47 protein-coding genes and 3 pseudogenes (2 of these 50 only partly in view) are annotated in these 57,671 nt (G+C 65.2%); 38 read left to right on the forward strand and 12 right to left on the reverse strand.

Going from position 1 to position 57,671, the window contains the following annotated elements; translation table 11 throughout:
• A protein-coding gene (locus AADZ78_RS12365; protein WP_169726255.1) for a type 2 lanthipeptide synthetase LanM family protein crosses the window boundary here: on the reverse strand, window positions 1–2,946 show its 5' portion. The gene continues 60 nt to the left of window position 1, outside the view; 2,946 of the gene's 3,006 nt are visible here — the first part of the coding sequence; the start codon lies at window positions 2,944–2,946; its stop codon lies beyond the left edge, outside the window.
• Window positions 2,947–3,414: 468 nt separating this feature from the next.
• Between AADZ78_RS12365 and AADZ78_RS12370 the strand changes: the two genes are divergently transcribed.
• The 3 genes from AADZ78_RS12370 (at window position 3,415) to AADZ78_RS12380 (ending at window position 7,921) form a co-directional block, all read left to right on the forward strand.
• Window positions 3,415–4,503, forward strand: coding sequence for a hypothetical protein (locus AADZ78_RS12370; protein ID WP_139828591.1), 1,089 nt, complete (start codon window positions 3,415–3,417; stop codon window positions 4,501–4,503).
• Between the two features lie 243 nt (window positions 4,504–4,746).
• Window positions 4,747–7,713, forward strand: a complete 2,967-nt coding sequence (locus tag AADZ78_RS12375; protein WP_239655349.1) for an acyl-CoA synthetase — start codon at window positions 4,747–4,749, stop codon at window positions 7,711–7,713.
• A complete protein-coding gene (locus AADZ78_RS12380; RefSeq protein ID WP_085249709.1) occupies window positions 7,706–7,921 on the forward strand; it encodes a Trm112 family protein in 216 nt (71 codons plus the stop codon). The genes AADZ78_RS12375 and AADZ78_RS12380 overlap by 8 nt, the downstream gene beginning before the upstream one ends.
• Here the strand turns inward: AADZ78_RS12380 and AADZ78_RS12385 are convergent.
• Window positions 7,890–8,033 (reverse strand): annotated as a pseudogene (locus AADZ78_RS12385) (TetR/AcrR family transcriptional regulator); the annotation flags it as partial. The gene AADZ78_RS12380 and the pseudogene AADZ78_RS12385 overlap by 32 nt on opposite strands.
• A gap of 300 nt (window positions 8,034–8,333) precedes the next feature.
• On the opposite strand from AADZ78_RS12385, the gene AADZ78_RS12390 reads away from it, so the two are divergent.
• Window positions 8,334–8,534, forward strand: coding sequence for a Trm112 family protein (locus tag AADZ78_RS12390; RefSeq protein WP_085249708.1), 201 nt, complete (start codon window positions 8,334–8,336; stop codon window positions 8,532–8,534).
• Here the strand turns inward: AADZ78_RS12390 and AADZ78_RS12395 are convergent.
• The 3 genes from AADZ78_RS12395 to AADZ78_RS12405 form a co-directional block, all read right to left on the reverse strand.
• Window positions 8,503–9,123 carry a TetR family transcriptional regulator gene (locus tag AADZ78_RS12395; protein ID WP_085249707.1) on the reverse strand — a complete coding sequence of 207 codons (621 nt, stop codon included), beginning with the start codon at window positions 9,121–9,123 and terminating at the stop codon, window positions 8,503–8,505. The genes AADZ78_RS12390 and AADZ78_RS12395 overlap by 32 nt on opposite strands.
• Window positions 9,124–9,289: 166 nt before the next feature.
• Complete coding sequence (locus AADZ78_RS12400) at window positions 9,290–10,120, reverse strand: ABC transporter permease (RefSeq protein WP_085249706.1); 831 nt, start codon at window positions 10,118–10,120, stop codon at window positions 9,290–9,292.
• Window positions 10,057–10,818 carry an ABC transporter ATP-binding protein gene (locus AADZ78_RS12405; RefSeq protein ID WP_085249705.1) on the reverse strand — a complete coding sequence of 254 codons (762 nt, stop codon included), beginning with the start codon at window positions 10,816–10,818 and terminating at the stop codon, window positions 10,057–10,059. The genes AADZ78_RS12400 and AADZ78_RS12405 overlap by 64 nt, the downstream gene beginning before the upstream one ends.
• A gap of 60 nt (window positions 10,819–10,878) precedes the next feature.
• On the opposite strand from AADZ78_RS12405, the gene AADZ78_RS12410 reads away from it, so the two are divergent.
• On the forward strand, window positions 10,879–11,490 hold the full coding sequence (locus tag AADZ78_RS12410; protein WP_139828590.1) for a DNA-3-methyladenine glycosylase: 612 nt from the start codon (window positions 10,879–10,881) through the stop codon (window positions 11,488–11,490).
• An 11-nt stretch (window positions 11,491–11,501) separates the two neighbouring features.
• Window positions 11,502–12,773: a tyrosine--tRNA ligase gene (tyrS, locus tag AADZ78_RS12415; RefSeq protein ID WP_085249703.1), complete on the forward strand. Its 1,272-nt coding sequence runs from the start codon at window positions 11,502–11,504 to the stop codon at window positions 12,771–12,773.
• Here the strand turns inward: tyrS and AADZ78_RS12420 are convergent.
• Window positions 12,770–14,224, reverse strand: a pseudogene (locus AADZ78_RS12420) (TfuA-like protein). The gene tyrS and the pseudogene AADZ78_RS12420 sit on opposite strands and share 4 nt — an antisense overlap.
• Complete coding sequence (locus tag AADZ78_RS12425; RefSeq protein WP_085249702.1) at window positions 14,221–15,483, reverse strand: YcaO-like family protein; 1,263 nt, start codon at window positions 15,481–15,483, stop codon at window positions 14,221–14,223. The pseudogene AADZ78_RS12420 and the gene AADZ78_RS12425 overlap by 4 nt, the downstream one beginning before the upstream one ends.
• Before the next feature lie 780 nt (window positions 15,484–16,263).
• On the opposite strand from AADZ78_RS12425, the gene AADZ78_RS12430 reads away from it, so the two are divergent.
• Window positions 16,264–16,647 (forward strand): DUF732 domain-containing protein, encoded by a 384-nt coding sequence (locus AADZ78_RS12430; RefSeq protein ID WP_085249701.1) that lies wholly within the window; start codon window positions 16,264–16,266, stop codon window positions 16,645–16,647.
• Here the strand turns inward: AADZ78_RS12430 and AADZ78_RS12435 are convergent.
• The gene (locus tag AADZ78_RS12435; protein WP_169726254.1) at window positions 16,644–16,967 is read right to left on the reverse strand and encodes a hypothetical protein; all 324 of its coding nucleotides are present in this window, start codon (window positions 16,965–16,967) and stop codon (window positions 16,644–16,646) included. The two genes, AADZ78_RS12430 and AADZ78_RS12435, sit on opposite strands and share 4 nt — an antisense overlap.
• On the opposite strand from AADZ78_RS12435, the gene AADZ78_RS12440 reads away from it, so the two are divergent.
• From AADZ78_RS12440 to AADZ78_RS12495, 12 genes are all read left to right on the forward strand, one after another.
• Window positions 16,942–17,757, forward strand: a complete 816-nt coding sequence (locus AADZ78_RS12440; protein WP_139828589.1) for a tetratricopeptide repeat protein — start codon at window positions 16,942–16,944, stop codon at window positions 17,755–17,757. The genes AADZ78_RS12435 and AADZ78_RS12440 overlap by 26 nt on opposite strands.
• Before the next feature lies 1 nt (window position 17,758).
• On the forward strand, window positions 17,759–18,787 hold the full coding sequence (locus AADZ78_RS12445) for an HAD-IIA family hydrolase (RefSeq protein ID WP_085249699.1): 1,029 nt from the start codon (window positions 17,759–17,761) through the stop codon (window positions 18,785–18,787).
• Window positions 18,788–18,811: 24 nt separating this feature from the next.
• Window positions 18,812–19,000 carry a hypothetical protein gene (locus AADZ78_RS12450; RefSeq protein WP_085249698.1) on the forward strand — a complete coding sequence of 63 codons (189 nt, stop codon included), beginning with the start codon at window positions 18,812–18,814 and terminating at the stop codon, window positions 18,998–19,000.
• A gap of 4 nt (window positions 19,001–19,004) precedes the next feature.
• Complete coding sequence (locus tag AADZ78_RS12455) at window positions 19,005–19,814, forward strand: TlyA family RNA methyltransferase (RefSeq protein WP_085249697.1); 810 nt, start codon at window positions 19,005–19,007, stop codon at window positions 19,812–19,814.
• Window positions 19,811–20,734, forward strand: a complete 924-nt coding sequence (locus AADZ78_RS12460) for an NAD kinase (protein WP_085249696.1) — start codon at window positions 19,811–19,813, stop codon at window positions 20,732–20,734. The genes AADZ78_RS12455 and AADZ78_RS12460 overlap by 4 nt, the downstream gene beginning before the upstream one ends.
• Window positions 20,735–20,738: 4 nt before the next feature.
• Window positions 20,739–22,484, forward strand: coding sequence for a DNA repair protein RecN (gene recN / locus AADZ78_RS12465; RefSeq protein ID WP_085249695.1), 1,746 nt, complete (start codon window positions 20,739–20,741; stop codon window positions 22,482–22,484).
• A gap of 163 nt (window positions 22,485–22,647) precedes the next feature.
• A complete protein-coding gene (gene steA, locus AADZ78_RS12470) occupies window positions 22,648–23,829 on the forward strand; it encodes a putative cytokinetic ring protein SteA (protein ID WP_085249694.1) in 1,182 nt (393 codons plus the stop codon).
• 12 nt (window positions 23,830–23,841) lie between these two features.
• Window positions 23,842–24,786, forward strand: a complete 945-nt coding sequence (locus AADZ78_RS12475) for a copper transporter (protein WP_085249693.1) — start codon at window positions 23,842–23,844, stop codon at window positions 24,784–24,786.
• Window positions 24,787–24,904: 118 nt separating this feature from the next.
• Complete coding sequence (locus tag AADZ78_RS12480; RefSeq protein WP_085249692.1) at window positions 24,905–26,665, forward strand: CTP synthase; 1,761 nt, start codon at window positions 24,905–24,907, stop codon at window positions 26,663–26,665.
• The gene (locus tag AADZ78_RS12485) at window positions 26,658–27,281 is read left to right on the forward strand and encodes an NUDIX domain-containing protein (protein ID WP_085249691.1); all 624 of its coding nucleotides are present in this window, start codon (window positions 26,658–26,660) and stop codon (window positions 27,279–27,281) included. The genes AADZ78_RS12480 and AADZ78_RS12485 overlap by 8 nt, the downstream gene beginning before the upstream one ends.
• On the forward strand, window positions 27,278–28,219 hold the full coding sequence (gene xerD / locus AADZ78_RS12490) for a site-specific tyrosine recombinase XerD (RefSeq protein ID WP_085249690.1): 942 nt from the start codon (window positions 27,278–27,280) through the stop codon (window positions 28,217–28,219). The genes AADZ78_RS12485 and xerD overlap by 4 nt, the downstream gene beginning before the upstream one ends.
• A gap of 27 nt (window positions 28,220–28,246) precedes the next feature.
• On the forward strand, window positions 28,247–30,028 hold the full coding sequence (locus AADZ78_RS12495; protein WP_085249689.1) for an amidohydrolase: 1,782 nt from the start codon (window positions 28,247–28,249) through the stop codon (window positions 30,026–30,028).
• Window positions 30,029–30,122: 94 nt separating this feature from the next.
• Here the strand turns inward: AADZ78_RS12495 and AADZ78_RS12505 are convergent.
• Both AADZ78_RS12505 and AADZ78_RS12510 read right to left on the reverse strand, forming a co-directional pair.
• Window positions 30,123–33,337 (reverse strand): annotated as a pseudogene (locus AADZ78_RS12505) (SNF2-related protein).
• A gap of 187 nt (window positions 33,338–33,524) precedes the next feature.
• Window positions 33,525–34,277, reverse strand: coding sequence for an O-methyltransferase (locus tag AADZ78_RS12510; RefSeq protein ID WP_085249688.1), 753 nt, complete (start codon window positions 34,275–34,277; stop codon window positions 33,525–33,527).
• Window positions 34,278–34,403: 126 nt separating this feature from the next.
• Here AADZ78_RS12510 and AADZ78_RS12515 point away from each other — a divergent pair, with 126 nt between their 5' ends.
• From AADZ78_RS12515 to AADZ78_RS12545, 7 genes are read left to right on the forward strand one after another with little or no spacing between them, the layout of a single operon-like run.
• Entirely contained in the window at window positions 34,404–35,606 is a 1,203-nt protein-coding gene (locus AADZ78_RS12515; protein WP_085249687.1) for an inositol-3-phosphate synthase, read from the forward strand.
• A gap of 23 nt (window positions 35,607–35,629) precedes the next feature.
• Window positions 35,630–36,448 (forward strand): SCO3242 family prenyltransferase, encoded by an 819-nt coding sequence (locus AADZ78_RS12520; RefSeq protein ID WP_239656596.1) that lies wholly within the window; start codon window positions 35,630–35,632, stop codon window positions 36,446–36,448.
• Complete coding sequence (locus AADZ78_RS12525) at window positions 36,448–37,866, forward strand: TIM barrel protein (RefSeq protein WP_085249685.1); 1,419 nt, start codon at window positions 36,448–36,450, stop codon at window positions 37,864–37,866. Before AADZ78_RS12520 ends, AADZ78_RS12525 begins: the two co-directional genes overlap by 1 nt.
• Window positions 37,863–38,714 (forward strand): TatD family hydrolase, encoded by an 852-nt coding sequence (locus AADZ78_RS12530; RefSeq protein ID WP_085249684.1) that lies wholly within the window; start codon window positions 37,863–37,865, stop codon window positions 38,712–38,714. Before AADZ78_RS12525 ends, AADZ78_RS12530 begins: the two co-directional genes overlap by 4 nt.
• A complete protein-coding gene (gene eboE / locus AADZ78_RS12535; protein ID WP_085249683.1) occupies window positions 38,714–39,844 on the forward strand; it encodes a metabolite traffic protein EboE in 1,131 nt (376 codons plus the stop codon). Before AADZ78_RS12530 ends, eboE begins: the two co-directional genes overlap by 1 nt.
• Window positions 39,841–41,220, forward strand: a complete 1,380-nt coding sequence (locus tag AADZ78_RS12540; protein WP_085249682.1) for a nucleotide pyrophosphatase/phosphodiesterase family protein — start codon at window positions 39,841–39,843, stop codon at window positions 41,218–41,220. Before eboE ends, AADZ78_RS12540 begins: the two co-directional genes overlap by 4 nt.
• Before the next feature lie 11 nt (window positions 41,221–41,231).
• Entirely contained in the window at window positions 41,232–42,449 is a 1,218-nt protein-coding gene (locus AADZ78_RS12545) for a cytochrome P450 (RefSeq protein ID WP_085249681.1), read from the forward strand.
• Here the strand turns inward: AADZ78_RS12545 and AADZ78_RS12550 are convergent.
• A complete protein-coding gene (locus AADZ78_RS12550) occupies window positions 42,446–44,017 on the reverse strand; it encodes a DHA2 family efflux MFS transporter permease subunit (protein WP_085249680.1) in 1,572 nt (523 codons plus the stop codon). The two genes, AADZ78_RS12545 and AADZ78_RS12550, sit on opposite strands and share 4 nt — an antisense overlap.
• 244 nt (window positions 44,018–44,261) lie before the next feature.
• On the opposite strand from AADZ78_RS12550, the gene AADZ78_RS12555 reads away from it, so the two are divergent.
• The 8 genes from AADZ78_RS12555 (at window position 44,262) to AADZ78_RS12590 (ending at window position 52,728) form a co-directional block, all read left to right on the forward strand.
• Window positions 44,262–45,722: a SulP family inorganic anion transporter gene (locus tag AADZ78_RS12555; protein WP_085249727.1), complete on the forward strand. Its 1,461-nt coding sequence runs from the start codon at window positions 44,262–44,264 to the stop codon at window positions 45,720–45,722.
• A gap of 110 nt (window positions 45,723–45,832) precedes the next feature.
• Window positions 45,833–46,696, forward strand: a complete 864-nt coding sequence (locus AADZ78_RS12560; RefSeq protein WP_085249679.1) for a ParA family protein — start codon at window positions 45,833–45,835, stop codon at window positions 46,694–46,696.
• Complete coding sequence (locus AADZ78_RS12565; protein ID WP_085249678.1) at window positions 46,693–47,511, forward strand: segregation/condensation protein A; 819 nt, start codon at window positions 46,693–46,695, stop codon at window positions 47,509–47,511. The genes AADZ78_RS12560 and AADZ78_RS12565 overlap by 4 nt, the downstream gene beginning before the upstream one ends.
• Entirely contained in the window at window positions 47,508–48,197 is a 690-nt protein-coding gene (gene scpB, locus AADZ78_RS12570; protein WP_085249677.1) for an SMC-Scp complex subunit ScpB, read from the forward strand. The genes AADZ78_RS12565 and scpB overlap by 4 nt, the downstream gene beginning before the upstream one ends.
• Window positions 48,197–48,940, forward strand: a complete 744-nt coding sequence (locus AADZ78_RS12575; RefSeq protein ID WP_085249676.1) for a pseudouridine synthase — start codon at window positions 48,197–48,199, stop codon at window positions 48,938–48,940. Before scpB ends, AADZ78_RS12575 begins: the two co-directional genes overlap by 1 nt.
• Window positions 48,937–49,617, forward strand: a complete 681-nt coding sequence (gene cmk, locus AADZ78_RS12580; protein WP_085249675.1) for a (d)CMP kinase — start codon at window positions 48,937–48,939, stop codon at window positions 49,615–49,617. Before AADZ78_RS12575 ends, cmk begins: the two co-directional genes overlap by 4 nt.
• Window positions 49,614–51,023: a ribosome biogenesis GTPase Der gene (gene der / locus AADZ78_RS12585; RefSeq protein WP_085249674.1), complete on the forward strand. Its 1,410-nt coding sequence runs from the start codon at window positions 49,614–49,616 to the stop codon at window positions 51,021–51,023. The genes cmk and der overlap by 4 nt, the downstream gene beginning before the upstream one ends.
• Window positions 51,024–51,099: 76 nt before the next feature.
• The gene (locus tag AADZ78_RS12590; RefSeq protein WP_085250103.1) at window positions 51,100–52,728 is read left to right on the forward strand and encodes a transposase; all 1,629 of its coding nucleotides are present in this window, start codon (window positions 51,100–51,102) and stop codon (window positions 52,726–52,728) included.
• A 204-nt stretch (window positions 52,729–52,932) separates the two neighbouring features.
• Here the strand turns inward: AADZ78_RS12590 and AADZ78_RS12595 are convergent, their stop codons facing one another.
• Window positions 52,933–54,561: a PE family protein gene (locus AADZ78_RS12595; protein WP_204803038.1), complete on the reverse strand. Its 1,629-nt coding sequence runs from the start codon at window positions 54,559–54,561 to the stop codon at window positions 52,933–52,935.
• A 255-nt stretch (window positions 54,562–54,816) separates the two neighbouring features.
• On the opposite strand from AADZ78_RS12595, the gene AADZ78_RS12600 reads away from it, so the two are divergent.
• The 4 genes in view from AADZ78_RS12600 to AADZ78_RS12615 are tightly spaced (at most 2 nt apart) and all read left to right on the forward strand, a layout consistent with a single transcriptional unit that may run on beyond the window.
• Window positions 54,817–55,620 carry an SDR family NAD(P)-dependent oxidoreductase gene (locus AADZ78_RS12600; protein WP_085252295.1) on the forward strand — a complete coding sequence of 268 codons (804 nt, stop codon included), beginning with the start codon at window positions 54,817–54,819 and terminating at the stop codon, window positions 55,618–55,620.
• Window positions 55,614–56,519 (forward strand): 3-hydroxyacyl-CoA dehydrogenase family protein, encoded by a 906-nt coding sequence (locus AADZ78_RS12605; protein ID WP_085252287.1) that lies wholly within the window; start codon window positions 55,614–55,616, stop codon window positions 56,517–56,519. The genes AADZ78_RS12600 and AADZ78_RS12605 overlap by 7 nt, the downstream gene beginning before the upstream one ends.
• A 2-nt stretch (window positions 56,520–56,521) precedes the next feature.
• Window positions 56,522–57,352, forward strand: coding sequence for a cyclase family protein (locus AADZ78_RS12610; protein ID WP_085252288.1), 831 nt, complete (start codon window positions 56,522–56,524; stop codon window positions 57,350–57,352).
• A gap of 2 nt (window positions 57,353–57,354) precedes the next feature.
• Window positions 57,355–57,671, forward strand: partial view of a cupin domain-containing protein gene (locus tag AADZ78_RS12615; protein ID WP_085252289.1) — the 5' portion only. 34 nt of this gene lie beyond the right edge of the window; the window shows 317 of its 351 coding nt (coding positions 1–317); it begins with the start codon at window positions 57,355–57,357; the stop codon falls past the right edge of the window.

The following is a 57,671-nucleotide window of genomic DNA, read 5'->3' on the forward strand; positions in this document are numbered from 1 at the left end:
GAGGGCATAAAGAACCCCGCCGAGCCCTTGAAACAGTCCGAGCGGAGAGATCGGCGACGGCGGCGCGCCCAGGCGGAGGTTCCCGGCCAGCGCAGCCGATGCTAAACCGGCAGTCGCGTCGTCGGACATCCGGCGGTATTGGGCGTGCCCTGGCGCCCCACGTTGAGCCGAACTCCCCGAGATTGTTTGTAGTACCGCTACCCGCCCAGCCCTTCCGCAACACAAGGTGTCCCTGGGCAATTGGTCGGTTCCGAGTCCGTCGGAAGCTCGATGCAGGTCCATATCCAGGTGGTGGCGCAGCGAAGCAGGGTCCGACGCCGCGGTTTCGGGAACGCACTGTGCGATGAGTGTTCGGGACAGAGCGATGCCAGGTGATCCGTTGCACCATCCCGGCCCTGGCCCACTTGGGTCTGCTCCTGGGCGCAAGTCGCGCCACCCATTCACCTCTGGGTCGAACCTCGCCGACTCCGCCGCCACTAGCGCCATCGCTAACGTGAGCGCCTCTTCCGAGGTGTCGGCCTCGAGCCCCGCGATCCCGGCGAGCAGCGCGGCCAGCCCGGCATCTCCGTGCGAGAAGCCATTGCTGCCCGGTACGGCGCCCGACTCCACCGCGGCTAGGTGCGTCGCGGCCGCATCCATCAGTCGACGCTGCGCCACCTGGCCGATTGGTGTTTCGGTCTGCCAACCGACCCGTGTGCCCGCGGCCAGCCCTGCGACAAAGCCGGACAGCCCGGTGAGCAGGTCCAGTGGATCCACACCGTCGAGGTCGTCCTCGGTCACCGCCCGCGCCAGTGTCAGGAACGCCGCCTCAAACCGGGGATCGGATGCCTGTGTGATGCGCTGAATCTGCGCCAACCCGAGAAGAACGCCGCCAACGCCATCTGAGCCGCCGAGACCATAGCGGAGCACAAGCCTGCGGGGCCGCTCTGTGGCGTCTTCGAGCACCGGCTCGGCGATCTCTCGCGCCAGCTCCGCTAGCGCCTGGTCGTCCAATGCCGCAGCTCCACCGGCAAGGGAGACCGCGATGCCGATCCGACCGTCATACAGGCCTGGACCCGGGACGTCGATGGCCCACTGCGACGAGGAGGCGGCCACCAGGCCCAGCGGCGCCGTCGGGCCTCCAAACTTCGTCACCTGCGCGAACATCCGTGCGGCAACGGCCGCTGCTGCTGCCGCGGGATCGTTCCCGCACTCAGTGGAGCGATGATCACCGCCCAACGCCGCCTCAAACGCCTTCAACCGGCAATCGGGCGCCGCGACGGCCAACGACGCGCGTATCACATCCGACTGCAGTTCCAGGTCGCCGTCGCCCAGGCTCGCAAGGCGTCGACGCGCCTGCGCGAGGCTCGACTCCTCAAACCGGATCAGCCCAGAACCATCGGTGGAGCGCAGCACCGTCTCATCCGCACGAACGCTGAAGAAGGGGATGTCGCCGTCCTCGAGCATCCGGCGCTCGGCGTCTGCGAGTCCCAGCCACCGCTCCGCGCCACGGTCGAACGCTGCCCGAGCCACATGGTCGAGATGGATCGAGCGCTCGACACCCGAACGGAGCAGGGTGGGATCCTGGGCGGTGTCGAGCAGTCGCCTGTAGGTACGCGTCGGACGCACCAGGACGCGCACCCACACGCTGCCGAGGCGATCGAGCCAGCCCCCCGGACCGATGAAGTTCCAGACATGTTCGCAGAGCCAGCGCCACCCCTCGCGGAATCCCGCCAGGATCTCCTGCGTGTGATCCTCTGGCCGAAACAGGTCCCCTGCCGGCGAGCGCAAGGCGCTGGGAAAGTCGCCCACGGCGACCGGTACGGGCACAAGTTCCATCTGTGGCCCGCCGAAGTTTTGCCAGCGCAACTCCGTTCGGTGCCACGTGGTTCCGGGCGCGCCGGTCGCCGAGTGGTCCCTAGCAATGCCCGCGATGCGCAACCACATCGGTAGCAGCAGGTTGTGCAGCACCCAGTCACCGACGGGATGGTCATCCTCGGTGGGCAGCGTGGGCTGCAGCACGGTCTCGGCGTCGATGATTACCGGAGCATCGCCACAGGCCACGACATTCTCGGCATGAGCGTCCTTTCCGCCGAGTGCAAACAACAGCGCCGCAAGACGTCCGATTCGTGCGTAGAAGCGTTGGGCGCCTTCGGAATCCACGGGAGCTTGTTTGACATAACCGACCCAGCCGTACCCGTCACGGGCCAGCACATCGGTCGCTGGGCCCAGATCCATCCCGACGCCGTCGCACCATCGCACCAGCTCGGAGAGGAAGACCTCGGCAGATAGGTCCTTGGGCTTGTACACCACCCGCGTCCCCGACACCGTGCACACGGCGACCTGCGCGTGACCATTGTGCGGGTCGGACTCGGTCAACTCGACGGCCTCGAGTCGCGGCGGGTCGTTGCTGGCAAGTAACTCTGCCAGGGCCACCCGGTCCGCCTCGAACCGCCCGAGCAGCTCGGCGCTGCGATCGACCCAGTCGAGCAGACATACGCCCACCAGCCGCGCCAGCACGGGATAGGTGTTCCAGATGCCGAAAAGTCCGGACGCCAGCGCCTCCCGCTCAAAGTCGTGCCACAGATTGTCGGGCACCGCCGGAGCGGCCCGTGTCCGAAACGAGGCGAACTCGGTGTCGACGCAGGGACCCGCGAGGCGGTTGAGATCCCCGCGTAGCCACTCCCGGAGGTCATCGCCGGCGCCACCAGAGATGTTCGGCGTCTGCGGTACCCGTCTCGCCAATCGCGCCCGAGCTTCCTCGAGAAGGGGTGCCAACAGCAGGTCAAGTTCATGACCCTGTGCGGGTAAGGTCTCGGTGGACGCGGGAACCGCACTGCGCCCAGCCGCGGCCACCAGGACGTCCAACCACGCCGGGATCCCGCTCGTGGGGTCCGCGTCAGGTTCGGTGAGCAGGTCTGCCAGGTCGTCCGGGTCCGCCAGCCCCATATGGCCGAGGCGCCGCACGAAGTGAACCTCCACACCCCGCGCGGATGCCGCCCGCCAACGATCGCGTCTGCCCGCATCCAACAATGGGGCCGCCGATGCTCGTGACGCCCGCGGGATCGCCAACCGCTCATGAAATGGCCGGGCCCGGGCCGCGATCGAAAGCACCGTGCCTGGCGACGGAACTTTCCGCGGTGCCATAGCGTGGCGCCGAGGCTCCTTAGACACCGTCATCGGCCAAGTTACCTCTCCACCCGTCAAACGCTGACGAGCTAGCATGCTACCGACCGCTGCCGGCGTGGTTTGAGATCGTTGTTCGCCGCTGCGCCGTGCTAAGTCGAGGCGGAACCGGAAGAAAGATTTGGACGACATGCACCACCACGCTGCTCACCACCAGACCGGGTGGTCTGTGTCCGCTCCGAATGCGAATGCCTGCGTCCATAACGGCTGCGCCTCAGAGGATTCCGCTAACGTCACTGGCTTGACCCGGTGAGCGCTTTCTCGCGCATTATTCCGAGACAGGTGGAAATGCCATTATGGCCGAATGGTTCAACGGTCTGGAATGCACTGGAGAGTGCCCCACCAGGGGCACGCTTGTGTTTAACTGTCGATGGAGTTTCCGAACGGTCGACCACCGCAGTCCGAGAAGTGGTCGCCAACGCTGCCAATATTGACGATCTATGCAACAAAAGCAACGAATCACTTACGCTATATGCGATGGGGGTAAATCAGTGGCACCCGGCACTGGTTCAAGAGCTTTGTTCGGCTTATGGTGAAGCTATCTGGGATCAAGGGCTCACCGACGGGACCAGCCGATGTGATATTTTCGCTGGGAAATATAGTTCGACGCCGGGTGGGATTCATAGAGAGCCATGTTGGAACAGGCACCTCGTGGTTCAGGGGCAAAAGCGCTTCTACTTTTGGGACCATGACGACGTGGAGGCCAGCGGTGCTTATGACAGCGTTGAAACATACCCGACCAAGAATGGCGACGAGCAGTATCTCGCGAAGACTTCGATCCTAGATATTGGCTCATCTGCGATGAAAATCCTCACTACCCCGGGCCACTACGTTCAGTGGCCAAATTGGGTGTGGCACGTTGCAGAAACTCCGAGCGCGTCTCTCGCGGTCAACATCGCTTCATACGGTTCGAGTTCGACAGGTACCATCCGCAGTCTTCCAATTCATCGGAGCAATGACGGAGAGGTGTCCGCAGAATGGGTGGCTCAGTACAGGGAGTTCAACCCCGAGCTGAGGACTTCAGATCTGATGGTGCTAGTTGCTGCGGTTTCATCGAATGGACTCATTTGTCCACGTCTACGGATTAGCGGAGATATCCAGGAGGTTCGTTCATGCAGCGCGGTCTGTCGCATTATGCGCGCGCCATCCGTTTGGGTCCGGCATGGCGACGGCATAATCGTCGGTCTTGGAGGTCAAGCAACCTTCATTTCCGCTAATGGTGAAGAAGGAGCTAGATGGCTCGGGTCTGGTACCTTTGACCCATTCTTGCCTAAGGCGCGGGGGGATTTTGAGCTCGTTGAATGGCTCTATTCAATCGGAAGCATAATGTTGAAATAAACCGCTCTACCCAGTAAACGCGTGCTACGTCGCAAAGCGTCGTGGTAAACCACCGAACTAACGGTTCGGCGGCAGGCGTCGGACGACGAGATTGAAACGCTCGGTGTAGAAACATGGGCCAGATGTTGGCCGCCCCGGCGACGCCCACTGCCGGCGACCAAACCGCGCCGCTGTGCCGATGTGCCATGATGTCCACGCTGGTCAAGGCCAAGTCAGGGAGCATTCGTGGATCTCAGTTTGTCGATGGTGACACGTCCGGTGGAGCGTCTGGTGGCCACAGCCCAGAATGGTCTGGAAGTCCTCCGACTGGGCGGCCTGGAAACCGGCAGCGTCCCGTCGCCGTCCCAGATCGTCGAGAGCGTGCCGATGTACAAGCTGCGGCGGTACTTCCCGCCGGACAATCGTCCCGGACAGCCGCCGGTGGGTCCGCCGGTGCTGATGGTGCACCCGATGATGATGTCGGCGGACATGTGGGACGTCACCCGTGCGGAGGGTGCGGTCGGCATCCTGCACGCTCGCGGGCTGGACGCCTGGGTCATCGACTTCGGCTCACCAGACAAGGTCGAGGGCGGAATGCGTCGCAACCTCGCCGACCACATTGTGGCCCTCAGCCAGGCCATCGACACGGTGAAGGACACCACTGGTCAGGACGTGCACCTGGTCGGATACTCGCAGGGCGGGATGTGGTGCTATCAGGTCGGCGCCTATCGGCGCTCCAAGAACCTCGCCAGCATTGTGGCGTTCGGTTCCCCGGTGGACACCTTGGCGGCGTTGCCCATGGGCATTCCGGCGAACATGGGCGCCGCGGTTGCCGATTTCATGGCCGACCACGTCTTCAACCGGTTAGCCATCCCAAGTTGGATGGCGCGCACTGGTTTTCAGATGATGGACCCACTCAAGACCGCTAAGGCCCGGGTCGACTTCTTGCGTCAGCTACACGACCGTGAGGCGCTGCTCCCGAGGGAACAGCAGCGCAGATTCCTTGAGCGCGAAGGGTGGATCGCCTGGTCCGGCCCGGCGATCTCGGAACTGCTCAAGCAGTTCATCGCTCACAACCGAATGATGACCGGCGGCTTCGCCATCAACGGCCAGATGGTGACGCTCACCGATATCACCTGCCCGATACTGGCCTTCGTCGGCGAGGTCGACGACATCGGCCAACCGGCATCGGTGCGCGGCATCCGGCGGGCCGCGCCCAACACCGAGGTCTACGAATGTCTAATCCGCACAGGACATTTCGGTCTGGTCGTGGGATCGAGAGCCGCACAGCAAAGCTGGCCGACCGTCGCGGACTGGGTGTGCTGGATCTCCAGCGGCGGCGACAAGCCCGGCAACATCGGCCTAATGGTCGAGCAGCCCGCCGAACACACCGACAGCGGTGTGGTGTGGAGCTCCCGGCTCGCGCACGGCATCGGCGAGGTCTCCGAGGCGGCGCTGGCGCTGGCCCGCGGCGCCGCCGAAGCCGTCGTCACGGCCAACAAATCCGTGCGCACCCTGGCCGTCGAGACTGTCCGCACGCTGCCGCGCCTGGCCCGGCTGGGACAACTGAACGACCACACCCGAATCTCGCTCGGCCGCGTCATCGACGAACAGGCACGCGATGCCCCGCACGGCGAATTCCTGTTGTTTGACGGACGTGTCCACACTTACGAGGCGGTCAACCGACGCATCAACAACGTTGTTCGCGGCCTGATCGAAGTAGGGGTACGCCAAGGCGACCGGGTTGGTGTGCTGATGGAGACGCGGCCCAGTGCGCTGGTCGCCATCGCCGCGCTGTCGCGCCTCGGGGCGGTGGCCGTGTTGATGCGGGCAGGCGCCGATCTGGGCGCACAAGTGCGGCTCGGGGGAGCGACCGAGATCCTGACCGATCCCGCCAACCTCGATGCGGCGCGTCAATTGCCCGGACAGGTGCTAGTGCTAGGCGGCGGTGAGTCACGCGACCTACATCTGCCGGAGGACAGCGATGTCATTGACATGGAACAAATCGATCCGGACGCCGTAGAATTGCCCGCCTGGTACCGGCAAAACCCGGGCCTGGCGCGCGACCTTGCGTTCATCGCCTTCAGCGCGGTCGGCGGCGAGCTGGTCGCCAAGCAGATCACCAACTATCGCTGGGCGGTGTCGGCGTTCGGAACCGCCTCGACGGCCACCCTGGACCGCAAAGACACCGTCTACTGCCTGACCCCACTGCACCACGAGTCGGCACTGCTGGTCAGCCTGGGCGGTGCCGTCGTCGGCGGTACCAGGATCGCACTGTCCCGCGGACTAAAGCCCGAGCGATTCGTCTCTGAGGTTCGGCAGTACGGCGTCACCGTGGTCTCCTACACATGGGCAATGTTGCGCGACGTCCTTGACGATCCCGCTTTTGTGCTGCACGGTAACCATCCGGTGCGGCTGTTCATCGGCTCGGGTATGCCCACCGGATTATGGGAGCGCGTCGTCGACGCGTTCGCGCCCGCACACGTCGTCGAGTTCTTCGCCACCACCGACGGACAGGCGGTGCTGGCCAACGTCTCGGGCGCCAAGATCGGCAGCAAGGGCCGTCCGCTACCAGGTGCCGGCCGTGTCGAGCTCGGCGCCTACGACGCGCAACATGACCTGATCCTGGAGAACGACCAGGGTTTCGTACAGGTCGCCGACGTCAACCAGATCGGAGTGCTGCTCGCGCAATCTCGCGGGCCGATCGATCCCACCGCATCGGTCAAGCGCGGTGTCTTCGCTCCTGCCGACACCTGGATATCCACCGAGTACCTGTTCCGCCGCGACGACGACGGCGACTATTGGCTGGCCGGCAGGCGCGGATCGGAGGTCCGCACCGCGCGTGGCATGGTCTACGCCGAACCGGTGAACGACGCGCTCGGCCTGATCAACGGCGTCGACCTCGCCGTGACCTACGGCGTCCAGGTGAAAGGCCGGCAGGTGGCGGTGTCTGCTGTGACGTTGCGCCCGGGAGCCACGATCACCTCGGCCGACCTCATGGAAGCCGTTGCGGGCATGCCGGTGGGGTTGGGGCCTGACGTCGTGCACGTGGTGGCACGGATGACGCTCAGCGCGAGCTACCGACCTACCGTGAGCGCCCTGCGGGCAGCCGGTATCCCCAAGGCGGGGCGTAACGCATGGTATTTCGACGCCGGCAGCAACGAATTCCGGCGTTTGACTCCGGCGGTGCGCAGCGAGTTGACCGGCAAGCCGAAGCCCGCCAATGCTTGACGACACGCTGCTGAGCATTCTGGTGTGCCCGGCCGACCGGGGTCCGCTGGTGCTGGTCGACGACGGCAAGTGTCTCTACAACCCGAGGCTGCGCCGCGCCTATCGCATTGACGACGGCATCCCAGTGCTGCTGATCGACGAGGCCCGTGATGTCGACGACGAGGAGCACGCCCGGCTCATGGCGTCAGGCCCGGCAGATCCCCAGTGAGGTAACGCTGCAAGTTGGGAGCGATGGTTTGCGCGATCTGTTCGGAGGGCAGCGATGCGAACGGCTCGATCTTGACGATGTAGCGCGCCATCACCACGCCCATCAACTGAGACCTGTCTTGGCTCACATTGGTGGGCACCATAGATCGGGCACATCGCACCGTCACAACAGTCACATGTGTCGCTGCGCCCGGTGGACCACCCGATGCGCCCGGCTGTCAGCGACAACCGCCTGAGCTGCGGTGTTGTTTCCAAGTTGGTAGTGGCCGTGCGGGTCTCGAGGTGGCGTTGACCTGCAGAAACCGAGTTGTCGCGCTTAGGCGGGCAGTGAGACCATAGCCTCCGACACAGACCAGAGTTGCGGATGTGACTAGTAGCCGCGATTCGGTATCTTCGCGTCCAGGTGCTCCTGAATGACCAACCCGCCAGGAAGACTCCGGCGGCGCTGCAGGTCTGGGTTTATCGACGACGGCAAGTGTCTCTACAACCCGAGGCTGCGCCGCGCCTATCGCATTGACGACGGCATCCCAGTGCTGCTGATCGACGAGGCCCGTGACGTCGACGACGAGGAGCACGCCCGGCTCATGGCGTCAGGCCCGGCAGATCCCCAGTGAGGTAACGCTGCAGGTTGGGGGCGATGGTTTGCGCGATCTGTTCGGAGGGCAGCGATGCGAACGGCTCGATCTTGACGATGTAGCGCGCCATCACCACGCCCATCAACTGAGACGCCACGAACTGCGTGCGGATTCTGCCCGATCCTGGGGGGTTGTCGACCCGCGAACCCACTTCCACACTGATGACCTCCTGCAGGAATGAGCGCGCCAAACTCACCTCGGAGCCCGCGATCAGCGACCGTAACGTGGCGATCAGCCCGGTGCCCAATTCGGAATCCCATAACGGCAGCAATAACGACGGCAGCTTGTATCCGAGTTCCTCGACTGGCGTTTCCCGCATGGGCACGATCACTTCCATCGGATCAATCGGAAGGTGAATCGCGGCCGCGAAAAGCTGTTGCTTGGTGCCGAAGTAGTGGTGCACTAATGCGGCGTCCACTCCGGCCTTTGCCGCCACAGCCCGTATTGAGGTGCGATCAATGCCGTTGTGCGCAAACAGTTCTCGGGCACTAGCCAGGATGCGCTCCCGACTGTCGGAGTTTCCGACGGGTCGTCCGGGCCGCCTGCGTTCGCCGGTTACGCTCGCCACTGGACCCTCCGTGGCGACTCGCTGCGCCCGGCTGCGCCACGCTTGCGATCGCCACTGGACCCTCCGTCGCGACTCGCTGCGCCCGGCTGCGCCACGCTTGCGATCGCCACTAGGACCCCTCCGTGGCGACCCGCTGCGCCCGGCTGCGCCGCGCTTACGATCGCCACTAGGGCGTCCGTCGCCGTAGCGTCGCCGCGGCCAGGCAAAGCGCGGCGATCGCGAACGCCAGGACGACGACGATGTCACGCAGAGCGACGTAGGTCAGCTCCGGGTGCGTACCTACTTGCTGTAAGGCCTCCAGCGCGTAACTGGCCGGCATCGCGTTGCTGATCCATTCCAGCCAGTCCGGCATCAATGACCGCGGGACGATGATGCCGGCGAGCAGCAGCTGCGGCACCATCACCAACGGAATGAACTGCACGGCCTGAAACTCCGTGCGGGCGAAGGCACTACAGAGCAGGCCCAGGCCAACGCCCAACACTGCGTTGACGATCGCTATCACGAACACCCATGCCGGGCTGCCCGCGGTATTGAAGTCGAGGAGCCAAAACGAGACCGTACAGGCCAGGATGGCTTGCGTCGCCGCGGCGATAGAAAATGCGGTCCCGTATGCGACCAGCAGGTCGAGCCTACGCAACGGCGTGGTCAGGATGCGCTCCAATGTTCCCGAGGCCCGTTCGCGCTGCATCGTTATCGACGTGATGATGAACATCAAGAATAGCGGGAACAGGCCCAGCAAGATCAGGCAGGCGTTGTTGAACGGTGACGGCGTGCCCGGGCGGTGCGGCGCATCTTGGAACATGAAGTACATCAACGTGATAACGAGGATCGGCACCACCAGGATCATGGCGACGCTGCGGTGATCGGCCGCCAATTGGCGCAGGATTCGTGCAGTGGTCGCGGTGTATCCCTTGAGCCCTCTCCGGCTTTGGGTCAGGCGGGTTGCGCGGTGCTGCGTTTGATGACGGACAGAAACGCTTCCTCGAGTGACGTGCATGACGTGTCCTCTCTTAGTTGTGCCGGGGTGGTGTGTGCGACGAGGTGGCCTTCGCGCATCAGCAACAGGTCGCCGCAGTGGTCGGCTTCGTCCATCACATGACTAGAAACCAGCAGCGTGGTCCCGGTGCGGGCCAGTTCGGCGAACTGGTCCCAAAGGTCCACGCGCAGCACCGGATCCAGGCCTACGGTGGGTTCGTCGAGCACGAGCAGATCGGGTTGGCAGACCAGCGCGCAGGCCAGCGAAACCCTGGTGCGTTGACCACCGGAAAGATTGCCGCAGTAAGCGGTTCGGTGATCCGCCAGGCCCACCCGGTCGATGGCTTCGTCGGCGGCGTGGCCGTCGAAGCCGTACAGGGACGCGATGTAGCGGACGTTGTCGATGATCCGCAGGTCGTTGTAGATGGTCGGATCCTGTGGCAGGTATCCGACTCGACGCCGCAATGCCGCCGACCCGGCCGGGTGACCGAGCACGGTCACGGTGCCTGACGCCACGATCTGGGTGCCGACGATGCAGCGCATCAGCGTGGTCTTGCCGCAACCGGAGGGACCAAGTAGGCCGGTGATGGCGCCGCGGGAAATCTCCACCGAGAAGTCGTGCAGAGCCGGGCGTTTACCGCGTATCACACGCAGGTGGTCGATGCGGACGACCGGCTCACGTGAGTCCACAAGTAATTCATCGGACGATGAAGTCATCATATGGTGAATAATTCACCCCTGCCGAAGAGGTTGTCAAGACGCTCAAGCAGAATCTGTCCGGTGAGCGCTGAGCAACTGGTCGACCACCCGGTCGCTGCCGCGTATCGACTGCTCGGCGCCACCCTCGCCGGACGCGGCGTGCGCGCGGTGATTGTCGAGGTGGAGGCATACGGCGGTGTTCCCGACGGCCCCTGGCCGGACGCCGCGGCACACTCCTATCGCGGCCGCAACGTGCGCAACGCCGTCATGTTCGGGCCGCCGGGTCGGCTTTACACCTACCGCAGTCACGGCATCCACATCTGCGCCAACGTGGCGTGCGGACCCGACGGCACGGCCGCCGCCGTCCTGTTGCGCGCCTGCGCCATCGAAGACGGTATCGATGTCGCCCGGTCCCGGCGCGGCGAGTTGATCCGGACCGCCGCGCTAGGGCGCGGTCCGGGCAACCTGTGCGCGGCATTGGGAATCACTATGGCTGACAATGGGATTGACTTGTTTGACCCGGACGGCCCGCTGACCCTGCGGCTCAACGATGCGGTCCCGGCGGTGGCCGGCCCGCGGGTCGGGATCAGTCAGGCCGCCGACCGCCCGTGGCGACTCTGGCTTGCCGACCGACCGGAGGTTTCCGCATACCGGCGAAGTCCGCGAGCGCCGGTCCTGGGTGCCAGCGACTAGAGTCTTCCGGGATGTCTGCACAGATCCTCGACGAGCTGGCCTGGCGCGAGTTGATCGCCCAATCCACCGACCTCGATGCGCTGGCCGCCGAAGCGGAGCGCGGGCCGATGACGGTGTACGCCGGCTTCGATCCCACCGCGGCGAGCCTGCATGCCGGCCATCTGGTGCCGCTGCTGGCGTTGCGGCGCTTTCAACGCGCCGGTCATCGCCCTATCGTGCTCGCCGGCGGAGCTACCGGCATGATCGGTGACCCGCGCGAAGCCGGCGAGCGCAGTCTCAATGCGGCCGACACCGTAGCCGAATGGACCGAACTGATCCGCGGCCAATTGGAGCGATTCGTCGATTTCGACAATTCGCCGACGGGCGCGATCGTCGCGAACAACCTCGAGTGGACTCGCTCCCTGTCGGCCATCGAATTCCTGCGTGACATCGGCAAGCACTTCTCGGTCAACGTGATGCTGGACCGCGACACCATCCGGCGGCGCCTGGAAGGGGAGGGGATCTCCTACACCGAGTTCAGCTACATGCTCCTGCAGGCCAATGACTTCGTCGAACTGCACCGGCGGCACGGCTGTGTGTTGCAGGTCGGCGGCTCGGATCAGTGGGGCAACATCATTGCCGGGGTTCGCTTGGTGCGCAAAAAGCTTGGTGCGACAGTGCATGCGCTCACCGTCCCGCTGGTGACCGCAGCCGATGGCACCAAGTTCGGCAAGTCCACTGGAGGTGGCAGCCTGTGGCTCGACCCCGAGATGACCAGCCCGTATGCCTGGTACCAGTACTTCGTCAACACCGCCGACGCAGACGTGATGCGCTACCTGCGGTGGTTCACCTTCCTGTCGGCCGACGAGCTGTCTGAGTTGGAACAGGCGACGGCGGAGCGACCGCAGCAACGCACGGCCCAGCGCCGGCTCGCCGCCGAGTTGACCGTCTTGGTACATGGCGAGGCCGCCGCCGAAGCCGTCGAGCATGCCAGCCGGGCACTCTTCGGGCAGGGCGAGCTGGCTCGCCTCGACGAAGCGACGCTGGCCGCGGCATTGCGCGAGACGGCCGTCGCCGAACTCAAACCCGGAACTCCCGATGGAATCGTCGACCTGTTGGTTGCCACCGGACTATCGGCGAGCAAGAACGCGGCTCGGCGCACCATCAACGAGGGCGGCGTCTCGGTCAACAACATTCGGATCGACACCGACGAATGGGCGCCGCAGGCATCGGACTTTCTGCACGGACGCTGGCTGGTGCTGCGTCGCGGCAAGCGGAATATCGCCGGGGTGGAGCGGCTCTAAGACGGCTGGGCTGCTGCAGCACCCAAGATGCCGACCTGGAAAGACGGCAGCTGGTCGTCGGCGGCAGCCACCGCGAACAGGGTGGCGGCGTTGTAGAACGAGTCTTCGGTCATCAGGCCGCGTTGGGCCAGTTCGATGCGGTCCACCGGGGTGCCCCATCGCTTGCCGAACAGGACCTTGAGCTGAGCCGGGTCCGGCCGGCGCAAGTTCAAATGCGGCTTCTGGCGTGCCAATTCGTCACGTCTTGCCAGGGCTTGTGCCGCCAAGGCGCGCCATTCGGGTAGCCGCGGGTCGTCGCGCAGCAGGTCGAGGAAGTGTTGGATGGCCGGCAGCGACCGGGCGAAGAACAGCGTGCGGGTGGCTAGCCGAGCTGAGATCGCAATGGGATCGTCGCGCAGGGTTTCATTCTCGTCGGCGGTAAGCCACTGCGACCGGACCGATTCGGGAAAGCCGGACTCGTCGATCATCCCGGTGGCTATCGCATATTGGTGGGCGACCGTCTCCAGGGCACGCTCATAGGTGTCGGCTGTGACTTCGTTGACGGCATGTGAGGCGCGTTCGCGAACGCTGCTTTCCTCGCCGGGGTGCAGCAAGCTCCAGTGCCAGGCAGCGACTTGCTCGAGGGCGGGCAGATATGCCCACCGATCGTTTGCGCAAATGCTCAGCAACGCAAGCACGTCGACATCGAGGACATCGACGATCGCCTCGCCGTCGCGGCCGGTCACGGCGACGGGTGACGGCGGCGCCCATCGCTGCCGCCAGCGCTCCGACCAAATGGTCGGCGGCGGGCCGGGGCGGACTGCGACATTCCTTGGGCCACGGACGATCTCGTTCAGCGCGAGCACGGCGTCGGAATGTTTGATATCTATCCGCAGCGCCTTTAACGGGCCCGCGAGGCTTTCCGGCGCACCGACAGCGTCGAGCAACCGATGCCAGGTCCGCATGGTAAATGGTGTGCTACGTGCGGATTCGATCAGCTGGTGGGCCAACGGCGCTGACAACAAACCGGATTCGACGGCCCGCGCCGCCGTTTGCCTGATATTGACCAGCGCATCGACGAAGACCGGGTAACCGTCTTGCGCGTCGCCGTGCACCATGCCGACCTCGTCGTCGGCCTCCAGGACTCCGTCTCGGTACCCCTCGAAAACCCAGCCGTAGCCCTCCATGCCGAACGGATGCAGCTCCGCCGCACGCAGTGCCCCCATGCTTGATCAACCGACGACTCGAATTCCGTCGGCCATCAGAGTCAGTAGCTCTTTGTGCCGAACCGACGCGTGCTGGAAAAAGAGTCCGTCGACGATGAGCAGCGTGTCACCTGGGAGCAAACCGTACCGGAACGCATCGCCGAATGAAATCGGTGGCACCACTTCGGCATTCGGTATCACCGCATGGATATCTTTGGCGCTGATCGTTGGTCCCGCGGTGACGACCACCCGTCCACCGGTTGTCATGCGTGTTCCTGTAACGGGGTGCGCATCGGCGAAACGATCGAGGCGGACAGGCCGGGGGCAATTACCTTCACGACCGGAACATTCGCGGCGGGGAAGTCGCACACCACCGCGATCGGCTCGATGCCAGACCGGATCGCCACAGCGGTTGCCGCCGAGGTTGTCAGATCGGCCAGCGAGTTGGTGTAGTCGATATGCCATGGCGTTGGTTGCGCGGCGGGCATCGACTGCATGGATCGGTGGGCCGGGGCGTAGCTGTGCATCCGGGCGAACCTCTGATAGATCGCCGAGGGCAGGTCCTCGCGCGCCCCACTGATGGCGGTCAGGCGTGACTGCGCGGCTTCGGTAATCGCCCGCGACAGCGCCACATTGGGGTCGTGGTGCAGGCCGCTGCCGCTGAACGGGATCTCCATCATTGGTGAGGTCAGCTCGGCGGCAAAGCAGTGGAATCGGTCCCAGGTATCGATGCGGGCAATCTGCAGTTCGCTTCCGGCCTGATATACCAGGTCGACCAACTCCGCGCACTCCGAACGCTTTACGTCCTCGAGGGGCACCTCGAACAGCGTCGATCCGGGCTTAGCGGTGGCCATGGCGTGGCGTTCCATGATCTCGTACAGCGCGTGCAGGGTCGCCTCATGGTAGCTGTTGCCGGAGGCCAATCCGGTGGTATCCATGCCGAACATCGGCGGTCCCCAGTGATCGCTCACCGAGATATTCACGACCACAGCGAGCCACGGCACCCAGGTTTGGCGGCCGGTTAACAATGTTGTCGCCATCATCCAGTCAAGCTTCGCGCGAGGGTGGTAGAAGCTCCCGGTTGGGCGGCTGAGGTCGGCCGGGTCGTACGTCAGGCTCGAGGTGAGATCGGTTGTGGCCGTGGATAACAACTCGGGGGTGACGCTCTCGACATGCCAGTTCTCCAAGGATTCCATGACGGCTGAGACCTGGGCGGCGCAATATGAAGTGGCCTTTCCCTGACTGACCGACAATGTCAACGAAGCGGGGCGCACCGCCTGCACGGTGGGAATACCCAGATCATCCAGCCAGGTGAGGTCGGCGACCCGGGTGATGCCGGCCGGCTCCAGCAGAGGTTGGACGGCCAGCCAGGTCTGTTCGGGAGACATGATGCGGTGGGTTCCTGCCCGGTGCCTGATCGTCATCGGGTCGGCATGCCCTAAGACGCGTGCCGGCCAGTGCGACCAATCTGGTCCTACCGGTTCCTTGGTTGGTTGCAGAGTGCCCGGGCCCGCAGGTTCCGACATGGCTTCACGCTACTTAGTACGGCCCCCGATGATGGGTCATTAGGCAAGAAGAATCCAGCGGGATCTCATCGGGAGGGGGGAAAGGGGGAACCGATGAGACCCCGCTGGTGAGATTCGGCGGGGATCTCAGATGTGGGGGGATTGGGAGGTGAAGAGACCCCCGCCGAGCTTTTGGTTGCGAAGGGTTAGCTCACTTGGTGGGGTTGACCGCGTTGAATAAGGGCGCCGGGTATGTGGGTTTCGGTCTCGCAAACATGCGACATGTGGCTGACCTTTCGGTTTGCGTTCGGCAGGGGTCTCATACTGGGGGAGGTGGCGAGACCCCCGCCGACGGTCGTCAGTGTGGAACTACGTCACTCGGCGGCATCGCCGGCGTGGAAGACCTGAGCCGCGAACCCCGTCTCGCTCTCGCAAAACAGTAACTCGTGGGACATGCGTCACCTCCTCACTTCGTTGTGATGGTTGAGCGGAAGTGGCTCTGGCCGGCTGCCGCGTCGACACCCATTTTTGAGCGGTTTGAGACGCTCCTGTATCCCACGAATAGCCGATGACAGGAGGAAAATCCGATCCTCCAGCGGCACGACAGCCGGTGTCCACCGATCGGGGGACAGCAGCGGCCGCGTTGCGCTCTAGCGCCGGTGGGACGCGGAGACTGGCCGTGAAACGCGTTAGTGTGCAAACCTTTACCGCACTGTGCCGTGAATGTGACTCTTGTTGAGCACTGTTGTCACGGTGATTTGAGTGACCCAAGTGCAATAGCGGACAGATGAGAAATGAGACATGACGGCACAGTCACACGGCGAGGTACGGTCCTGGCAAGCGGGCCGGCAAGCGGCGGCTCTGTTGACGTTGGTTGCGGGAGTGCTCGGCGCCTCGGCGTCCATGGCGGCGCCAATACACGCCGACATGATGGGCAACGCATTCCTCACTGCTTTGAACAACGCGGGAATCTCGTATGGCCAGCCGGCAAGCGCGATGGCTCTGGGGCGATCGGTCTGTCCAATGGTGGTACAGCAGGGCAGCACGTTTGAGTCCGTCGCGTCCGAAATGGCTGAAAGCAACGGCATGTCCCGTGAGGTTGCGGGCGCGTTCACCATCGTCGCGATCGCGACGTTTTGCCCGGCTGTGATATCACCACTGATGCCAAACCGGCTGCAGGCCTAACCAATTGGCCCGGGCTGGCCGGCGTTGCCGGCGATGCCTGCGCCGCCGGTGGCACCGTCGCTGCCAGCTCCGAAGCCTTTGTTCACGCCGCCGCCGGTGCCGCCGCTACCGCCAAAGCCGCCGTTACCGCCGGCGCCGCCGGCACCACCCAGGCCGGCATCACCGCTGTTGCCTGTGACGCCGATGAACCCGCCTTGACCGCCCGCACCGCCTGCGGACCCCCCAGCCCCGCCGTTGCCGCCGTGACGGCGGCGACCCGCCGGGCCGGTCCGGCGTGCCCGTAACGTGTACGGAGTGGTCGAGGACAGGCATGGTCGCAACGACGAGAAGCGACCGCGGGCGGCATCCGGCGGCGCGCCGCGGCGCGGTCCACGGCGTGAGTCGGGGCCTGGGCGGGCACGACCGGTTCAGCCTCAGCAGTCGGCGGTCGAACGGAATCGTCCAGCGGTCGACGGCCCCGCGATCCCGCCCGGCGTGGATGCCCGACGGTTGGCGCCCGAGATCCGACGGGAACTGAGCACCTTGGATCGGGCCACCGCGGACACGGTGGCGCGTCACCTTGTGGCCGCCGGCGAGCTGATCGACGACGACCCAGAAGCCGCCCTGAGTCATGCGCGGGCGGCTCGAGCCCGGTCCAGCAGGATCGCCGCAATTCGCGAAGCCGTTGGAATTGCCGCCTACCACTGTGGCGATTGGGCGCAGGCGCTGGCCGAACTGCGCGCGGCCCGCAGGATGGGCAGCAAGTCGTCGTTGTTGGCGCTGATTGCCGATTGCGAGCGCGGTCTTGGCCGGCCGCAACGGGCCATCGAACTGGCACGCGGCCCCGAGGCGGCCCAGCTCGGCGGCGATGACGCCGACGAGTTGCGCATCGTTGCCGCCGGCGCGCGCGCCGATCTTGGGCAGCTGGAGCAGGCGCTGACAGTGCTGTCCACGCCCCAGCTGGATCCCACCCGCACTGGCTCGACGGCGGCCCGGTTGTTCTACGCCTACGCCGACACATTGCTGGCGCTGGGCCGCAACGCGGAGGCACTGGAGTGGTTCCTGCGCTCCGCGGCCGCCGACATCGAGGGCGTCACCGACGCCGAAGAGCGGGTCGACGAGCTGGGCTGACATGACGGGGCCGATCGAAACCAAAACCATTGCGCAGCAATATGACTGCCTGCTGATCGATCTGGATGGGACGGTTTTTCGCGGCCGTGAACCCACCAACGGCGCGGTGCAGTCGCTCGATGACGTGCAGAGCCGCAAGTTGTTCGTCACCAATAACGCCTCGCGCAGCGCCGACGAGGTCGCGGCGCACCTGCGGGAACTGGGCTTCACCGCCACCGGCGAGGACATTGTCACCAGCGCCCAAAGCGCTGCTCACCTGCTGGCCGCCCAGCTGCCGGTGGGTTCCAAGGTGCTGATCGTGGGCACCGATGCGCTCGCCAACGAGATCAGCGCGGTCGGGCTGAATCCAGTGCGGCGCTACGACGACAGCCCCGTCGCCGTCGTACAGGGCCTCTCGACGACTATCGGATGGCCAGAGCTGGCCGAGGCCGCGTTGGCCATCCGGTCCGGCGCCCTATGGGTGGCGGCCAACGTCGACCCCACGTTGCCCACCGAGCGAGGTCTGCTGCCCGGCAACGGATCCTTGGTGGCCGCGCTGCGAACCGCCACCGGCGCCGAGCCCCAAGTCGCGGGGAAGCCGGGCCCACAATTGATGACAGACGCGGTGAGCCGCGGCGATTTCCGGGCGCCGCTGGTTGTCGGTGACCGGCTGGACACCGACATCGAAGGTGCTAACGCGGCGGGCCTGCCGAGCCTGATGGTGCTCACCGGAGTGAATACCGCGCGAGACGCCGTACATGCCAAGCCCGCCCAGCGGCCCACCTACATTGGCCACGATCTGCGTTGCCTGCACGAGGACGGTGAGCGGCTGAAGGTGGGACCGCAGCCGGGCTGGCAGGTCGACATCGGTTCCGGCTCGGTGACGGTCAGCGCGAACGCCGACCCCGTGGGCGACGATCTGTCGATCGTCCGCGCCGTCGCCAGCGCGGTATGGGCCGCCCACTCGGAGGGGCAGCCACCACGGATCGAGGGCGGAGACGACTCGGCCCACGACGCCCTGGCCCGCTGGTCGCTGATGCGCACCGACTAGCCGGCCGCTAGCGTAGGGAGCGCAATGACTATCGATCCTGACCAGATTCGCGCGGAAATCGAAGCGCTGCTCGCCCAGTTGCCCGATCCTGGAGGTAATCCGGCCGACTCCGCTAACGGCCCGTCGCTGGCCGAGCTCGAAGACATCGCCCGCCGGCTTTCCGAGGCGCACGACGTGCTGTTGGCTGCCTTGGAGTCGGCGGAGAAGGGCTGAGCGCATGCCACGGCGTGCTCGCGTTGACGCCGAGTTGGTCCGGCGAGGTCTGGCGCGATCCCGTCAGCAGGCCGCGGAGTTGATCGGTGCCGGCAAGGTACGCATCGACGGCCTGCCCGCGGTCAAGCCGGCCACGGCAGTGGCCGTCACCGCTGCGCTGACGGTCGCGACCGACGGCGAACGCACCTGGGTATCGCGCGGAGCGCACAAACTCATAGGTGCACTGGACACCTTTGAAATCTCGGTGGCGGGGCGGCGCTGCCTGGACGCGGGCGCGTCGACCGGTGGATTCACTGAAGTCCTGCTAGACCGCGGCGCCGCCCAAGTCGTCGCCGCCGACGTTGGCTATGGCCAGCTGGACTGGTCGCTGCGCAGCGATCCACGGGTCGTGGTCATCGAGCGGACCAACGTTCGCGAGTTGGCGCCCCAGGCGATCGGCGGGCCCGTCGACCTGGTGGTGGCTGACCTTTCATTCATCTCGCTAGCCACCGTGTTGCCCGCGCTGGTTGGCTGCGCTTTGCCAAGCGCCGATATCGTTCCCATGGTGAAGCCGCAGTTTGAGGTGGGAAAGGGACAAGTCGGCACGGGCGGGGTGGTGCATGACCCGCAATTGCGCACGGACTCGGTCATGACCGTCGCGCAGCGTGCCCAAGAGCTGGGTTGGCGCACCGTCGGTGTCACGGCCAGCCCGCTTCCTGGCCCGTCGGGCAACGTCGAATACTTCCTGTGGTTGCGTGCCCAGACCGATCGGCCACTGGAGGGTGATGCGCTTATCAGCGCCGTCCAGCGGGCCGTCCAGGAGGGCCCGCAGTGACCGAGCAACGTACCGTGCTGTTGGTCGTGCACACTGGGCGCGATGAAGCGACCGAGACGGCGCGGCGGGTGGAAAAAGTCTTGGGTGACAATGGAATTGCACTTCGCGTGCTCTCCGCGGAGGCCGTCGATAGGGGATCGCTGCACCTGGCTCCCGACGATATGCGGGCGATGGGTGTCGATATCGAGGTGGTCGACGCGGACCCGCACGCCGCCGATAGCTGCGAACTGGTGCTGGTCCTCGGCGGCGACGGTACCTTCTTGCGGGCGGCCGAATTGGCCCGCAACGCCAGCATCCCGGTGCTGGGCGTCAACCTGGGGCGGATCGGCTTCTTGGCCGAAGCCGAGGCCGAGGCCATCGACGTGGTGCTGGAACACGTTGTCGCGAAGGATTATCGGGTGGAAGACCGCCTGACGCTCGATGTCGTCGTGCGCCAAGCGGGTCGGATCATCAAGCAGGGATGGGCGCTCAACGAAGCGAGCCTGGAAAAGGGTCCGCGGCTGGGCGTGCTCGGGGTCGTTGTGGAAATCGAGGGCCGGCCCGTGTCGACCTTCGGTTGCGACGGTGTATTGGTGTCCACGCCCACCGGATCGACCGCCTACGCATTCTCGGCCGGCGGCCCGGTGCTGTGGCCGGACCTCGAGGCAATCTTGGTGGTACCCAACAACGCTCACGCGCTGTTCGGCCGGCCGATGGTCACCAGTCCCGATGCCACCATCGCGATCGAGATAGAAGCGCATGGTCATGACGCCCTGGTGTTCTGCGACGGCCGCCGCGAGATGCTGGTCCCCGCTGGCAGCCGGCTGGAGGTGACCCGCTGTGCCACGCCCGTGAAATGGGCGCGGCTGGACAGCGCGCCCTTCACCGACCGTCTGGTGCGCAAGTTCCGGTTGCCGGTAACCGGCTGGCGCGGGCAGTGACCCGGTGCTGACCGAAATTCGCATCGAGTCGCTGGGCGCCATCAGCGTCGCAACGGCCGAGTTCGACCGCGGCCTGACCGTTTTGACCGGCGAGACCGGCACCGGCAAGACCATGGTGGTCACCGGACTGCACCTACTCGGCGGCGCCCGGGCCGACGCAACCCGCGTCCGGTCCGGTGCTGACCGTGCTGTTGTCGAAGGTCGTTTCACGACAACCGATCTCGACGACGCCACGACCGCTCAGCTGGACGAGATCCTGGAAGCCTCAGGGGCAGAGCGTGACGAGGACGGCAGCGTGATCGCGTTGCGCTCGGTCAATCGCGACGGACCGTCGCGCGCGTACCTCGGGGGTCGCAGTACCCCGGCCAAGTCGCTGTGCGGTTTCACCAACGAGCTGCTCACCCTGCACGGGCAAAACGACCAGCTGCGGTTGATGCGCACCGAGGAGCAGCGCGGCGCACTGGACCGCTTCGCGGCCGCCAGCGCCGCGTGTGAGCGCTACCGCAAGCTGCGAGACGCGTGGCTCTCGGCACGGCGGGACCTCGTCGACCGCCGCGACCGGGCACGCGAACTCGCCCAGGAGGCCGATCGGCTGCAATTTGCGCTCGATGAGATCGACACCGTCGACCCGCGACCCGGGGAAGACGAGGAACTGGTCGCCGACATCGTTCGGCTCTCCGAGCTGGACACGCTGCGGGAAGCTGCGCTGGTGGCGCGCGAGGCGTTGTCCGGCGCGTCCGAAGACGGCTTGGCTCCCAGCGCGGCCGACGGCCTGGGGCGGGCGAAGGCGGCGCTGGCATCGACCGATGACACCGCGCTGCGGGCGTTGGCCGCCCAAATTGGCGAGGCACTGACCATCGTCGTTGACGCCATCGGCGAACTCGGCGACTACGTCGACGAACTGCCGGCCGATGCCAGCGCGCTTGACGCCAAGCTGGCCCGACAAGCCCAGTTGCGCACGCTGACTCGCAAATACGCCGCTGACATCGACGGGGTGCTGCAATGGGCGCAGAAGTCCCGCGAGCGACTGGCCCAGCTCGACGTCTCCGAGGAGGGTTTGGCGGTGCTGGAACGCCGTGTCAGCGAACTGGCACGTGAATTAGCCCAAGCCGCAATCGATCTCAGCAAGATTCGGCGCAAGGCAGCCAAGCGGCTGGCCAAAGCGGTCACCGGGGAGCTGGCCGCGCTGGCGATGGCTGATGCCGAGTTCAGCATCGGCGTGACCACCGATCCCGCCGACCAAGAGGATCCCGCGGCGTTGATGTTGCCTTCGGGCGAGCTCGCTCGTGCCGGTGCCGACGGGATCGACGATGTTGAGTTCGGCTTCGCGGCACACCGCGGCATGACGGTGCTGCCGTTGGCCAAGAGCGCGTCCGGCGGCGAGTTGTCGCGGGTGATGCTGGCCCTGGAGGTGGTGCTGGCCGCCTCGGCGACCGGGACCACGATGGTGTTTGACGAGGTCGACGCCGGCGTCGGCGGCTGGGCGGCGGTACAGATCGGGCGCCGCCTTGCGCGGCTGGCCCGCACCCACCAGGTCATCGTCGTCACGCATTTGCCACAGGTGGCCGCGTATGCCGATGTGCACCTCATGGTGCATAGCGTTGGAAATGGCGCCAGCGTGGTGCGCAGACTGAGCAGCGACGATCGGGTCGCCGAACTTGCCAGGATGCTGGCCGGGCTCGGTGAGTCCGACAGCGGCCGCGCCCACGCCCGCGAACTGCTCGACGCCGCGCAGAACGACCAAATCTGACCGCGAGCGTGCGTGTTTGCACGGCGACACGCCGCAGAACCTGTACAACTGCGCACATTCGTGCGACATCCAACTGTTACAGATGTGACGCCATGCAACTTGTGGGGCTGATGTTACGGCGCGCCTCCCCGCCCTAGCCCTGCTTCACCGACAGAATCGGCCCATGAAGATGTCAGCGCTTCTGTCCCGTAGCACCCCTCGCCCAGGCCTGGTCGGCACCGCGCGAGTCGACAAGAATATTGACCGCCTGCTGCGCCGGGTGTGTCCCGGCGACATCGTGGTCCTCGACATCCTGGATCTGGACCGCATCACCGCTGACGCACTGGTGGAAGCCGACATCGCGGCCGTCGTCAACGCATCGCCGTCGGTTTCGGGTCGATACCCCAATCTCGGTCCGGAGGTGTTGGTCAACAACGGAGTCACCCTGATCGACGAGACCGGACCCGAGATCTTCAAAAAGGTCAAGGACGGCGCCAAGATTCGCCTGCACGAAGGTGGGGTGTACGCCGGCGACCGCCGCCTTGTCCGCGGTACCGAGCGCACCGACCACGACATCGCCGATCTGATGCGGGAGGCCAAGAGCGGACTGGCGGCCCATCTAGAGGCATTCGCCGGCAACACAATTGAGTTCATCCGCAGCGAAAGCCCGCTGCTGATCGACGGAATCGGCATCCCCGATATCGATGTCGACATGCGCCGCCGCCACGTGGTGATCGTCTCCGAAGAGCCCAACGCTGCCGATGACCTGAAATCCCTCAAACCGTTCATCAAGGAGTACCAGCCGGTGCTCGTCGGTGTCGGCACCGGCGCGGACGTGTTACGCAAGGCGGGTTACCGTCCGCAACTGATCGTCGGTGACCCCGAGCAGATCAGCACCGAAGTCCTCAAGAGCGGTGCGCAGGTGGTCCTGCCCGCCGACGCCGACGGTCACGCGCCTGGCCTGGAACGGATCCAGGATCTCGGTGTCGGGGCGATGACGTTTCCCGCCGCCGGCTCGGCGACGGATCTGGCGCTGCTGCTGGCCGATCATCACGGCGCGGCGCTGCTCGTCACGGCCGGTCACACCGCCAACATCGAGACATTCTTCGACCGGACGCGTTCGCAGAGCAACCCGTCGACCTTCCTTACCAGGCTGCGGGTCGGGGAGAAGCTGGTGGACGCCAAGGCGGTTGCCACCCTGTACCGCAACCACATCTCGGGCGGCGCCATTGCGCTGTTGGCGCTGACCATGCTGATCGCCATCATTGTCGCGCTGTGGGTTTCTCGCACCGACGGGGTGGTGCTGCACTGGATCATCGACTACTGGAACCGTTTCACGCTTTGGGTACAGAATTTGGTGAGTTAGGGCGGTGGCTTCGTGATCTCGTTACGCCAACATGCGATCTCGCTGGCCGCCGTCTTTCTGGCGCTGGCGATCGGCGTGGTGCTGGGTTCCGGTTTCTTCTCCGACACCCTGCTGTCCAGCTTGCGTGACGAGAAGCGGGATCTGGCAGAGCAAATCAACGGGCTTACCGACCAGCGCAACGCGCTCAACGAGAAGCTCAGCGCGGCAAACAATTTCGATATCCAGATGCTGGGCCGGATCGTGCATGACGCCCTGGCCGGCAAGACGGTGGTCATCTTCCGAACCCCGGATGCCAAAGACGACGATGTCGCCGCGCTGTCGAAAATCGTGGGCCAAGCGGGGGGCTCGGTCACCGGAACCGTGTCACTGACCCATGAATTCGTCGAAGCCAACTCCGCGGAGAAGCTACGGTCAGTGGTGAACTCGTCCATCCTGCCGGCCGGTACTCAGTTGAGCACCAAGCTCGTCGACCAGGGTTCGCAGGCGGGCGACCTGCTTGGCATCGCTTTGCTCGTCAACGCCAAGCCCGATGCCCCCGCCGTCGAAGATTCGCAGCGCGACACCGTGCTTGCGGCGCTGCGTGAAACCGGTTTCATCACCTATCAGCCCGGTGACCACATCGCGGCGGCAAACGCCGCCATCGTGATCACCGGTGGTGCACTTCCCGCCGATGCCGGCAACCAGGGCGTTAGTGTCGCGCGGTTCGCCGCGGCCCTGGCGCCGCATGGCTCGGGCACGCTGCTCGCCGGCCGCGACGGGTCGGCGACCGGTAGCGCCGCCGTCGCCGTCGCTCGCGCTGACTCCGGGATGGCCGCCGCGATCAGCACTGTGGACGACGTGGACGCCGAACCCGGGCGGATCACCGCGATCCTGGGCTTGCATGACCTGATCAACGGCGCGCACACCGGGCACTACGGCACCGGTCATGGGGCAAGTTCGGTGACTGTGCCCCAGTAGGGCGTGTTCCCCGCGGCGATGCGTCGTGGATGTTAGGGTGGGTTTCCGTGGGTCGGCAGGCCCAGCTCGAACGGCTCGACACGTCAAAGCCCTGCCCGTCTTCACGGAGGTCGCCCAGTTGCGTAAGCACCCGCAAACCGACACCAAGCACCTCTTCGTCAGCGGCGGCGTCGCTTCCTCCCTCGGTAAGGGTCTGACCGCAAGCAGCCTTGGGCAGCTGCTCACCGCGCGCGGGTTGCACGTGACAATGCAGAAGCTCGACCCGTACCTCAACGTCGACCCGGGCACGATGAACCCGTTTCAGCACGGCGAAGTCTTCGTCACCGAAGACGGGGCCGAGACCGACCTCGACGTCGGCCACTACGAACGGTTTCTGGATCGCGATCTGTCCGGCTCGGCGAATGTGACTACCGGGCAAGTGTATTCGACGGTCATCGCTAAGGAACGTCGCGGCGAATACCTCGGTGACACGGTTCAGGTGATCCCGCACATTACCGACGAGATCAAGCGGCGAATCCTGGCGATGGCCCAACCGAACCCCGAAGGCCAGCGTCCGGACGTTGTGATCACCGAAATCGGCGGCACGGTAGGCGACATCGAATCCCAGCCGTTTCTAGAGGCGGCGCGCCAGGTCCGCCATGACCTGGGTCGGGAGAACGTGTTCTTTCTGCACGTGTCGCTGGTGCCCTACCTGGCCCCGTCGGGTGAACTTAAGACCAAGCCGACGCAGCACTCGGTAGCGGCGCTGCGAAGCATCGGTATCACTCCGGACGCGTTGATCTTGCGCTGCGACCGTGACGTTCCCGAAGCGCTGAAGAATAAGATCGCCCTGATGTGCGACGTCGATATCGACGGCGTCATCTCCACCCCGGACGCGCCATCGATCTACGACATCCCCAAAGTGTTGCACCGCGAGGAACTCGATGCGTTCGTGGTGCGCCGACTCAACCTGCCGTTCCGTGACGTCGACTGGACCGAATGGGACGACCTGCTGCGCCGAGTTCACGAGCCGCACGATGTGGTGCGAATTGCTTTGGTAGGCAAGTATGTTGAGCTTTCCGACGCGTACCTTTCGGTCAGCGAGGCGTTGCGTGCCGGGGGCTTCAAGCACCGCGCCAAGGTCGAAATCCGTTGGGTGGCTTCCGATGATTGCGAGACCGCCAGCGGCGCCACCGCGGCGCTGGCCGATGTGCATGGGGTACTGATTCCCGGAGGGTTCGGTATCCGGGGCATCGAGGGCAAGATCGGCGCCATTTCCCACGCGCGGGCGCGGGGTTTGCCGGTGTTGGGGCTATGCCTCGGCCTGCAGTGCATTGTCATCGAAGCCGCTCGCTCGGTCGGCCTCACGCATGCGAACTCGGCCGAGTTCGAGCCTGACACACCGGATCCGGTGATTTCCACGATGGCCGATCAGGAAGAGATTGTGGCAGGCGAGGCTGATCTCGGCGGCACCATGCGGCTGGGTGCCTATCCCGCAGTGCTGCAGCCGGATTCGGTTGTGGCGCAGGCTTATCAGCAGACGCAGGTATCCGAGCGGCATCGGCATCGCTACGAGGTCAACAACGCCTACCGTGACAAGATTGCCGAAAGCGGCCTGCGGTTCTCGGGTACCTCACCCGACGGGCATCTGGTCGAATTCGTTGAATATCCGCCCGAAAAGCATCCGTTCGTCGTCGGCACCCAGGCCCACCCCGAGTTGAAAAGCCGGCCCACCCGGCCGCACCCGCTGTTCGTGGCATTCGTTGGCGCTGCCATCGACTACAAGGCGGGTGAGCTGCTGCCCGTGGAGATGCCCGAAATCCCCGAGCACGCGTCCAACGGCAGCCAGCATCGAGAGAGCGTAAGCAAGCCGCTAGCTGAACCCGCAACTCGTGGCTGAGCACCTTTTCGAGACGGTATCGTCTGAAACCCTGCATACTGGAACGATTTTCGCGCTGCGCCGTGACGTGGTGCGGATGCCGCACGATACCACCGCGGTGCGAGAAGTCGTCGAACACTTCGGTGCGGTTGCCATCGTGGCGATGGACGACGACGGCAACATCCCGATGGTCTACCAGTACCGCCACGGGTTCGGTCGGCGGCTGTGGGAGCTGCCCGCCGGGCTGCTCGACGTCGCGGGCGAGCCGGCACATCTGACGGCGGCGCGCGAGCTGCACGAGGAGGCAGGCTTGCAGGCCACGAATTGGCAGGTGCTCGTCGACCTGGACTCCACGCCGGGCTTCAGCGACGAATCGGTGCGGGTGTATCTGGCCACGGGCCTTAGCGAACTGCCGCGGCCCGAGGCGCATCACGAAGAAGCCGACATGACGCTGCGGTGGTATCCACTGACCGAGGCCGTCCGCAAGGCGCTGAGCGGCGAGATCGTCAATGCCGTTGCGGTGGCAGGTATTTTGGCTGCTCACGCCGTGACCGTCGGTTCGGCGCAGCCGCGCCCTGTGGACAGCCCGTGGATCGACAGGCCAACAGCGTTCGCACAGCGCAAGGCCTCGCAATGACAACGCTGGCGTTGGAAACGCAGCTGCAGGGCTACCTTGACCATCTGACGATCGAGCGCGGCGTTGCGGCAAACACATTGAGCTCCTACAAGCGCGATCTGCGCCGCTACTCCAAGCACCTGTCCGACCGGGGGATCAACGATCTGGCCAAGGTCGGCGAGGATGACGTCAGCGAGTTCCTGGTGGCACTGCGGCGTGGGGATCCCGAATCCGGGGCGGTGGCGCTGTCCGCGGTATCGGCGGCGCGGGCCCTGATCGCGGTGCGCGGACTGCATCGGTTTGCCGCCGCCGAGGGGCTGGCCGAACTGGACGTGGCACGGGCCGTCCGCCCCCCGACGCCGGGCCGGCGATTGCCCAAGAGCTTGACGATCGACGAGGTCTTGGCACTGTTGGAGGGCGCGGGCGGCGATAACCCGTCCGACGGCCCACTGACGCTGCGCAACCGGGCGCTGTTGGAACTGTTGTATTCCACCGGAGCGCGGATCTCCGAAGCCGTCGGCCTCGACATCGATGACATCGACACTCACGACAGGTCGGCGCTGCTGCATGGCAAGGGCGGCAAGCAGCGGCTGGTGCCGGTGGGACGCCCGGCCGTGCAGGCGCTGGACGCCTATCTGGTGCGCGGACGCCCGGATCTGGCCCGGCGGGGACGTGGCAACCCGGCCATCTTTCTCAACGCGCGCGGCGGCCGGCTATCACGGCAAAGCGCCTGGCAGGTACTGCAGGATGCCGCCGAGCGTGCCGGCATCACCTCGGGTGTGTCGCCGCACATGCTGCGGCATTCCTTCGCCACCCACCTGCTCGAGGGTGGCGCCGATGTCCGGGTCGTGCAGGAATTGTTGGGCCATGCCTCGGTGACCACCACCCAGATCTATACCCTCGTCACCGTCCACGCGCTGCGCGAAGTGTGGGCCGGGGCCCATCCCCGGGCCCAATAGCGTTCCTGCTCACGAGGAAGGCATTTGATGTGCATCAACTGCAAGCTCATGGCCGCGCTTGCGGGAGGCGCAGCGTCGAGCATGGGTGAGACGGGCATGGTCGGATCAGCATCGCGCGCGGGCGGCCGCACCGGACCAACTGGCTCTGTGTCGGCCTCTGATGGCTTGGCAACCGTCGTTTTCCGCCGCGGTGCCGTCTACACCCTTGATCCGTTGTCGCCGTGGGCAGAGGCCGTCGCGGTGCGCGACCGCCACATCGTCGCAGTCGGCTCGAACGCAGACGTCTCGGCATTGATCGGGCCGGGGACACGAATCGTCGAGCTCGATGGGCGGATGTTGCTGCCCGGGTTCGTCGAAGCGCACATCCATCCGATTGTCGGCGCTTTCTTCACGCCGGGTGTTGACCTGCAGCTGCCGTCACGACACGACGCGCTCGCTGCGGTCTCCGCGTATGTGCGCGACAATCCCTCGGGCCCAATACGAGGGTTCGGATGGCGCGTCGACATGTTTCCGCCCGAGGGGCCAAGCCGCAACGACCTGGACCGCATCGTTCCCGACAGGCCGGCGTTGTTGTTCTCCATCGACGCACACAGTGCGTGGGTGAACAGTAAGTCACTCGAGATAGCAGGCGTCACGCGCGACACCCCCGACCCCGTGCCTGGGTTCAGCTTCTATCAACGAGACCCCGCAGGCGAGCCGACCGGCTACGTACTGGAACTACCGGCCGTGCTCGGGATCGTCGGCGCAATCGAGCCCGTCACCAAAGCCGCGATGACGACGCTGCTCGCCGATTGGGCGCCCAAGGCCGCGGCTGCCGGGATCACCGCGGTGTTCGACGCCGGGATGCCGCCCGAGGGGAACGACCCCGCCGGGCTGGCCACCGTCTACACAGACCTGGAACGCCAAGGGCGGCTGCCGTTCCGGGTGGTGGTATCGCACATCGTCAAGGCGCCACCGATCGACGACGCGGTGTCGCAGACGGTCGCATTGCGCCAGCGCTTCGCCACCGAGCTGGTCAGGGGAGGCGTGCTCAAGATCATTGGCGACGGCACCGCCGAGGGCTACACGGCATACCTGCTGGCGCCGTATGCAGACAAGCCGGATTCGATTGGACAGTCGCCGTTCTCGGAGGACGACTGGCGGCGCCTGATCGTCGATGCCGATATCGCGGACATCGACGTGCACGTGCATGCGATCGGTGACCGTACCGTGCGCATCGCGCTCGACGCGATCGAGGCGGCGATCAAGGCAAACCCGCCGCGTGAGCGCCGGCACTCGATCGCGCACCTGGTCTACGTCGACGACACCGATGTGCCGCGATTCGGGGAGCTCGGCGTGATCGCCCAATTCTCGGGCAATTGGATGTCCGCCGACCCGAGCACGGTCGATATCGCGCTCGAGCGCTATGGGCCGCAGCGGCAGCAACAGTTCTTCCGCGCCCGCGCCGTGCTCGACACCGGTGCGACGGTTGCGTTTGGGACCGACTGGCCGGCCGCAGGGTACTTCTCGACGTACAAGCCGCTCGACGCGGTGCAGATTGCGGTGACGCGTCAGCTCATCGGACGGCCCGATGCGCCGATCCTGGCGCCGGCCGACCAGCGGCTTGATCTGGCGCAGGCGCTGCACGCCGCGACGCTGGGCGCCGCCCGCCAGTTACGCCTTGACGACGTGGTGGGGTCCGTACAGGCCGGAAAGCTTGCAGATCTTGTGGTGTTGCGCCGCAACCTCTTTGACGTTTCTGCCAGCGATATCGCATCGACGCCCGTTGACATGACCATGATGAATGGAACCTTCACACACGGCGCCTGACCGCGCTTAGTAGCGCCCGAACGTCGAGTTGTTGGGCGAATAAGGCTTGATTGTCAACAACAAGTCGACGCTCGGCGCTTTGGCGGCAGCTCGGTCATTCGAGCAGCCCGCGGATATCCTCGGCGGTGAGAGCCGAGCCGAAGGTGTCGCCGTCGTCGATAACGCTGGCGAACAACTTCGCCTTGCGAGCGTTGAGCGCGATGACCTTTTCTTCGATGGTGTCGCGGGCGATGAGGCGGTACACCATGACGTTGCGGGTCTGGCCGATGCGGTGGGTGCGGTCGATGGCCTGGGCCTCCGTGGCCGGGTTCCACCACGGATCAAGCAGAAAGCAGTAGTCGGCTTCGACGAGGTTCAACCCGAACCCGCCCGCCTTGAGACTGATCAGGAAAACCGGCGCGCTGCCCTCCTTGAATCGTTGAATCACCTTGGTGCGGTTACGGGTTCGTCCATCGAGGTAGCAGCAATCGATCCCCTCGTCATCGAGACGATCCCGTACCCGGCCGAGAAAACGGGTGAACTGGCTGAAGACCAGCGCGCGGTGACCGCCGTCGGCGACGTCGCGCAGCTGCTCGGTGAGCACGTCGATCTTCGCGCAGGCCAGTGTGTCGTATGCGGGGTCGACGAGCCCTGGATGCAGCGCCATCTGGCGCAGCACGGTGAGGGATTTCAGGATGGTAAATCGGTTGCGCGGCATGTCGTCAAGCAGGCCGAGCACTTTCTGGCGTTCTCGCTGGAGTCGTTTGTCGTAGAGCGTGCGGTGTCGGGGTGGCAGGTCGATGTCGAGGACTTGCTCTTGCTTTTTCGGCAGCTCGGCGGCCACCAGCTCCTTAGTGCGGCGCTTCATCAGCGGTTTGATCCGGCGCCGGAACAGGGCGAGCAGCTCAGGATCCCCGGTCTTCTCGATGGGCTTGGCGTAGAAGTCGGCGAATTTGGTCGGGTTGGGAAACAACCCTGGGGCGGTGATCGACAACAGCGACCACAGCTCCATGAGGTTGTTCTCCATCGGTGTACCGGTGATCGCGAGCTTGACCGGCGCCGCCAGCTTGCGTGCGCACTGGTAGGTCTTGGCCTGGCGGTTCTTGACGTATTGGGCTTCATCCAGGATCAGCCCCCCGACCAGGCTCGGGCGGCGTACGCCTCGAAGTCGAGCCGGAACAGTGTGTAGGAGGTGACGACGAAGCCCGCGCCCGCGACCAGGTCGTCGAGATGTGCGCCGGAGCGGCGGAGGGTATCGGCGATCGCGACCACCGACAGATCCGGCACGAAACGCGCGGCCTCGGCGGCCCAGTTGCCGACCACACTCGACGGCGCCACCACCAGGAACGGCGGTATACCCGAATTATGTTGTCGGGCATGGCAGATCAACGCAAGCGACTGAACCGTCTTACCGAGACCCATGTCGTCGGCGAGGATCCCGCCGAGCCCATGCGTGTACAGGGTCGCCAGCCACGCGAACCCGTCGGCCTGATATGCACGCAGGTCGGCGTGCAAGCTGCTCGGCGCCGCTACGGGCTCCACACATTGCAGCGCGCGCAGCGCGCCGACCTGTCGCCGCCATTCCTCGGCCTGCCGTGTCACCACTCCGAGTTCGGCGAGCTCGTCGAACAGACCGGCCTGGAACCGGCTGATCCGGGCTGGCCCCTCTTCGGAATCGGTCAGCGCGCGGGCCTCCTCGATCAGCTGGCGCAGCTTCACCAGTTCCGGCTTGTCCAGCGCGAAGTATGCGCCGTCGGCAAGCAGCAGGTGCGACTGCCCGGACGCGAGCGCGGTGAACACGGTAACGAACGGAATCTGTTTGCCCTCTACGCTGATTGTGACGCCCAGGTCGAACCAGTCCGTCTCGCCGGGAATCTCGTCTGCAGTCACCCCGATGATCAGGGAACCGCCCGCCTCCCGGTAGTCGACCGGGTCGCCGGTCACCTCTAGCGCGACCTCGGGAATGTCGGTGAGTAGTGGTTGGAGTTCGGTGGCGAACCGCATTGTCTCCAGGCCCGACAGCCGTGTCCAGGCGATGAGTGTGCCGTCGGTGGCGCGGAGGCCGAACCGTTCCAACGGGGCGTCGAGACTGGAGGCGAGCCTGTCTTCCGCATCAAGGTCGCGGTAGCTGACTTCAGATGTGGCGCCGACGGGTGATCGAAAATTGTTGTCGCCCACCCGATATGCCCATTCCCACGTTAAATCCAATTCGTGTTCAGTCCGATAATCGGCGCGCAGGATCAACGTTGGACCGGCGATCGCGGGCGGCATGAACGACTCGTCCGACGACGTGACTGCCGCGATTCGCCGCAACCTTGGGTAGTACTCGGTAGCGAACCGCGCCGCCTCGCCCGCCGGAATCTTCAGGGACTCGCCGCCCAGCGCCATGTGCTGCAATGCAGTTGGCACTGGATTGTCCAGCCGCGCCAGTCGCAGCCCGCCGTCTGTGTAGACGACACCGTGGCCCGACGATCCGATGAATGCAACCGGCCGTGTCATGGCGCCGCCGACCCGAAGTATCGGCGTGACAGCGAGATCACCCGACTTGTCAGTCATGACGTCAAGGCACAGTCGCGATGTGGCGTACGGTGGCACCTCATGCTGGGTCCGCGGCTGCACCAGTCGCACCCCGATTCGCCGTGCCTCGTCGAGTAGCGGCCACAATTGTGGAGATTCGAACTTCAACAGCGAGATCGTTTTCACGTCCGAGTACGAATGGCTGTAATAGCCAGTCGAATTGGCGGCCGATGCCCGGTAGGCTGCGTAAAACTCTTGCAGCAGCTGAACGTGGGCGTCAGGGTGGCGGTAGTGGCGCAGCATGGTAACCCTGGTCCAGCTCAGATCACCACCAACCCAGCCACCGCGCTTGCCCGGGCGCACCAGCCGTGCGTCCAATGTCGGTCCGCTCTCTGACAGGTTCAGCTCGATAGCCAGCGGTGTGGTGTCCGCGTCGGGCGGCGAAGCCGTGGGCAACAAGGCGTCCAGAGACTGCCGCCACGAAGGCGTGCGTTGGGCGCACGTGTTCGTGATCCCGGTGGCCACGATGAGGATTGCGGCGACATGCTTACAGTTCACCTGCAATGGGCACGTGCACAGCCCGATCGTGACGCTCCAGATGCCAGTGAGGTCCGGGGACAGTTCCGCTATGGTCGTGTATGTCCGGCCCCGGTCACCACGAACGGTGCCGACGAGGCTGGCGTTGTCCGGCTTCCATAGGCAATGCACTACCCGTCCCGAGCGTGCGTATTCCAGTCCGTTGCGAAAGGCGTGGACGCCCAGCTGTGAGCGCACGTCCTCGAGGTGGATCGATGGATACCTCAGTGATTGCACACCCCGCACCGTAACGATCGGCTCTGACACGAAGTCCTAACGACGCCGCACGACACGCGAAAGTGGTGAAGGTGAGGTTAAAGAGTCTGCTGTGGCGATCTGCCGAGGCGTCGAGGTGTCGGCGGTGCGGGGGCTTGGGTGGGGCATCGCCGACGTCGACACGGAAGGGGAAGTGTCTTCGCCAGCCCTAGCCCAAATACTCGGACTCCAGCACCAAGTCGGGCGCCAGTGTCTGATATTCCAGGTGTGTCTTGTGCTCGATGGTGTCCCATAGCGCGCCTTGCTCGCGGCGCATGTATGCGCGGTAGGTCGGCGCGCCCGGCAACTTGACGTTGTCGGCAACCACGATCGAGCCCGGATGTAGCCAGCCCCGCTTCAAGATGCGCTGCAGGTCGGCCAGGTAGAGCTTCTTGTCATGGTCGATAAACACGAAATCTAAAGTGCCAGTGGTGAATCCGTGTTCAGCGGCCAGCGCGTCCAGAGTGCGTCCACCGTCACCGATGGTGCCCACCACACACGTCACCCGATCGGCAACGCCGGCATGGGCCCAGATCCGCCGGGCGTTGCCGGCGTTGGCCTCGGCGAGTTCTACCGAGTACACCTTCGCGGTCGGAGCGGCTCGGGCAATCCGCAGCGCGCCGTAGCCGCAGTAGGTGCCCAGTTCCAATGCCAGAGCCGGGTCGGCCCGCCGCACTGCGGCGTCGAGCAGCAGACCCTTTTCGTCGCCGATGTTGATCAGCAGCGACTTTTCGTACGAGAACTCGTCAATGGTGGCCAGCACGTCGTCGATGTCGCCGGCCCGGGCGTTTTCGAGTACATAGGCGACGGCCGCCGCCTCGCGTCCGTCACCGATCTGGCCCGTCCTGGTGATATTGCGGACGCCGGTGGCCAGGCGCCAGACCGACCATCGCAATGGGGCAATGTGTGCTTTGAGACTCACCAATTACCAGCTTACGCACAGCGTTCATTGAGCCCCTTAATCGGCGGAGCGCCTGTACCATCTCTTGCTTAGACACGCTAGTTCAACACGCCGAATTTAACGGCGTTTGCAAAAAAGGATCTCGCGATGGACCAGGACGGCACCGCTGCGGGGAAGCGCTGCGGTCTCTGGCTTACCGGCGCCCGAGGGTCAGTGGCAACGACGTCGATCGTGGGACTGTACGCGCTTAGTGCGGGCCTGATCCCGGACACCGGATGCGTCACGGCGACTACCGATTTCGCCGACGCGCCACTGCCCGCATTTTCTGATTTCGTGGTGGCTGGGCGCGACATCTCGACCACTGCGTTGGTCAAGCGCGCCGAGACGTTGGTGGAGGCGGGACTCCTGCCGCCCCGGGTGGTCGCGGCAGTGTCTGATCGACTTGCGGCCACCGATGACGAAATCGTCGGGCCATCGTGCATGGCGACGGCGGACCCCTCCACCGCCGGAGCCGCCACACAAGCTGAATTGGTGGACCGACTCAGCGATGCAATGGCGACGTTCGTATCGCGCAACTCGCTGGATGTGTTGGTCGTCATCGACGTGGCATCCACCCAACCGCCGGTGGTGGACTTGCCGGAATACCAGGATCTTGACCTGCTGCTACGGGCGTTGGCTGAGACCAACCGCATTGTGCTGCCGGCGAGCGGCCTGACCGCCATCGCTGCGATACGCAATGGCGCCGCGTACTCCTGCTTCACTCCGTCGCCGACCCTGGGTCTGCCGGCGCTGCAGAGCCTCGCCGACGATGCGGGCATCCTTTACGCCGGGCAGGACGCCAAGACCGGTCAAACTTTGTTGCGGACCGTGTTGGCGCCGATGTTCGCCAGCCGCGCGATGAGGGTTCGTTCGTGGTCCGGGACCAACCTGCTGGGCGGTGGCGACGGCGCCACGCTGGCCGATCCGGTCGCTGCCGCGTCCAAGCTCGCCAGCAAGCAGCGTGGCATTCAGCAGATGCTCGGTGGCACCGTGACCGCTCCGCTGCATATCGACTACGTCCCTGATCTCGGCGAGACGAAGGTGGCGTGGGACTACATCCACGCCACCGGATTTCTCGGCGGCCAGATCACCTTGCAAACGATTTGGTCCGCACCGGATTCTGCGTTGGCCGCGCCGCTGGTTCTCGATGTTGCGCGCCTGTTGGCGATGGGCCGGATGCACGGAGCGCGTGGCGTTGTTCCACAGCTGGGGTTCTTCTTCAAGGAGCCCTGGGGTTCTGAAACGCATTCACTTGCAGCGCAATACGAAGCGCTGCTGCAGTGGAGCACGTCGTTTGCGGCTGACCGGTGAAGGCCCAGGCGTACCTCGCCTTGATGAGGGCGCCTGCTGCGCTCACAGTTTTGGGTGACACTGCGGTAGGCGCCATCTGGTCCGGACGCCCGCTGGTGGGACGCCGTCTTGCGCTGCCGCTGGCATCGGCGCTGCTGTATTGGAGCGGCATGGTGCTCAATGACTGGGCCGATCGTGAGCGCGACGCGATCGAACGCCCCGAGCGGCCCATTCCTTCCGGTCAGGTGTCGCCCGGCTCGGCGCTGGCGCTCGCTGCGGCGCTGGCCGCAGCGGGTGTCGCGACGGCAACCGCGGTTGGCGGGCGTCACGGCTTGTTCGCCGCGGGTCGGATCACGTTGTGCGTTGCGGCTTATGACCTCGTCGCCAAGGACACCACCGCAGGACCGCTGGTCATGTCGGGCTGCCGGTTCCTCGACGTCATGCTCGGTGCCAGTCCGAGCTATCGCTCCGCGCTGGTTCCGGCGTCGGTCATCGGCTTGCACACCGCCGCCATCACGGTGTTGTCCCGAAGCGAGGTGACGGGTTCGGACCGCAGCGTTCCTGCCATCGTCGGGGGTATGGCCGGGGCGGTCGCCACCTCGGCGATGGTGAGCACCGCGGGGTACCGCGCGGCACCGGCGGGGGCGGTGTACCTGTGGTCTTTTGGTCCCGGCCTGTTCAAGGCGTGGCAGCACCCCAGCGCACAGGCGATCCGCGGTGCGGTCCGCAATGGCATCGCGTCGATGATCGCGGTGCAGGCGATGCTGGCAGCGCGTTCCCCACGGATCATGCTCGCCCTGAGTGGGCTCGCAATCGGATTGCGGCTCAAGGTATCTGCGCCAAAACCCACCGAGGTGACGTGATGCACGTTGGCTACAACACCAACAGCTTGGCCGACCATCCGCTCGGTGATGCCCTCGCCCTGATCGCGGGTGAGGGCTATGCCGCCGTCGCGTTAACGATCGGCTATCCGCACGTTCGGCCATTTGATTCCGACCTCGGATCGCAGCTGCGCACGCTTCGCGCATTGCTGGACACCTATGGCTTGAAGGCGGCCATCGAAACCGGAGCTCGCTTCCTGCTGGATCCGCGCAACAAACACACACCGTCACTGGTGGACATCGCCGGCGAACCTCGCGTCGAATTCATGCGGCGGGCAATCGATATCGCCGATGACATCGGTGCCACCTGCGTCTCGCTGTGGTCAGGCTACGCGGCCGGTCACAGCGACCCCGGTAGTACTCGAGAGCTGCTGCTGAGCAGGCTCGCTCGCGTCGTCGACTATGCCGACCGCAAGGCGGTCACCCTGGCATTCGAGCCAGAGCCCGGCATGTTCATCGAGACGGTTGCTCAGGCGCGGGAGGTCTGCCGGGCACTCGATGATCCTCCGCGGCTTGGTATCACGCTGGACGTCGGTCACTGTGTGATGACGGAGCCGACCGGCGCCGCCGGAGCGATCGTCGAGCTGGGCGACCGACTCGTCAATGTGCATCTCGATGACATGACGCCGCTCAAGCATGAACACCTTGAGTTCGGGGACGGCAACCTCGATTTGGGTGCCGTAATGGATGCCTTGCGCAACAGCGGCTTTGACGGTATTGCATCTGTTGAGTTGCCGCGTCACTCGCATGACGCGCCGAATGTTGTGCGCCGGAGCATGTGGGCGATAAGTCTGGCCAGGCTACCGATCGCAGCCAGATCGTGGATCGAAACCGCCGCGGCAGAGATCAGGCGCTCTCCCGACAAGATCGTGGAGCTCTTCCCCGGGGCCACGCGCGGTGTCGCGGGATCGAGCTCCGCCACCCTGCTCGCTCGGGAGAAGCTGTTCGCCACCCTGGTGGCCGAGATCAGCGATGCAACCGCTGCTGCGCTCATCGAAAAGCTCTATCGATGGGGGGACACCGACGAGCGCTTGGCCGTGCTGCGCGGATTGGGGATCTCGGCGCTGGACGGCCGACTGGGCCCCAGTGCATGTACGGCCGGAGTCGCGTTGGTCGAGGATGCGTTGCGGTGCAACGATCCTCGATTGGTCGCCGCGGCGCTCGGTGGGTTTGGAGCCCAGTTCCTGGCCCAGCACGTGTGGCGCCACGGCGTGATGAAGTTGGTGTTTATGGAGGTGCCGTTGCGCGCGGTGTACGGCTTGCGTAACCGCGTCGACGCCGAATTGGGGCGCATGGCCAACGATTACGTCAACGAACGCTGCGCGGCCGGGCGTTCGGTGTCCGACGACGTAGCGATGCTGCAACGCCTGACGAGCGCGGAAACGGAGGTTGCCAAGTGAGGATCTTCGACCCCCACATTCACATGACCTCCCGCACCACCGATGACTACGAAGCGATGTACGCAGCGGGGGTGCGCGCGATCGTCGAACCCGCCTTCTGGCTTGGGCAACCGCGCACGGATGCCGCATCGTTCATCGACTATTTCGACAGCCTCATCGGGTGGGAACGCTATCGCGCTTCGCAGTTCGGCATCGCCCACAACTGCACGATCGCTCTGAATCCCAAGGAAGCCAACGACAGCCGCTGCCGGCCCATCCTTGAACACATACCACGCTATCTGTCGAAGACCGGCGTCGTCGCCGTCGGCGAGATCGGCTACGATTCCATGACCGCGGACGAAACCGCGGTGTTCGAAACGCAATTGGCAATGGCGGCCGAGCGGGGGCTACCCGCACTCGTTCACACACCCCATCGCGACAAGCTCGGTGGCACCCTGGCCAGCATCGACGTGGTGAAGCGGGTCGGAATCGATTCTGGGTTGGTATTGCTGGACCACCTGAACGAGGTGACGATTGAGCCGGCGCTGGAAAGCGGTTGCTGGGCCGGCTTTTCGATCTATCCCGACACCAAGATGGACGAGGACCGCATGGTCGCCTTGATGCAGCGCTACGGCCTGGAACGGATCATCGTCAATTCGGCCGCTGACTGGGGCCGATCGGATCCGCTCAAGACAGCCAAAACGGCGCAGGCAATGCTGGCGGCCTCCTTCACCGAAGACGACGTGGACCGGGTGCTGTGGCGCAATCCCGTCGAATTCTACGGTCAGAGCGGGCAACTGCAGCTACTGACTGCCGAGCAAGAATCCGCGTTTGCCGGCAACACGATTCACCGCGGGGAGAAACCGTGATGCTGTCCTATTGCAGCAACGTCGTTGCCGCCGACACACTGCTGGCGCTGGAACGCCAATTGCTGTCGGTATTCGCTCCGGCGCGGGAGCGCGCCCGACTAGAGCAACTCGGTGTCGGGCTGTGGTTGCCCGCCCGCACCATGGCCCCGCTGTCGGGTGATCGTCGAGCGCGCCGCCGGCTGGCCGCGATCCTTGCCGACAGTGGACTCACGGTGGCGACCCTGAACGCCTTTCCCTATGGGGATTTCCACGGCGGTTCGGTTAAACATGCGGTTTATCAACCAGATTGGACGACACCGAAGCGGTTGCAGTATACGAGGGACTGCGCCGATGTGCTCAGCGAGCTGCTGGTCGATACCGAACACGGCAGTATCTCGACGCTGCCGTTGGGGTGGAGCGACCCATGGGACGACGAAGCCGATAGGAAGGCTCGCAACAGTCTGTCCTCGTTGGGTGATAAGTTGCGGCGCATCGAAGACGGCACCGGGCATCGGATCAGGCTTGCCATCGAACCCGAACCCGGCTGCGTCATCGGATCGTGTCGCGATGCAATCGGCTGGCTCGGCAGCGCGGTCGAGGCCGGCGATGTGGATCCGCGCTATGTGGGTGTGTGCCTGGATACCTGCCACCTCGCGGTGATGTACGAAGATCCTCTCGACGTCTTGTCGGGTCTGGCCGAGATGGGGATTGAGGTGGTAAAGATTCAGGCCTCCAATGCAATTCAGATCGATGACCTGGCCGATGACCGGGTGGTCGAAGCGTTTGCCGAATTCGCGAACTCCCCCTACCTGCATCAGGTCTTCGGTTTCGACGCGGATGGTCAGCGGTGGTTTCGCGACGACCTCTCCTTTGCGGACCCGTCAACGCCGCGGTCGGGCACCGCCCGGGTGCACTACCATGTGCCGCTGCACATCAGTCCACCCGCGCCGTTGGGCAACACCTCGCACGTACTCACCGAGATCATGGGCATGCTGCGCGACGGCAGGCTCCCAGGTCCAGTTGACGTCGAAATCGAAACCTATACCTGGGAAGTGCTGCCGCCGTCACTGCGCATGGGCAGTCTGGCCGAAGACATCGCCGCCGAGATCCGTTGGCTGGATGAACTTGTCCGGGTCCGGGATCCGGCATGACCCAACCCGTACTGCTCATCGATGTCGTCGGCTTGACGCAACCACTGCTGCGGCACATGCCCAACCTGTCCGCCCTGGCAGCCCAAGGGGCTATGGCGCCGCTCGCACCGGTTTTTCCGGCGGTGACCTGCTCGGTGCAATCGTCGATGGTTACCGGTCTGATGCCCAGTCAGCACGGAATCGTGGGTAACGGTTGGTATTTCCGCGACCTCGGGGAGGTGCTGTTGTGGCGGCAAAGCAACAAGCTGGTCGCGGGGGAGAAGGTCTGGGAGACGGCCGCCGGCCGCTTCGACGGCTACACCTCGGCCAACGTCGGCTGGTGGTATGCGATGAACGCCAGCAACGACGTCATCGTCACGCCGCGGCCGGTCTATCACCAAGATGGGCGCAAGTCGCCGGACTGCTACGCTGTCCCGGCGGAACTGCATGACATCCTGACCGAAAAGCTCGGCACGTTTCCCCTGTTTCAGTACTGGGGACCGACTGCCAGTATCGCCTCGTCACGCTGGCTTGTCGATGCGTCCATCGAGATTATCCGGCGCTACTCGCCCACCTTGCTTACCGCCTATATCCCGCACCTGGACTACGACTTTCAGCGCTACGGACCGCGGTCGCCGTTGGCGATCGCCGCGGCGGTAGATGTCGATGCCGCCCTCGCCCCGCTGCTGGCCGTAGCGGCCGATCGCGGCATGACCACGATCGTGGTCTCCGAGTACGGGATCGCGCCGGCCCACAACCCGGTGGACATCAACCGCCTGCTCAGGCGCGAAGGCTACCTCAATGTCTACACTCAACAGGGCCGGGAATACCTGGACCCGTGGACATCCCGAGCCTTCGCCGTCGCTGATCATCAAGCCGCCCACATTTACGTGGGGGACGACTCCGACATCGCCCGGGTGGCTGCTCTCGTCAAAGACCTAGACGGCGTCGACGAAGTGCTGGATCGAAACAGGCAGCAGGCGTTGTCCATCGATCACCCAAGGTCCGGTGAGCTGGTGGCGATCGCCGAACCGGGCGCCTGGTTCACGTATTACTATTGGCTCGATGACGACCGCGCCCCGGAATTCGCCCCATGTGTGGATATCCATCGCAAGCCCGGCTATGACCCCGCGGAATTGCTGATGAACCCCGATGATCGAGCGATCAAGGCCAAAGCCGCTGCCGCCCTGGTGAAGAAGGCGGTGGGTCTTCGGTACTCCATGGGGGTCATAGCTCTCAATGGCAAAGCCGTTGGGGGCACCCACGGGCGACTGCCGGACTCGAAGGAAGATACGCCCGTCGTCATCACGTCGACGCCGGACCTGTTGTTAGAACCGTCGGCGCCCATGTCGGCCACTGCCATACGTGACCTGGTTCTCTCTGCCCACGGATCGTGACGTTAAATTCCATGTGTCCAAGCGTGTTTAAAGCCGACCTGCCGAAGCTGTCCTACATGGACGCCCAAAGCCCCGAGGAGGCGCACCGGCGTATTCGGGAGGCTCGTGAGCATGGGCCGATCGCAATGGGCTTGCTCGGCCCGGAAATTCTTAGCTATGAGTTGGTGCGCAGTGTGCTGCCCGACAGCCGATTCTGTGTACCGAAGGGGCTCTTTCTTGCCGCCCAAGGCATTACGTCCGGGCGGTTGTGGGACAGGTTCCGCAATAACCTCATGAGTCTGGAGGGGGCGAAACATAATCGGTTGCGGCGGTTGGTTTCCCAGGCGTTCACCCCACGTTCTACGGCGCGGCTGGAGGCAACGATCTTTGAGGTGATCACGTCGCTTGTCGACCCGCTGACGTCGGTCGGCAAGTGCGATGTTGTCAAGGACATTGCTCGGCCCTATCCGATCCCGGTGATTTGCGCGTTGCTCGGCACTCCAGTGCAAGACTGGCGGCTGTTTTCGGATTGGGCCGACGACATCTTCAAAATGTTTACATTCGATGTCGCCGGCAACGAAGCGGTAATCATGCAGGCGTATGACCACCTCGATGCCTACATTGACGGCATGGTCGTCCAGCGGCGCGAAAACCTCACAGACGACCTAGTTTCGGAGTTGCTTCGCGCCGAGGACGATGGCGACCGACTTACCCGCGACGAGCTGTGCAGGTTGGTGTCTGCAATGCTGATGGCCGGGACGGACACCACTCGCCATCAGCTGGCCGCAGCGGTGCAGGTGCTCTGCGATCACCCGGAGCAGTGGGCGCTGCTTGCCGAGCACCCGGAACTGGCGCCGAGGGCGGTCGCCGAGCTCATACGGCACACGCCGGCGGCGTTCTTTGTTATCCGGCAGGCTATCGAGGACGTCGAGCTCGCCGGGGTGGTCATTCCTGCGGGCACTCAAGTCAGCGTCAACGTCGCCGCGGCGAACCGCGATCCCGACATTTACGACGATCCGAAGCGCCTCGACATCACGCGTGACGACTCCTCGGCGAGGTTGGCATTCGGTCTTGGCGCCCACCACTGCCTGGGCGCGCACCTGGCCAGGGCCGAACTCACCCAGGCGCTGACGGTCATGACACGGCGCATGCGCAACCCGCGGCGCACCGGCCCCGCGCCGTGGAAACCGTTTGCGCCGCTCACCGGACCGGCCACGTTGCCCATCGAATTCGATATCGAAGCCGCCTAAGCGGCGGCCGTCGACACTCGATCGGCAGGCTTCTTCAGCAGAAACGTCACCGGTATGTACGTCACCGCCACTAGCACGACAGCCACCACGAACACCACGGCGTAGGCGTTCGAAAGGTCGTGCAGCAGGTTGCCTGGGAAATTCGCGTCGAGTGCCTGGGGCGGCATCTCGGAAGGGTCAACAGGCACCCCTCGCCGGGCGGCGTCTTCGCGCAACACCTCGATCTTGATTGCTGCGGAGACGTTTTCGCTGCGGTTGAACTGGCTAGTCAATATCACTGACATCAGCGCCGTCCCCACCGAGGAAGCCACCTGCTGGTTGACGTTGACCAGCGTCGAACCCCGCGCGATCTGATTTGGGGCCAGGGTTTGCACCGCCGCCGCGGCCAGCGGCATCATCGTGGCACCCATCCCCAAACCCATAATCGTCAGCCCGGTGATCAGTGTCGGCACGTAATCGGCGTGCTTGGCCACCCCATAGGCGAAAATGCCCATGCCCGCTGCGATCAGTGTGATGCCGACCAACAGAATCTTGGCCGGACCACGTCTGTCCATCAACGATCCGGCGACCGGCATCGTCACCATGGCACCGATTCCCCGGGGGACCATGCTCAACCCAGCCTGCAACGGGGTCTGATGCAGCAACTCCTGGAAGTAACTCGGGAAGAGCAGCCCGGCACCGAAAAAGGAAGCGGCGAAAAAGAACATCGCCGCGTTGGCCAGGGTGACCACCCGATTCTTGAACAGGCGCAGATCGATCAGCGGATGATCGCTGCGGTGAAGCGCATGCAGGACGAACCCGATGATCAACACCAACCCGATCGCTACCGGCATCCACACCTGGCGATCGGTCACCGTGCCGCGACTAGGGACAACCGACACTCCGTATAGGAAAGTCGCCAGGCCGGGGGAGAGCAGCAGCATGCCAAGGAAGTCAAAGGTTTCCGATGGGGCCGAATGATCTTGTGGGAACACGATCGCCGCGAGGACGAATGCGATCAGCCCGATCGGCAGGTTGATCCAGAAGATCCATTCCCAGCTGTAGGCGTCGATCAGCCAGCCGCCCAGCACCGGTCCGAAGATCGGGCCGAGCAGCATCGGGATGCCCAGCACCGCCAACACACGGCCCATCCGCTTGGGCCCGGCCTCGCGGGTCAAGATGGTGAGGACCAGCGGCATCAACATGCCGCCGCCGAGGCCCTGCATCACCCGAAATGCGATGAGAAGACCGATGTTTGGCGCCATCGCACACAACAGGGAGCCCAGTGTGAACGCGGCGAGCGACCCCATGAAGAGTCGCTTGGTACCGAACCGGTCTGCTGCCCAACCCGCCAGGGGGATCACGGCGGCCATGGCAAGCGTGTAGCCGGTCATCGTCCACGCGACGACGGCCTGGGTGGTTTGGAAAGCAGCGACGAAGGTCCGTTGTGCGACGGTGACAACGGTCGTGTCGACAATTGTCATCATCGAGCCCAGCACACACACGCCGGCGATGCGGAGCAGCCTGGCGTCGAGCTGATCGGCCGCCTGAGGTGTTTGCGGATCGGCAGCGCCGTACTCCATGGCCATCAGCTCCTACGCATGCAACGCACTCAGCCCCACGCGGGACAGCATCTCATATCCCCAGCACGCTCGCGGTTTCGAGCGTTACGTGCTGCCCGCCGCGCAGCTGCGCGCAACGTCGGCAGCGCGAAGGGTTGCCTTATGTAGGTCTTTACGGCATCTTTACTGCAGGAGTGCCGGAAAGTCTGGTCGGCAACTCGGCCCGGAGCGGGTCGGGTTCGGGTTCGCTTGGCTAGAAGGTGCTGCCGTGGTGTTGCAACGAATCGCACGAGAGCTCTTGTCCGGCGTGGCCGTCGCGATTGTTGCGCTGCCCCTGGCGATCGCGTTCGGCATCACCGCCACCGGAACATCTCAGGGTGCGCTTGTCGGGCTCTACGGCGCCATCTTCGCCGGATTCTTCGCGGCTGTATTCGGTGGGACACCCGGCCAGGTGACTGGCCCCACCGGTCCCATTACGGTCGTTGCTACGGCAACCATCGCCGCCCACGGACTCGAAGCCGCCTTCGTCGCATTCATCATGGCCGGTATGTTTCAGATCCTGTTCGGGGTCTGCCGGCTCGGCTCGCTCATCCACTACATTCCGAGCCCTGTGGTCTCTGGGTTCATGGGCGGAATCGCGCTCATCATCATCATGAGTCAGTTGGACCAGGTGCGGAGCAGTTTCCTGATCGTGTTGGTGACGATTGTTCTGCTGCTGGGTTCCGGCAGGCTCATCAAAGCGATTCCCCCGAGCCTGATGGTCCTGGTGCTGATCACCTCGACATTGCCGCTCCTTGAGCCTTTGCTGCGCGATCTCGGCATCGGGCCGGTCTCGATCAACAGAACGGTCGACTACATCGGCGAGATCCCAGAGGCCATGCCGTCGTTCAATTTCCCGGAGTTCAGCGGTTCGCTGGTTGTGCAGGTGCTGTTTTCGGCGCTGGCCATCGCGCTACTGGGATCCATCGACTCACTGTTGACGTCGGTCGTAGTGGACAACATCAGGGGTACCCGGCACCGCAGCAACAAAGAACTGATCGGCCAGGGAATCGGAAATGTCGCCACGGGGCTGTTCGGCGGATTGGCCGGCGCCGGCGCGACCGTCCGATCGGTGGTGAATATCAGAAACGGTGGCCGCACCGCACTATCTGCGGCCACCCACAGCGTCGTGCTGTTCGTCTTCGTCGCGGGACTCGGTGCAGTGGTTCAGCACATCCCGCTCGCTGTGCTGTCGGGAATCCTGATACTCACCGCGGTCGGCATGTTCGACTGGAAGGCCATGCGTAAAGCACACGTGTCACCCAAAGGCGACGTCGTCGTCCTGTTCACGACGATGATCGTCACCGTCCTGGTCGACCTCACCGTCGCGGTGATGGTGGGAATCGTCCTCTCGTTGGTGGTCCATGCGCTCCGATCCCGGCAGCGCAGGGCCAATGTCACCCAAGACGACACCGGCACGTACCGAATCGAGGGGCCCCTGTCGTTCCTGTCTGTCGACGGCGTATTCAAACCTCTTCGTGACGGCCAGGCTGATGTGTCGTTGGATCTAGAGCACGTCACCTACCTCGACACCTCTGGCGCCCGCGCCCTGCTGCATTTCATCGACCACTCCGAGAGGGATGGTATTGAGGTAAGCATCAAACAGATCCCGCCACACATCGAGAACCAACTCACCGCGCTCGCCGACAACGTTCAACGTGACAAGCTGCGAACCATCCTCGAATCAGCCTGACAGTATTGGCGGCCGATTTGCCTGCGGGTCTCCCGGCCCAGGCGTAGCTACCCGTTAGACTTTCCTGCGATGTCCACCCTGACGCCCGTCACCACTGGTCGCGGCCGGGCATGACCGATCACCTTGACGGCGGCATTGAGATCGGCCTCACCGGCCGGCCGCCGCGGTCGATTCCGGATCCCACCCCGCGCACCTCGCACGGCCCGGCCAAGGTCGTCGCGATGTGCAACCAGAAGGGCGGAGTCGGGAAAACCACCTCGACGATCAACCTGGGTGCGGCTCTCGCCGAGTGTGGCCGGCGGGTACTGCTGGTGGATCTGGACCCGCAGGGTGCCCTGTCTGCCGGCCTGGGCGTGCCACACTACGAGCTGGACCAGACCATCCACAACCTGCTGGTGGAACCGCGGGTGTCGATCGACGACGTGCTGCTGCACACCCGCGTCAAGCACATGGACCTGGTACCCAGCAACATCGACTTATCGGCCGCCGAGATTCAGCTGGTCAACGAGGTGGGCCGGGAGCAGACGGTGGCTCGGGCACTGCACCCGGTGCTGGACCGCTATGACTATGTGCTGATCGACTGCCAGCCTTCGCTCGGCCTGCTCACGGTCAACGGGCTGGCCTGCGCCGACGGCGTAGTTATCCCAACTGAGTGCGAGTTCTTCTCGCTGCGTGGTCTGGCGCTGCTCACCGACACCGTCGACAAGGTCCGTGACCGGCTCAACCCGAAGCTGGACATCGGCGGAATCCTGATCACCCGCTACGACCCGCGGACTGTCAACTCCCGTGAGGTCATGGCCCGTGTCGTGGAGCGGTTCGGTGACCTGGTGTTCGACACCGTGATCACCCGCACGGTCCGTTTCCCGGAGACCAGCGTTGCGGGCGAACCCATCACCACATGGGCCCCCAAGTCGGGGGGCGCCCTGGCCTACCGCGCGCTGGCTCGCGAGTTCATCTACCGATTCGGCGTGTGAACGGCACCGCGAACGGTGAGGCGGCACCCGAAAACGGCTTTCAGGTCCGGCTGACTAACTTTGAGGGGCCGTTCGATCTGCTGCTGCAGCTGATCTTCGCGCATCGCCTCGACGTCACCGAAGTGGCGTTGCACCAGGTCACCGATGATTTCATCGCCTACACGAAGGCGATCGGTTCCCGGTTGGAACTGGAGGAGACCACCGCCTTTCTGGTGGTCGCGGCGACCTTGCTCGATCTCAAAGCGGCGCGGCTGCTTCCGGCCGGGCAGGTCGATGACGAAGAAGACTTGGCCCTGCTGGAAGTTAGGGACCTACTTTTTGCGCGGCTGCTGCAATACCGGGCGTTCAAGCATGTCGCGGACATGTTTGCCGAGTTGGAGGCCAACGCGCTGCGTAGCTATCCACGCGCGGTGTCGTTGGAGGAGCGCTTCGCCGGCCTGCTTCCCGAGGTGATGCTCGGTGTCGACGCCGACCGGTTCGCCGAGATCGCCGCGATCGCGTTTACCCCGCGTCCGGTGCCCACGGTGGCCACTGGACATCTGCACGAGGAAACCGTTTCGGTTCCTGAGCAGGCCAAACACTTGCTGGCGATGCTGGAGGCGCGGGGCAGCGGGCAGTGGGCCTCATTTTCTGAGCTGGTCGCTGATTGCACGGCTTCGATCGAGATCGTTGGGCGTTTCCTGGCGCTGCTCGAACTGTATCGGTCGCGGGCGGTAGCATTCGACCAGTCAGAGCCCCTTGGCGTGCTCCAGGTTTCGTGGACCGGGGAACGGCCGACTCCCCAAGCCTTGGTAGAAGGGCAAGACCAATCATGACCGAACATGCGGATGACGGTGTGGGCAGCCTGCCGGACATCGCCGAGCCCGCGGAGTTGGAGCCTGACGAACTCGGCCGCGTGCTCGAGGCGTTGCTGCTGGTGGTCGACACTCCTGTGACCGCCGAGGCGTTGGCCGCCGCCACCGAGCAACCGGTCTACCGCGTGGCCGCGAAGCTGCGCCTGATGGCAGACGAACTTGCCGAACGCGACAGCGGAATCGAACTTCGGGAAACTGGCGAGGGCTGGCGGCTGTACACCCGCGCCCGGTTCGCACCGTACGTCGAGAAGCTGCTGCTGGACGGCGCGCGCAGCAAGCTCACGCGGGCTGCGCTGGAAACCCTGGCTGTGGTTGCCTACCGTCAGCCAGTGACGCGTGCGCGGGTGAGTGCGGTGCGCGGCGTCAATGTCGACGCTGTCATGCGTACCTTGCTGGCGCGCGGGCTGATCACCGAGGTTGGTGCCGACTCCGACACCGGCGCGGTGACATTCGCAACCACCGAACTATTCCTGGAGCGTCTGGGCTTGAATTCCTTGGCAGACCTCCCTGACATCGCTCCGCTGCTTCCCGATGTCGACACGATCGACGACCTGAGCGAATCCCTGGACACTGAGCCACGCTTCATCAAACTCAACGGTGGCCAGGCAACTGACCAAACCCTGACGTTCGATGTGGACCGCGATTGATGGTCGAGACTGAAGGCATCCGATTGCAAAAGGTGTTGTCCCAGGCGGGGATTGCATCGCGGCGGGCCGCCGAGAAGATGATTATCGACGGCCGCGTCGAGGTGGACGGGCAGCCGGTGACCGAGTTGGGTACGCGGGTTGATCCGAACGTCTCGGTGATTCGCGTCGACGGAGCCAGGGTGGTCGTTGACGACTCGCAGGTGTACTTTGCTCTGAACAAGCCGCGCGGCATGCACTCGACCATGTCCGACGATCGCGGGCGGCCGTGCATCGGCGATCTGATCGAACGCAAGGTCCGGGGTAACAAGAAACTGTTCCACGTCGGCAGGCTGGATGCCGACACCGAAGGGTTGATTCTGCTGACCAACGACGGCGAACTGGCACACCGGCTGATGCATCCCTCTCATCAGGTACCCAAGACTTACCTTGCGACGGTCACTGGGGCGGTGCCGCGCGGGCTGGGCAAGAAGCTAAGGGCGGGAATCGAATTGGAGGACGGGCCGGCTAGCGTTGACGATTTCGCGGTGGTGGACGCGATTCCCGGCAAGACGTTGGTACGGGTGACCCTGCACGAGGGGCGCAATCGCATCGTCCGCCGGCTGCTGGCGTCCGTGGGCTACCCGGTGGAAGCGCTGGTGCGCACCGATATTGGCTCGGTGTCGCTGGGCAAGCAACGCCCGGGCAGCATCCGGGCGTTGCATCTGGATGAGATCGGGCAACTGTACAAAGCGGTCGGGCTATGAACGTCGTTGTCGCCATAGACGGTCCGGCTGGTACCGGAAAGTCCTCCGTATCAAGGGGATTGGCGCGCAAACTGGGTGCACGGTACCTCGACACCGGGGCAATGTACCGGATTGTGACGTTAGCGGTGCTGCGCGCGGGTGTTGATCCGGAGGATCCCCAAGCGGTCGAGGATGTTGCGTCGGGCGTGCAGATGTCGGTGGGTTACGACCCCGACAAGACCAGCTGTTGCCTTGCCGGTGAAGATGTTTCGGAAGAGATCCGCGGCGATGAGGTGACGCTGGCGGTATCGGCGGTTTCGTCGGTTCCTGCGGTGCGCCGCCGGCTTGTCCACATGCAACGTGCTCTGGCTGAAGGGCCGGGCAGCGTGGTTGTTGAGGGTCGCGACATCGGGACCGTGGTGTTGCCCGACGCTGCGGTGAAGATCTTCCTGACCGCATCGGCCGAAACTCGTGCCAAGCGGCGCAACGACCAGAATGTTGCGGCGGGTCTGGCCGACGACTATGGCGGTGTGCTGGCCGACGTACGCCGGCGCGACCGTCTCGATTCCACGCGCGCGGTGTCGCCGCTGCGGGCCGCCTCGGATGCGATCGTCGTCGACACCAGCGACATGACGGAGGCCGAGGTGATTGCCCACCTGCTGGAGTTGGTGACACAGCGAAGCGAGGCCGCGTCGTGACCCGCGACGATGCAGACGGTACCTGGATCGACGAAAGCGATTGGGAAATCGACGATTCCGACCGGGCAGACTTTGCAGAGTCCGTACCGGCGCCGATAGTCGCGATCGTGGGCCGGCCCAACGTTGGCAAGTCGACATTGGTCAACCGGATCGTAGGCCGCCGCGAGGCGGTTGTACAGGATGTTCCCGGCGTGACGCGGGACCGGGTTTCCTATGACGCGCTGTGGACCGGACGCCGCTTCGTCGTACAGGACACCGGGGGCTGGGAGCCCGACGCAAAAGGCCTGCAGCAGTTGGTCGCCGAGCAGGCGTCGGTCGCCATGCGCACCGCCGACGCGGTGATCCTGGTCGTCGATGCGACGGTCGGCGCCACCACCGCCGACGAGGCCGCCGCGCGCATCCTGTTGCGATCCGGCAAACCGGTGTTCTTGGCGGCCAACAAAGTTGACAGCGAGAAGGTCGAAGCCGATGCGGCGGAGTTATGGTCGCTGGGCCTCGGTGAGCCGCATGCGATCAGCGCGATGCATGGGCGCGGCGTGGCCGACCTGCTCGACGAGGTGCTGGCGGCGCTGCCCGAGGTGGGGGAGTCAGCGCCGGGCGGTGGCGGTCCGCGCCGGGTCGCGCTCGTCGGCAAACCCAACGTGGGCAAGAGCTCGCTGCTGAACAAGCTGGCCGGAGATCAACGGTCGGTGGTGCACGAGGTCGCCGGAACCACCGTCGACCCGGTGGACTCGCTGATCGAGCTGGGCGGCAAGGTCTGGCGATTTGTCGATACCGCGGGCTTGCGCCGCAAGGTCGGGCAGGCCAGCGGCCACGAGTTCTATGCGTCGGTGCGCACGCACGGGGCCATCGATGCCGCCGAAGTGGTGGTCGTGCTGATCGACGCGTCGCAACAGCTGACCGAACAGGATCTGCGGGTGCTGTCGATGGTCATCGAGGCCGGGCGCGCGCTGGTGCTGGCCTACAACAAGTGGGACCTGGTCGACGAGGACCGGCGCGAGCTGCTGGAGCGCGAGATCGACCGGGAACTGGTTCAGGTGCGCTGGGCGCAGCGGGTCAATGTCTCCGCCAAAACCGGGCGGGCGCTGCAGAAGCTGGTGCCGGCGATGGAGAGCGCTCTGGCGTCGTGGGACACCCGGATCGCGACGGGTCCGCTGAACGGCTGGATCAAGGAGGTGGTGGCGGCGACGCCGCCGCCGGTGCGCGGCGGCAAGCAGCCGCGCATCCTGTTCGCCACCCAGGCCACCGCCCGGCCGCCGACGTTCGTGCTGTTCACCTCGGGTTTTCTCGAGGCGGGCTACCGCCGATTTCTGGAGCGGCGGCTACGCGAGACGTTCGGGTTCGAGGGCAGCCCGATCCGCATCAACGTGCGGGTGCGCGAGAAGCGGGGCGCCAAGCGCCGCTAGGACGCTGCTGATTTAGTGGCCCGGGTTTCGGCGTGCCTGACCGGGTTTGGCGCGGGTGTGCCATGAGGATCGGTGGGTGGCGTTGGGATGTGAGAATCGGCAGGGCCGGTTCGATGACGCGATGCTTCTGGTGGGTGATCAGTTGCCCGAGGGCAGCATCTATCGGCTGTTGGCCGAGCACGGCGGCGCGCTGTTCGGCGATGACTATTTCGCCGACTTGTTCAAGGCCTCGACGCGGGGCCGCCCGACTGTGCCGGCGCGCGTGGTGGCCACGGTGATGCTGTTGCAGGCCTACGAGGGCTTGTCGGATCGGGAAGCGTGTGACCGGCTGGCTTTCGACTTGCGTTGGAAGGCCGCTGCCGGGTTGACAGTGGGGGCGGAGGCTTTTCACCCCACGGTGCTCGTTGGGATGCGCAACCGGCTGCGGAAGTCCGATCGGCCGCGGCGGTTGTTCGATGACGTCAATACCACCGCCCAAGCGGCCGGGTTGTTACGGGGACGGCGGCGGGTGTTGGATTCCACCCCGTTGTTTGATGCGGTGGCCACTCAGGACACGGTGATCCAGTTGCGGGCCGCGATCCGCAAAGTACTGTCCGTGGCTGACCGGGCCGATCCTGCGTTGGCGGGTGCGGTGCGGCAGGTGCTGACCCGCGACGATGACTACGCCAGCCTGGGTAAGCCGCCGTGCGACTGGGACGACCCGAAAGCCCGAGAGTCGCTGGTGGATGCGCTGGCCCGCGATGCCCAGGCGGCGTTGGAGGTGCTGGATGGCCGCGAGTTGGACGGGCCGCTCGCCGAAGCCGCCCAGCTGCTGGGGTTGGTGGCCGGCCAAGACGTCGAGGCCGGCGAGGATGGGGTGTTTCGTATCGCCCGGCGGGTGGCCCGGGATCGGCTGATCTCCACCGTCGATGTCGAGGCCCGCCACGGGCACAAGTCACGGGCCCGTACCTTCGACGGTTACAAAAGTCACCTCAGTGTGGATCCGGATGAGGAGCTGATCACCAATGTGGCCATCACCGCGGCCAACACCGCCGATCGCGAGGTCATCGACGAGCTGCTGAACGAACCCGTCGCGGGCGCACCTGCCGATGCCGAATCGGACGATGACGATGACGACGGTAGCGACTCACAGAATGGTTCGGGGTCCAAAGGGTTTGAGGTGTATGGGGATTCGGCCTACGCCGGCGGGGCTACGCTGGATGAGCAGACCCAGCGGGGTCATGACATGCGCGCCAAAGTGCCTCCGGTGCGCAACGCCAACGGCTATTCCAAAGACCAGTTCAGGATTGATCTGGCCGGCCGCACCGTCACCTGCCCGGCTGATCACACCGTGAGCATCCGCGCTGGTGTGCGTCACCCCGTGGCGCGCTTCGGTGTGCTGTGTCAGTCGTGTCCGTTGCGGGCGGAGTGCACGAAGTCCCGTCGGGGGCGCGTGATCAGCATTCACCCGCGGGAAGCCGCGCTGCAGCACGCCAAAGCGCGCCAACGAGATCCGGCCTGGCAGCAGGACTACCGGACCTATCGGCCGGTGGTGGAACGCAAGATCAGCCACTTCACCCACCGCCCCTGGGGTGGCCGAAGAGCCCGCTGCCGCGGACACAAACGCATCCTGACCGACATCCTGGCCCGAGCCGGCGCCATCAACCTCGCCCGACTGGCCGCCCTGGGCCTACACCACGGAGCCGCGGGCTGGGCGATTGCCTGACCCCACCACCGACCGACCATCCAAGGGGTCAATTTTCAGATGCCGTCACGGGTCAGAATTCGGACGCCGTCGACGCCAACCCACCAGGGGCCATTACATCAGCGGCGTCCTAGGTATGGCCTCATGGCATCGAGTCTGCGGTGAGGTCGGGGTCCTGGCGATTTTTCCGCCGTGGACGCAGAATCAACGCGCTTGGCTGACTGGCTACCCGGCTGGACCGTCGTTGCCGAACACCAGCCCACCGACGCCCCCGCCGCCACCGACTCCAAATGGAGGAACTGCGCCCCCGTCACCTTTCGCACCGCCGGCCCCACCGTTGCCGATCAGACGGGCGTCGCCGCCGTTACCGCCATTGCCGGCTCCGAAGCCGGACCCGCCGGCGCCGCCGGCGCCGCCGTTGCCTTGGAGCCATCCACCGTTGCCGCCGTTGCCACCGCTACCACCCTGGCCGCTCGGCCCGGATGGGGCGGGTGGGTCGCCGACGGAGCCGCCAGCGCCGCCGGTGCCGCCGGTGCCGCCGGCCCCACCGTCGCCGATCCAGCCGCCGCCGCTGCCGGCGCCGCCACCGCCACCGTGGCCGCCGGCGCCCCCCCGAATGTTGCCGTTCCCGCCGGTGCCGCCTTGCCCGCCGGCTCCGCCGGCTCCGCCGCTGGACATCAGCCACCCGCTCGCGCCACCGGCGCCGCCGTTACCGCCGGCGCCGCCAGCGGCGCCAATAGAGAGGTCTAAAACCCTGCCACCGGTGCCGCCGTGTCCGCCGGCCCCGCCGGTGCCGCCGGCCCCGAACAGGAGCCCGCTGGCGCCGCCGGTGCCTCCCGCACCCCCAGCTCCACCGGCTCCGCCGATTTGGCCGTTGGCAAACCCGCCCATGCCGCCATCTCCGCCTTGGCCGCCGACCCCGCCGTTGCCAATCAGCCCGGCCGCGCCGCCGGTGCCGCCAGCACCACCGGAGCCGCCGAAGCTAAATCCGTTAGCAACGCCGGGCCCGCCGGACCCGCCCTGCCCGCCCGCACCGGCGGTGCCGTACAGCAACCCGGCGCTTCCACCGTTGCCGCCGTTGCCGCCTATCCCACCGGTGAACTCGTTGTTGGAGAACGGAGCGAGCCCGCCGGCGCCACCTGCCCCGCCGGCCCCGCCGTTGCCCCACAGCCCGGCGGCGCCGCCGTTGCCGCCGTTGCCGGCGTTGCCGTTGGTGACCGAGGTCAGCGTGCCGTCCCCGCCTCGACCTCCCGCCCCGCCGTTGCCGTACAGCAAGCCGCCTTGCCCGCCGTGCCCGCCGACCCCACCCGTGAGGGTGCCGCTGACGGCATTGCCACCGGCCCCCCCGGCTCCGCCGCTGCCGATCAGCCCCGCGTCGCCGCCGGCGCCGCCGGCCTTGCCGGGCGCACCGGGCGCGCCGTTCCCGCCGTTGCCGTACAGCAACCCGCCAGCCTGGCCGGCCTCGCCCGGGGCCGTCCCATTGGCGCCGTCGCCGATCAGCGGGCGCCCAAGCAGCAGATTGGTGGGCGTGTTGATCAGGGCGAGCGCCTGTTGCTCCAAGACTTGCAGCACGTTGACGTCCTCGGCGCTGGCATACGCGGCTGCGCCGGCGTTCAAGGCCTGGACAAACTGTTGATGAAACGCTTCCATCCGAGCGGTGAGCGCTTGGTATGCCTGGGCCTCTTTGGAAAACACTGATGCGATGGCGGCCGACACATCGTCGGAGCCCGGCGCCAGTATCGCCGTCGTCGGAGTTGCCGCCGCCGCGTTGGCCGCGTTGAGCGCCGAGCCAATACTCGCCAGCTCCCCAGCCGATGAAGTCAATATTTCCGGGACCGTCACCAGGTACGACATCGCAGTACTCTCCCACTCGGTCATCATCGACCGCAGTAAATGACTAGCGTATCGCCGTCGGTGCTCCCTCGCCTGTGGTCGTTCGACCCGGTCATCCGGGTTCTGAGCAGCCTGACATAGCGAACTGTCAATACTCCCACGATGCAGACATTTACACCTACATCACAGGATGCGTCGTTGATTTTGACCGATGGCCATCTTATTATTCTCATAATACGGGTGAATATGCCTGTATCGCGGGAAAAGGTAAAGATCATGACGATGACGCAGCGGGCGCCCAGCATGGCCATGACGCGATTCAGCGTGCAAGACAAGTCGATCCTGATCACCGGCGCGACCGGGTCGCTGGGCAGCGCGGCCGCCCGGGCGCTGGCCGACGCGGGGGCCCGGCTGACCCTGGCAGGCGGCAACGCCGCGGTACTGGCCGAGCTGGTCGACGACGCCAGCATCGAAGACGCCGCCGTCGTTACGCGCCGGCCCGACACCCCGGCCGACGCGCGGGCCATGGTCGAGGCGGCGGTCGCCCGCCACGGTCGTCTCGATGGGGTGCTGGTGGCTTCGGGCATGAACCACGTGCAGCCCATCACCGAGATGGGTGTCGAAGACTTCGACAAGGTGATCGACGCCAACCTGCGCGGCGCGTGGCTGGTGTGTCAGGCGGCCGGAAGGGTTCTGCTCGAGCAGGGTCAGGGCGGCAGCGTGGTTCTCGTGTCGTCTGTTCGCGGGTCGCTGGGACACAACGCCGGTTATAGCGCATACTGCCCATCGAAGGCTGGCACCGATCTGCTGGCGAAAAGCCTGGCCGCCGAGTGGGGTGCGGCCGGTATCCGGGTAAACGCGCTTGCCCCAACGGTTTTCCGGTCCGAGTTGACCGAGTGGATGTACGCCGACGACGCGAAGGCGCGGGTGACCCGGGAGGCGATGTTTGCCCGAATTCCGTTGCGCCGCTTCGCCGAGCCCGAAGACTTCGTCGGCCCGCTGATCTATCTGCTCAGCGACGCGTCCAGCTTCTATACCGGCCAGGTGATGTATCTGGACGGGGGGTATACCGCATGCTGAGTCCGCACGGGTTTTCCCGTGCGGCCGTCGTCGGCGCCGGCCTGATGGGTCGGCGGATCGCCGGCGTTCTGGCGTCGGCGGGCCTGGATGTCGTCGTCACCGACACCAATGCCGAAATCCTTGACGCTGCGGCCATGGAGGCTTCCGGGGTGGCGGGCGCCGGACGGGGTTCGGTCACGGCCGTTGCGGACCTGGCAGCCGCGGTACAGCACGCCGACCTCGTTATTGAGGCCATCGTCGAAAACCTGCCGATTAAGCAAGAACTCTTCGAGCGACTGGCCGCGCTGGCGCCCGGGGCGGTGCTGGCTACCAACACGTCGGTGCTTCCGATTGGCGGCGTCGGTGAGCGGGTCGACGACGGCAGTCGCGTGATCGGGACACACTTTTGGAACCCGCCGGATCTCATCCCGGTCGTCGAGGTGATACCCAGCACGCGAACCGCGCCGGAGACCACAGAGCGCGTCGTGGCCCTGTTGACCGATGCCGGCAAGCTCCCGGTGCGCGTCGGGCGCGATGTCCCGGGCTTTATCGGCAACCGCCTGCAGCATGCGTTGTGGCGCGAGGCGATGGCGCTGGTAGCCGAAGGAGTATGCGACGCGAAGACCGTAGACCTAGTGGTACGCAACACAATTGGGCTGCGACTGGGTACTCTTGGCCCGCTGGAAAACGCCGACTACATCGGCTTGGACCTCACCCTGGCCATTCACGACGCGGTAGTGCCCAGCCTCAACCACGATCCGCACCCCAGCCCGCTGCTGCGTGAACTGGTCGCAGACGGACAACTCGGTGCGCGCACCGGTCGCGGCTTCCTCGACTGGCCCGCGGGGGCCCGCGAGGCCACCGCCGCGCGACTTGCCGAGCACATCGCCGCGCAGCTGGACAGCAGAAAGGAGACATAGCCATGAGTTTCACTTGGCCACTCGGTAAAGCCGAGTCGCAGCTGGAGTTCTACGACCTATCGCACCCCTGGGGGCTTGGTGTGCCCGCCTGGCCGTACTTCGAAGACGTCAAGATCGAGCGGCTGCACGGCATGGCCAAAAGCCGGGTGCTCACCCAAAAGATCACCACCGTAATGCATTCCGGCACTCACATCGACGCGCCCGCGCACGTAGTCGAAGGCACGCCGTTCCTGGAGGAGATCCCGCTGAGTGCCTTCTTCGGCACCGGCGTCGTCGTCTCCATCCCGAAGAACAAGTGGGAGGTCGTCACCCCCGAGGACCTCGAAAAGGCCGCACCGGAGATCCGGCCCGGCGACATCGTCATCGTCAACACCGGCTGGCACCACAAGTATGCCGACAGCGCCGAGTACTACGCCTACTCGCCGGGCTTCTACAAGGAAGCCGGCGAATGGTTTGCGGCCAAAGGGGTTAAAGCCGTCGGCACCGACACCCAGGCCCTGGACCACCCGCTGGCCACTGCCATCGCCCCGCACGGTCCCGCGGAAGCGCAGGGCGGCCTGTTGCCTTGGGCGGTACGCGAATACGAAGAACAGACCGGGCGCAGGGTGCTCGACGACTTCCCCGAGTGGGAGCCCTGCCACCGGGCCATTCTCTCCAAGGGCATCTACGGGTTTGAAAACGTCGGCGGCGATCTGGACAAGGTGACCGGCAAGCGCGTCACCTTCGCCGCGTTCCCGTGGCGCTGGGTCGGCGGCGACGGCTGCATCGTGCGGCTGGTGGCGATCGTCGATCCAGCCGGCACCTACCGAATCGAGACGGGAAAGGCGGCCTGACCATGAACGTGACTCGCGCGGACGAAGCCCCACCGTACGTGGCGCCGGGGCACCAAGGCGTGTGCACGAAGCGACTTCAGGGGCTCGAAGCGGGGTATACGGATCGATTCTGGGTCGGCGTATCGTGTTACAACCCAGGCGGATTCGTGGAGAAGGCGCCAACCGGCGAGGAAACCGTGTACGTCGTCCTCGACGGTGAGCTGGTCGTTACCATTGACGGGGGCGAGACGGTGTTGGGCCGGCTGGACAGCTTGCACCTCGCCAAAGGTGAGGTGCGGTCCGTACGTAACCGCTCGAATCAAGAGGCGCTGTTGATGGT

It is taken from the genome of Mycobacterium riyadhense (assembly GCF_963853645.1).
GTDB classification, from domain to species: domain Bacteria; phylum Actinomycetota; class Actinomycetes; order Mycobacteriales; family Mycobacteriaceae; genus Mycobacterium; species Mycobacterium riyadhense.

Excerpts from the sequence above, each read along its gene's own strand:
- AADZ78_RS12375 (WP_239655349.1), top strand. The coding sequence starts at position 4,747 with ATGGTGACACGTCCGGTGGAGCGTCTGGTGGCCACAGCCCAGAATGGT.
- AADZ78_RS12380 (WP_085249709.1), top strand. The coding sequence starts at position 7,706 with ATGCTTGACGACACGCTGCTGAGCATTCTGGTGTGCCCGGCCGACCGG.
- AADZ78_RS12390 (WP_085249708.1), top strand. The coding sequence starts at position 8,334 with ATGACCAACCCGCCAGGAAGACTCCGGCGGCGCTGCAGGTCTGGGTTT.
- AADZ78_RS12400 (WP_085249706.1), bottom strand. The coding sequence starts at position 10,120 with ATGCACGTCACTCGAGGAAGCGTTTCTGTCCGTCATCAAACGCAGCAC.
- AADZ78_RS12405 (WP_085249705.1), bottom strand. The coding sequence starts at position 10,818 with ATGATGACTTCATCGTCCGATGAATTACTTGTGGACTCACGTGAGCCG.
- tyrS (WP_085249703.1), top strand. The coding sequence starts at position 11,502 with ATGTCTGCACAGATCCTCGACGAGCTGGCCTGGCGCGAGTTGATCGCC.
- AADZ78_RS12425 (WP_085249702.1), bottom strand. The coding sequence starts at position 15,483 with ATGTCGGAACCTGCGGGCCCGGGCACTCTGCAACCAACCAAGGAACCG.
- AADZ78_RS12430 (WP_085249701.1), top strand. The coding sequence starts at position 16,264 with ATGACGGCACAGTCACACGGCGAGGTACGGTCCTGGCAAGCGGGCCGG.
- AADZ78_RS12445 (WP_085249699.1), top strand. The coding sequence starts at position 17,759 with ATGACGGGGCCGATCGAAACCAAAACCATTGCGCAGCAATATGACTGC.
- AADZ78_RS12450 (WP_085249698.1), top strand. The coding sequence starts at position 18,812 with ATGACTATCGATCCTGACCAGATTCGCGCGGAAATCGAAGCGCTGCTC.
- AADZ78_RS12455 (WP_085249697.1), top strand. The coding sequence starts at position 19,005 with ATGCCACGGCGTGCTCGCGTTGACGCCGAGTTGGTCCGGCGAGGTCTG.
- steA (WP_085249694.1), top strand. The coding sequence starts at position 22,648 with ATGAAGATGTCAGCGCTTCTGTCCCGTAGCACCCCTCGCCCAGGCCTG.
- xerD (WP_085249690.1), top strand. The coding sequence starts at position 27,278 with ATGACAACGCTGGCGTTGGAAACGCAGCTGCAGGGCTACCTTGACCAT.
- AADZ78_RS12495 (WP_085249689.1), top strand. The coding sequence starts at position 28,247 with ATGTGCATCAACTGCAAGCTCATGGCCGCGCTTGCGGGAGGCGCAGCG.
- AADZ78_RS12515 (WP_085249687.1), top strand. The coding sequence starts at position 34,404 with ATGGACCAGGACGGCACCGCTGCGGGGAAGCGCTGCGGTCTCTGGCTT.
- AADZ78_RS12520 (WP_239656596.1), top strand. The coding sequence starts at position 35,630 with ATGAGGGCGCCTGCTGCGCTCACAGTTTTGGGTGACACTGCGGTAGGC.
- AADZ78_RS12525 (WP_085249685.1), top strand. The coding sequence starts at position 36,448 with ATGCACGTTGGCTACAACACCAACAGCTTGGCCGACCATCCGCTCGGT.
- eboE (WP_085249683.1), top strand. The coding sequence starts at position 38,714 with ATGCTGTCCTATTGCAGCAACGTCGTTGCCGCCGACACACTGCTGGCG.
- AADZ78_RS12540 (WP_085249682.1), top strand. The coding sequence starts at position 39,841 with ATGACCCAACCCGTACTGCTCATCGATGTCGTCGGCTTGACGCAACCA.
- AADZ78_RS12545 (WP_085249681.1), top strand. The coding sequence starts at position 41,232 with ATGTGTCCAAGCGTGTTTAAAGCCGACCTGCCGAAGCTGTCCTACATG.
- AADZ78_RS12550 (WP_085249680.1), bottom strand. The coding sequence starts at position 44,017 with ATGGCCATGGAGTACGGCGCTGCCGATCCGCAAACACCTCAGGCGGCC.
- AADZ78_RS12560 (WP_085249679.1), top strand. The coding sequence starts at position 45,833 with ATGACCGATCACCTTGACGGCGGCATTGAGATCGGCCTCACCGGCCGG.
- scpB (WP_085249677.1), top strand. The coding sequence starts at position 47,508 with ATGACCGAACATGCGGATGACGGTGTGGGCAGCCTGCCGGACATCGCC.
- AADZ78_RS12575 (WP_085249676.1), top strand. The coding sequence starts at position 48,197 with ATGGTCGAGACTGAAGGCATCCGATTGCAAAAGGTGTTGTCCCAGGCG.
- cmk (WP_085249675.1), top strand. The coding sequence starts at position 48,937 with ATGAACGTCGTTGTCGCCATAGACGGTCCGGCTGGTACCGGAAAGTCC.
- AADZ78_RS12595 (WP_204803038.1), bottom strand. The coding sequence starts at position 54,561 with ATGTCGTACCTGGTGACGGTCCCGGAAATATTGACTTCATCGGCTGGG.
- AADZ78_RS12600 (WP_085252295.1), top strand. The coding sequence starts at position 54,817 with ATGACGATGACGCAGCGGGCGCCCAGCATGGCCATGACGCGATTCAGC.
- AADZ78_RS12605 (WP_085252287.1), top strand. The coding sequence starts at position 55,614 with ATGCTGAGTCCGCACGGGTTTTCCCGTGCGGCCGTCGTCGGCGCCGGC.
- AADZ78_RS12610 (WP_085252288.1), top strand. The coding sequence starts at position 56,522 with ATGAGTTTCACTTGGCCACTCGGTAAAGCCGAGTCGCAGCTGGAGTTC.